This window comes from Galbitalea sp. SE-J8, from assembly GCF_030345695.1.
Lineage (GTDB): Bacteria > Actinomycetota > Actinomycetes > Actinomycetales > Microbacteriaceae > JAUASV01.
In genome coordinates this window covers 1-57,450 of sequence record NZ_JAUASV010000015.1, presented here as the reverse complement: position 1 = coordinate 57,450, position 57,450 = coordinate 1, and the positions used below count along the sequence as shown (strand labels likewise).

The 57,450-nt window shown below is 72.7% G+C and carries 53 protein-coding genes (1 of these 53 only partly in view); 14 read left to right on the top strand and 39 right to left on the bottom strand.

The annotated features are described in order from the left end of the window. The 8 genes from QT381_RS10715 to QT381_RS10680 form a co-directional block, all read right to left on the bottom strand. Positions 1-304: the beginning of a transglutaminaseTgpA domain-containing protein gene (locus QT381_RS10715; RefSeq protein WP_289248931.1), read on the bottom strand. Its footprint begins 1,994 nt before the window's first position; only the first 304 of its 2,298 coding nucleotides appear in the window; it begins with the start codon at positions 302-304; the stop codon falls past the left edge of the window. Beyond that, positions 301-1,740 (bottom strand): DUF58 domain-containing protein, encoded by a 1,440-nt coding sequence (locus QT381_RS10710; protein ID WP_289248930.1) that lies wholly within the window; start codon positions 1,738-1,740, stop codon positions 301-303. Before QT381_RS10710 ends, QT381_RS10715 begins: the two co-directional genes overlap by 4 nt. A gap of 7 nt (positions 1,741-1,747) precedes the next feature. Next, positions 1,748-2,734 carry an AAA family ATPase gene (locus tag QT381_RS10705; RefSeq protein ID WP_289248929.1) on the bottom strand — a complete coding sequence of 329 codons (987 nt, stop codon included), beginning with the start codon at positions 2,732-2,734 and terminating at the stop codon, positions 1,748-1,750. Beyond that, positions 2,731-8,607 carry an Ig-like domain-containing protein gene (locus QT381_RS10700; RefSeq protein ID WP_289248928.1) on the bottom strand — a complete coding sequence of 1,959 codons (5,877 nt, stop codon included), beginning with the start codon at positions 8,605-8,607 and terminating at the stop codon, positions 2,731-2,733. The genes QT381_RS10705 and QT381_RS10700 overlap by 4 nt, the downstream gene beginning before the upstream one ends. Continuing rightward, on the bottom strand, positions 8,586-10,004 hold the full coding sequence (locus tag QT381_RS10695; RefSeq protein ID WP_289248927.1) for a serine/threonine-protein kinase: 1,419 nt from the start codon (positions 10,002-10,004) through the stop codon (positions 8,586-8,588). Before QT381_RS10695 ends, QT381_RS10700 begins: the two co-directional genes overlap by 22 nt. Before the next feature lie 89 nt (positions 10,005-10,093). Then, positions 10,094-10,933, bottom strand: coding sequence for a PP2C family protein-serine/threonine phosphatase (locus tag QT381_RS10690; RefSeq protein ID WP_289248926.1), 840 nt, complete (start codon positions 10,931-10,933; stop codon positions 10,094-10,096). A gap of 43 nt (positions 10,934-10,976) precedes the next feature. After that, the gene (locus tag QT381_RS10685) at positions 10,977-11,471 is read right to left on the bottom strand and encodes an FHA domain-containing protein (protein WP_289248925.1); all 495 of its coding nucleotides are present in this window, start codon (positions 11,469-11,471) and stop codon (positions 10,977-10,979) included. An 85-nt stretch (positions 11,472-11,556) separates the two neighbouring features. Continuing rightward, complete coding sequence (locus QT381_RS10680; RefSeq protein ID WP_289248924.1) at positions 11,557-12,981, bottom strand: aminobutyraldehyde dehydrogenase; 1,425 nt, start codon at positions 12,979-12,981, stop codon at positions 11,557-11,559. A 114-nt stretch (positions 12,982-13,095) separates the two neighbouring features. On the opposite strand from QT381_RS10680, the gene QT381_RS10675 reads away from it, so the two are divergent. The 3 genes from QT381_RS10675 (at position 13,096) to QT381_RS10665 (ending at position 16,773) form a co-directional block, all read left to right on the top strand. Next, positions 13,096-13,572 (top strand): Lrp/AsnC family transcriptional regulator, encoded by a 477-nt coding sequence (locus tag QT381_RS10675; protein ID WP_289248923.1) that lies wholly within the window; start codon positions 13,096-13,098, stop codon positions 13,570-13,572. Further along, complete coding sequence (locus QT381_RS10670) at positions 13,569-14,984, top strand: aspartate aminotransferase family protein (RefSeq protein ID WP_289248922.1); 1,416 nt, start codon at positions 13,569-13,571, stop codon at positions 14,982-14,984. The genes QT381_RS10675 and QT381_RS10670 overlap by 4 nt, the downstream gene beginning before the upstream one ends. A 97-nt stretch (positions 14,985-15,081) precedes the next feature. Continuing rightward, complete coding sequence (locus QT381_RS10665; protein WP_289248921.1) at positions 15,082-16,773, top strand: NAD(P)/FAD-dependent oxidoreductase; 1,692 nt, start codon at positions 15,082-15,084, stop codon at positions 16,771-16,773. A gap of 163 nt (positions 16,774-16,936) precedes the next feature. Here the strand turns inward: QT381_RS10665 and QT381_RS10660 are convergent, their stop codons facing one another. Genes QT381_RS10660 through QT381_RS10650 form a run of 3 tightly spaced genes read right to left on the bottom strand, consistent with a single transcriptional unit; the run spans position 16,937 to position 21,281 of the window. Further along, positions 16,937-18,934, bottom strand: a complete 1,998-nt coding sequence (locus tag QT381_RS10660) for an ABC transporter ATP-binding protein (RefSeq protein ID WP_289248920.1) — start codon at positions 18,932-18,934, stop codon at positions 16,937-16,939. After that, the gene (locus tag QT381_RS10655) at positions 18,931-20,667 is read right to left on the bottom strand and encodes an ABC transporter ATP-binding protein (RefSeq protein WP_289248919.1); all 1,737 of its coding nucleotides are present in this window, start codon (positions 20,665-20,667) and stop codon (positions 18,931-18,933) included. The genes QT381_RS10660 and QT381_RS10655 overlap by 4 nt, the downstream gene beginning before the upstream one ends. Then, positions 20,667-21,281 (bottom strand): TetR/AcrR family transcriptional regulator, encoded by a 615-nt coding sequence (locus tag QT381_RS10650; protein ID WP_289248918.1) that lies wholly within the window; start codon positions 21,279-21,281, stop codon positions 20,667-20,669. The genes QT381_RS10655 and QT381_RS10650 overlap by 1 nt, the downstream gene beginning before the upstream one ends. Positions 21,282-21,379: 98 nt before the next feature. Here QT381_RS10650 and QT381_RS10645 point away from each other — a divergent pair, with 98 nt between their 5' ends. After that, positions 21,380-21,874 (top strand): TspO/MBR family protein, encoded by a 495-nt coding sequence (locus QT381_RS10645; RefSeq protein ID WP_289248917.1) that lies wholly within the window; start codon positions 21,380-21,382, stop codon positions 21,872-21,874. A 162-nt stretch (positions 21,875-22,036) separates the two neighbouring features. Here QT381_RS10645 and QT381_RS10640 read toward each other — a convergent pair whose 3' ends face one another. Further along, on the bottom strand, positions 22,037-22,879 hold the full coding sequence (locus QT381_RS10640) for an ArgP/LysG family DNA-binding transcriptional regulator (RefSeq protein ID WP_353889768.1): 843 nt from the start codon (positions 22,877-22,879) through the stop codon (positions 22,037-22,039). Between the two features lie 131 nt (positions 22,880-23,010). Between QT381_RS10640 and QT381_RS10635 the strand changes: the two genes are divergently transcribed. Then, the gene (locus tag QT381_RS10635; RefSeq protein ID WP_289248958.1) at positions 23,011-23,625 is read left to right on the top strand and encodes a LysE/ArgO family amino acid transporter; all 615 of its coding nucleotides are present in this window, start codon (positions 23,011-23,013) and stop codon (positions 23,623-23,625) included. A gap of 102 nt (positions 23,626-23,727) precedes the next feature. On the opposite strand, the gene QT381_RS10630 is transcribed toward QT381_RS10635, so the two are convergent. After that, positions 23,728-24,687: an aldo/keto reductase gene (locus tag QT381_RS10630; protein WP_289248916.1), complete on the bottom strand. Its 960-nt coding sequence runs from the start codon at positions 24,685-24,687 to the stop codon at positions 23,728-23,730. 111 nt (positions 24,688-24,798) lie between these two features. Between QT381_RS10630 and QT381_RS10625 the strand changes: the two genes are divergently transcribed. The 3 genes from QT381_RS10625 to QT381_RS10615 all read left to right on the top strand — a co-directional run bounded on the left by QT381_RS10625 (position 24,799) and on the right by QT381_RS10615 (position 27,228). Beyond that, complete coding sequence (locus QT381_RS10625; protein ID WP_289248915.1) at positions 24,799-25,308, top strand: methylated-DNA--[protein]-cysteine S-methyltransferase; 510 nt, start codon at positions 24,799-24,801, stop codon at positions 25,306-25,308. A 95-nt stretch (positions 25,309-25,403) separates the two neighbouring features. Beyond that, the gene (locus QT381_RS10620) at positions 25,404-25,997 is read left to right on the top strand and encodes a DNA-3-methyladenine glycosylase I (protein WP_289248914.1); all 594 of its coding nucleotides are present in this window, start codon (positions 25,404-25,406) and stop codon (positions 25,995-25,997) included. 46 nt (positions 25,998-26,043) lie between these two features. After that, the gene (locus QT381_RS10615) at positions 26,044-27,228 is read left to right on the top strand and encodes a hypothetical protein (RefSeq protein ID WP_289248913.1); all 1,185 of its coding nucleotides are present in this window, start codon (positions 26,044-26,046) and stop codon (positions 27,226-27,228) included. Positions 27,229-27,238: 10 nt separating this feature from the next. On the opposite strand, the gene QT381_RS10610 is transcribed toward QT381_RS10615, so the two are convergent. The 13 genes from QT381_RS10610 to QT381_RS10550 all read right to left on the bottom strand — a co-directional run bounded on the left by QT381_RS10610 (position 27,239) and on the right by QT381_RS10550 (position 38,049). Continuing rightward, on the bottom strand, positions 27,239-27,985 hold the full coding sequence (locus QT381_RS10610; protein WP_289248912.1) for a YaaA family protein: 747 nt from the start codon (positions 27,983-27,985) through the stop codon (positions 27,239-27,241). Then, complete coding sequence (locus tag QT381_RS10605; protein WP_353889767.1) at positions 27,985-28,506, bottom strand: P-loop nucleotide/nucleoside kinase family protein; 522 nt, start codon at positions 28,504-28,506, stop codon at positions 27,985-27,987. Before QT381_RS10605 ends, QT381_RS10610 begins: the two co-directional genes overlap by 1 nt. A gap of 94 nt (positions 28,507-28,600) precedes the next feature. Continuing rightward, entirely contained in the window at positions 28,601-28,861 is a 261-nt protein-coding gene (locus QT381_RS10600) for a F0F1 ATP synthase subunit epsilon (protein WP_289248911.1), read from the bottom strand. 2 nt (positions 28,862-28,863) lie between these two features. After that, complete coding sequence (gene atpD / locus QT381_RS10595) at positions 28,864-30,345, bottom strand: F0F1 ATP synthase subunit beta (protein WP_289248910.1); 1,482 nt, start codon at positions 30,343-30,345, stop codon at positions 28,864-28,866. 30 nt (positions 30,346-30,375) lie between these two features. Beyond that, positions 30,376-31,275 (bottom strand): F0F1 ATP synthase subunit gamma, encoded by a 900-nt coding sequence (locus QT381_RS10590; protein WP_289248909.1) that lies wholly within the window; start codon positions 31,273-31,275, stop codon positions 30,376-30,378. A gap of 44 nt (positions 31,276-31,319) precedes the next feature. Beyond that, positions 31,320-32,951, bottom strand: a complete 1,632-nt coding sequence (atpA, locus tag QT381_RS10585; RefSeq protein ID WP_289248908.1) for a F0F1 ATP synthase subunit alpha — start codon at positions 32,949-32,951, stop codon at positions 31,320-31,322. Positions 32,952-32,985: 34 nt separating this feature from the next. Beyond that, on the bottom strand, positions 32,986-33,777 hold the full coding sequence (locus tag QT381_RS10580) for a F0F1 ATP synthase subunit delta (RefSeq protein WP_289248907.1): 792 nt from the start codon (positions 33,775-33,777) through the stop codon (positions 32,986-32,988). Further along, positions 33,777-34,337, bottom strand: coding sequence for a F0F1 ATP synthase subunit B (locus QT381_RS10575; protein ID WP_289248906.1), 561 nt, complete (start codon positions 34,335-34,337; stop codon positions 33,777-33,779). The genes QT381_RS10580 and QT381_RS10575 overlap by 1 nt, the downstream gene beginning before the upstream one ends. Before the next feature lie 32 nt (positions 34,338-34,369). After that, positions 34,370-34,594, bottom strand: a complete 225-nt coding sequence (gene atpE, locus QT381_RS10570) for an ATP synthase F0 subunit C (RefSeq protein WP_289248905.1) — start codon at positions 34,592-34,594, stop codon at positions 34,370-34,372. Between the two features lie 48 nt (positions 34,595-34,642). Beyond that, positions 34,643-35,455, bottom strand: coding sequence for a F0F1 ATP synthase subunit A (gene atpB, locus QT381_RS10565; RefSeq protein ID WP_289248904.1), 813 nt, complete (start codon positions 35,453-35,455; stop codon positions 34,643-34,645). A 143-nt stretch (positions 35,456-35,598) separates the two neighbouring features. Then, a complete protein-coding gene (locus tag QT381_RS10560; protein ID WP_289248903.1) occupies positions 35,599-36,066 on the bottom strand; it encodes a Cg1360 family ATP-synthase-associated protein in 468 nt (155 codons plus the stop codon). Continuing rightward, complete coding sequence (locus QT381_RS10555) at positions 36,063-37,349, bottom strand: MraY family glycosyltransferase (RefSeq protein ID WP_289248902.1); 1,287 nt, start codon at positions 37,347-37,349, stop codon at positions 36,063-36,065. The genes QT381_RS10560 and QT381_RS10555 overlap by 4 nt, the downstream gene beginning before the upstream one ends. Positions 37,350-37,362: 13 nt before the next feature. Continuing rightward, entirely contained in the window at positions 37,363-38,049 is a 687-nt protein-coding gene (locus tag QT381_RS10550) for an L-threonylcarbamoyladenylate synthase (protein ID WP_289248901.1), read from the bottom strand. Between the two features lie 63 nt (positions 38,050-38,112). Between QT381_RS10550 and QT381_RS10545 the strand changes: the two genes are divergently transcribed. Together QT381_RS10545 and QT381_RS10540 are read left to right on the top strand one after the other, a co-directional pair. After that, entirely contained in the window at positions 38,113-38,733 is a 621-nt protein-coding gene (locus QT381_RS10545) for an HAD-IA family hydrolase (RefSeq protein ID WP_289248900.1), read from the top strand. Continuing rightward, positions 38,730-39,401 carry an HAD family hydrolase gene (locus QT381_RS10540; RefSeq protein ID WP_289248899.1) on the top strand — a complete coding sequence of 224 codons (672 nt, stop codon included), beginning with the start codon at positions 38,730-38,732 and terminating at the stop codon, positions 39,399-39,401. Before QT381_RS10545 ends, QT381_RS10540 begins: the two co-directional genes overlap by 4 nt. Positions 39,402-39,419: 18 nt before the next feature. Here QT381_RS10540 and prmC read toward each other — a convergent pair whose 3' ends face one another. The 10 genes from prmC to QT381_RS10490 form a co-directional block, all read right to left on the bottom strand. After that, a complete protein-coding gene (prmC, locus tag QT381_RS10535) occupies positions 39,420-40,346 on the bottom strand; it encodes a peptide chain release factor N(5)-glutamine methyltransferase (RefSeq protein ID WP_502877506.1) in 927 nt (308 codons plus the stop codon). A 116-nt stretch (positions 40,347-40,462) separates the two neighbouring features. Further along, on the bottom strand, positions 40,463-41,539 hold the full coding sequence (gene prfA, locus QT381_RS10530) for a peptide chain release factor 1 (protein WP_289248898.1): 1,077 nt from the start codon (positions 41,537-41,539) through the stop codon (positions 40,463-40,465). Positions 41,540-41,544: 5 nt separating this feature from the next. After that, positions 41,545-43,656, bottom strand: a complete 2,112-nt coding sequence (gene rho / locus QT381_RS10525) for a transcription termination factor Rho (protein WP_289248897.1) — start codon at positions 43,654-43,656, stop codon at positions 41,545-41,547. Positions 43,657-43,795: 139 nt separating this feature from the next. Further along, entirely contained in the window at positions 43,796-44,752 is a 957-nt protein-coding gene (gene thrB, locus QT381_RS10520) for a homoserine kinase (protein WP_289248896.1), read from the bottom strand. Continuing rightward, positions 44,749-45,819 carry a threonine synthase gene (gene thrC, locus QT381_RS10515; protein ID WP_289248895.1) on the bottom strand — a complete coding sequence of 357 codons (1,071 nt, stop codon included), beginning with the start codon at positions 45,817-45,819 and terminating at the stop codon, positions 44,749-44,751. Before thrC ends, thrB begins: the two co-directional genes overlap by 4 nt. A 28-nt stretch (positions 45,820-45,847) precedes the next feature. Further along, on the bottom strand, positions 45,848-47,158 hold the full coding sequence (locus QT381_RS10510; protein ID WP_289248894.1) for a homoserine dehydrogenase: 1,311 nt from the start codon (positions 47,156-47,158) through the stop codon (positions 45,848-45,850). Next, the gene (gene lysA / locus QT381_RS10505) at positions 47,155-48,585 is read right to left on the bottom strand and encodes a diaminopimelate decarboxylase (RefSeq protein WP_289248893.1); all 1,431 of its coding nucleotides are present in this window, start codon (positions 48,583-48,585) and stop codon (positions 47,155-47,157) included. Before lysA ends, QT381_RS10510 begins: the two co-directional genes overlap by 4 nt. Positions 48,586-49,456: 871 nt before the next feature. Continuing rightward, on the bottom strand, positions 49,457-50,266 hold the full coding sequence (locus tag QT381_RS10500; RefSeq protein WP_289248892.1) for an LmeA family phospholipid-binding protein: 810 nt from the start codon (positions 50,264-50,266) through the stop codon (positions 49,457-49,459). Then, positions 50,263-51,921 (bottom strand): arginine--tRNA ligase, encoded by a 1,659-nt coding sequence (argS, locus tag QT381_RS10495; protein ID WP_289248891.1) that lies wholly within the window; start codon positions 51,919-51,921, stop codon positions 50,263-50,265. Before argS ends, QT381_RS10500 begins: the two co-directional genes overlap by 4 nt. 164 nt (positions 51,922-52,085) lie before the next feature. Continuing rightward, on the bottom strand, positions 52,086-52,334 hold the full coding sequence (locus QT381_RS10490; RefSeq protein WP_289248890.1) for a hypothetical protein: 249 nt from the start codon (positions 52,332-52,334) through the stop codon (positions 52,086-52,088). Between QT381_RS10490 and QT381_RS10485 the strand changes: the two genes are divergently transcribed. Next, positions 52,312-52,722 carry a hypothetical protein gene (locus QT381_RS10485; protein ID WP_289248889.1) on the top strand — a complete coding sequence of 137 codons (411 nt, stop codon included), beginning with the start codon at positions 52,312-52,314 and terminating at the stop codon, positions 52,720-52,722. The two genes, QT381_RS10490 and QT381_RS10485, sit on opposite strands and share 23 nt — an antisense overlap. A gap of 28 nt (positions 52,723-52,750) precedes the next feature. On the opposite strand, the gene QT381_RS10480 is transcribed toward QT381_RS10485, so the two are convergent. Next, positions 52,751-53,542: a transglutaminase-like domain-containing protein gene (locus QT381_RS10480; protein WP_289248888.1), complete on the bottom strand. Its 792-nt coding sequence runs from the start codon at positions 53,540-53,542 to the stop codon at positions 52,751-52,753. A 92-nt stretch (positions 53,543-53,634) separates the two neighbouring features. After that, on the bottom strand, positions 53,635-54,327 hold the full coding sequence (locus tag QT381_RS10475; protein ID WP_289248887.1) for an SDR family NAD(P)-dependent oxidoreductase: 693 nt from the start codon (positions 54,325-54,327) through the stop codon (positions 53,635-53,637). Between the two features lie 63 nt (positions 54,328-54,390). On the opposite strand from QT381_RS10475, the gene QT381_RS10470 reads away from it, so the two are divergent. Then, positions 54,391-54,939: a TetR/AcrR family transcriptional regulator gene (locus tag QT381_RS10470; protein ID WP_289248886.1), complete on the top strand. Its 549-nt coding sequence runs from the start codon at positions 54,391-54,393 to the stop codon at positions 54,937-54,939. A gap of 51 nt (positions 54,940-54,990) precedes the next feature. Here QT381_RS10470 and QT381_RS10465 read toward each other — a convergent pair whose 3' ends face one another. Beyond that, complete coding sequence (locus tag QT381_RS10465) at positions 54,991-55,848, bottom strand: helix-turn-helix transcriptional regulator (protein ID WP_289248885.1); 858 nt, start codon at positions 55,846-55,848, stop codon at positions 54,991-54,993. A gap of 115 nt (positions 55,849-55,963) precedes the next feature. On the opposite strand from QT381_RS10465, the gene QT381_RS10460 reads away from it, so the two are divergent. Together QT381_RS10460 and QT381_RS10455 are read left to right on the top strand one after the other, a co-directional pair. Next, complete coding sequence (locus QT381_RS10460) at positions 55,964-56,749, top strand: SDR family NAD(P)-dependent oxidoreductase (RefSeq protein WP_289248884.1); 786 nt, start codon at positions 55,964-55,966, stop codon at positions 56,747-56,749. A gap of 152 nt (positions 56,750-56,901) precedes the next feature. Continuing rightward, a partial coding sequence (locus QT381_RS10455; protein WP_502877505.1) for a carboxypeptidase-like regulatory domain-containing protein occupies positions 56,902-57,450 on the top strand: 549 nt, incomplete at its 3' end.

Below are 57,450 nucleotides of genomic sequence, written 5' to 3'. Positions count from 1 at the left end.
TCACGACGGCGGCGAACAGCTGCACCTCGCCGTCGAGCGAGGGCAGCACGCCGCCGATCGCCGCCCCCGGCACGGCGAGCGGCACGCCGGCGAGGGCGAACAGCACGAGGGCGACGATCGCGACCACGGGGGCCGGCCAGCGCAGGGCGCGGCCGACGAGGGCCAGGCCGACACCGCCGAGCATCCCGGCGCCCGCGACCACGAAGAACCAGGGGTCCTGGTAGACGAGCCAGAACGTCGCGGTCGCGAGGCCGAGGGCGAGCGTGTAGAACAGCGTCGTCACGGCGACGGCGGCGCGGCTCATCCGAGCACCCGCTCGATCGCGCCGCGCACGTCGTCGAGCGCGCCGAGGCGCGCCACCGCGAGTGCGCGCGTGCGCGAGTACTCCGGCGCGGCATCCGGGTCCACGATCAGGGCGACGACCCGCACACCGGGGTCGAACCGGGCGGCGGAGCGGCGCACGGCGGAGGCGGACACCGCCGACCCGCAGACCAGGAACGCGACGCTCGCCCCGCGCGTCGCGGCGGCCGCGACGCGTGCGACCGTCGGCAGGTCGGCGCGATCCACGGCGCGGTCGACCCGCGCGAGATCGTCGAGCAGGCGCGCCGGGGTGACCGTCGACAGCGAACGGATGACGGGGGCGTCCGCACGCACGCGCGTCGGCGCATCCGCGCTCACCACGAACGCGACATCCCGGGTCGTGCGCACGGCCCGGGCACCGATGCTCGCCGCGACGCTCACGGCGAGCTCGAACTCCGCGTCGGAGGCGTAGCCGCCCTCGTCGAGGGCGAGCGCGATCACGAGGCTGCTGCGCCGGGTCTGCTCGAACTGCCGCACCATGTAGCGGCCGGTCTTCGCCGTCGACCGCCAGTGGATGTGCCGGCGCTCGTCGCCCGGCAGGTACTCGCGCACGGCGTGGAACGCGAGGTCGCTCGCGGTCAGCTCGCGCTGCGCCTGCCCCTCCAGGTCGGGCGTGAGGCCGCCCGCGACGCCCGCGAGCGACACGGTGCGGGGGTGCACGAACAGCTCGGTCATGCCGCTGAACACGAGCTCCCGGCGCACGAGCCCGATCGGGTCGGCGTTCACGGTGCGGGCGGGACCGACGGTGAGCACGCCGCGGCGGGCGGTCGGCACGGCGAACGCGCGCTCGGCGACCTCCCCGCGGGCGAGCGGTGGCAGCGGGATGCGGGCGAGCCCGTCGCCGACGGGCACCTCGACGATGATGCCGAGCGCGCGACGACGGCGGGCGTTGGCCGCCCGCACCGTGCCCGTCGTGCTCTCCCCCGCGACGATCCGGTTGCGCGGCACGCTGAGCGCGATCGAGTCGACCGAGCCGGTCGCGAGGTACATCACCGCGATGGCCACGAGCGCGACCGACGCCCAGCCGATCGTGAGGAACTCGGCCCAGCCGAACGCGTAGCCGACGACGAGGCCGACCGGGATCGCGCCCAGCACCGACCAGCCGAGCGGCGTGACGATCTCCGCGACCCGGCGCAGCGTGCGGGCGAGAACGGCGCGCACGGTGCGGGCGACGCGCCCGAGGCCGACCACGGCATCCGCCGCGACGCCCCGCTCCCCGGCGAGCCGCGAGCGCGAGCCCGTGATCGCGAGCGTGTCGCGCACGGTCGTGCCACCCGTGCCACCCGTGCTCTGCGTGCCCGTCGCCCGCGGGGAGCGGCGCGTCGTCGGGCTGCCGGGCGCCGGGCGGCCGGGCGTCGTCGGGCTGCCGGGCGTGGTCATCGCGCCGTCAGATTCCGGCTCGCTCGCTCGGCGGCGGCGTCTCGATGAGCACCTGCGCGATGATGCTCGTCGCGCTCACCCCCTCGAACTCGGCCTCCGGGTCGAGCACGAGCCGGTGGGCGAGCACGCCCTCGGCGAGCGCCTTCACGTCGTCCGGCACCACGTAGTGCCGGCCGGATGCCGCGGCGTACGTCTTCGCGCTGCGCACGAGCGCGAGCGCGCCGCGCACGCTCGCTCCGAGTCGCACCTCCGGCGCGGAGCGCGTCGCGTCGACGAGCCGGGAGACGTAGTCGGTGATCGACGCGTCGACGTGCACGGTGCGCGCGAGGCGCACGAGCTCGCGCACCACCTGGGTGCTCGCGATCGCGGGCACCTCGAGCTCGTGCGCCTTCACGCCCGCGCCGTCGAGGATGCGCAGCGTCGCGGCGTGGTCGGGGTAGCCGATCGACGCCTTGATCAGGAAGCGGTCGAGCTGCGCCTCGGGCAGGCGGTAGGTTCCCGCCTGCTCGATGGGGTTCTGCGTCGCGATGACGAGGAACGGCGCGTCGACCGGATGCGGCACGCCGTCGACCGTGACGCGCCCCTCCTCCATGACCTCGAGCAGCGCCGCCTGGGTCTTCGGGCTCGCCCGGTTGATCTCGTCGGCGAGCACGATGTTCGCGAACACCGGTCCGGGGTGGAACTCGAACTCGCCCGAGCGCTGGTCGTAGATGCTCACGCCCGTGATGTCGCCCGGCAGCAGGTCGGGCGTGAACTGGATGCGCGAGCTCGTGCCCGACACGGTCTGCGCGACGGCACGCGCGAGGCTCGTCTTGCCGGTGCCGGGAACGTCCTCGAGCAGGAGGTGACCGTCGGACAGCAGCGCCGTGAACGCCAGGCGCACGACGAAGGTCTTGCCGATGAGCACCGTCTCGACGTTCGCGATCAGCCGCTCGACCGTGTCGTGGAACCACGTCGCCTGCTCGGGCGTCATCGTCGCGCTGCTCGGGCTCATGGGCCGCACGCCGCCTCTCCGTAATCCACGTCGACCCACGTCGACCCGTCGGGCAGGGTGACCGTCGCGCGTACGCGCACCCCGATCGCATCCGACGGTACAGGGTCGGCGTCCCCATAGGGCTCCTCCTCCCAGTCCGACCAGTCGGTGACCAGCGGCGTCTGCCGGTCGTACGAGTACTGCCGCGACACCGACACGGGACCCGCGGGATTCGACGGATCGCTCCACACCGGCGCCGATCCGGGTACGCACGTCGTGACGCCCGCGCGCACGTTCACCGGGGTCGCGGTCACGCCCGCCGACGGCGGCCCGCAGAACGAGTCGCTCGCGTCGCGGCAGGCCCGGAACTGCGCCGTGACCGCGCCGCCGTAGACGCTTCCGTCGGCGGCGGACGTGAGGTAGTCGCCGTTCGACACGGCCGCCCAGGCGCCCGATCCGATGCGGTACTGGTAGCGCGCGACGGTGCCGGGCGCGCTGAGCCCCGAGACCCGCAGGTCGTGGCGGCCGTCGCGGTACGCGGCGGTGAGCGTCGCGCCGGCCCGGCCCGGCGGCCGCTCGCTCTCGACGGCGCCCGAGGCGGTCGAGGCGCAGAACACCCCGTTGTCCGCGTACACGACGTACGTGTACGTCGCGCCGTCCACGGCCGTCGTGTCGGTGTAGGGCGACGTCGCGCCGGCGGCGCCCGCGAGCACGCCCCGCTTCGCGTCGACCGTGCAGGGCGGCGTGTCGACCGTGCCGTCGAAGCGCGCGACCGCGTAGCTCGGCCCGGCGCCGCCGTTCGGCGTGGCGCGTCCCCAGCTCACGGTGATCGACCCGTCCCCGGATGGCGCGAGCACGGCCGTCGGACCGCTCGCGGGGGCCGACGGCGGGCCCACGGTGCGCACCGTGGTCGACGCGCGCCGCCAGTCGTCGTCGCTCAGCACCTGCGCGCGATTGCGGGCGTACACCGCCACCGTGTACTGCGCGTCGTTGACGAGCGCGCCGCCCGCGGTCGTCGTGAACGGGCTCGTCGCCGCCGACGAGAAGTCCACCCCGGGACCGGTCACGGTCACCGTGTAGCCGGTGACCGCGCTGCCCGGGCTCGGATCGGGCACGGCGCTCCAGCTCACCGTGATGGAGCGTCCGGCGGGCGCATCCGTCTGCGGCGTCGGCGCCGCCGTGACGGTCGCGGGTGCGGCGGGGCGGTAGTCGACGGTGTACGCCTCGCTCACCGGGCTGCGCTTCGACGGGCCGATGCCGTTGACCGCGACGACCGAGAACCGGTACTCGGCGCCCACGTCGAGGCCGGTCACGGAGCAGATCAGCGCGAGCCCGCAGTCCTGGTCGATGGGGGCGCGGCTGGAGCTGACGATGCGGTACGACGTGATGGCGGAGTTGTTCTGCGCGGGCGGCGTGATGCGCAGCGTCAGCTCGCCGTTCACGAACGAGTCCGCCTGGCGCACCGGCGCCGCGGGCGTCGCGGGCACGTCCTGCACCGAGATGCGCAGCGTGCCGTAGCCGTAGCGCGCGGGATCGCCCGTGGCGTCCTCGACGACGTACGGCACGACCGTGTCGACGGGTGCGGCGTCGCGCGCGACCCGGATGGTCACGAGCCCGGTCTCGAGCTCGGTGTCGAGGCGCACGCCCGCGGGCAGCGACGAGCCGATCGAGACGAGCTCGAGGCCGGTCTGCGGGAACGGGTTGGTCGCCTCGTCGTTCTCGAGCACGTCGATCGAGGTCTCCACGCCGCGCTGCACGGTCACGACGTCGGGCACGGGCTGGGCGAGCGGGCGCGTGGAGCCGACCACCGTGAGCCGGATGCGGCCGGAGCGACCCGATCCGTTGCGGTCGCGCACGGCGATCGAGATCGAGGTCTGCGTGCCCGTCCGCGCATCGTCGTCCGCGCGCAGGGTGAGCGTGTGCCCGCTCGCGCGGTACGAGAAGCCGGTCGGCGGCGTGCCGACGACGGAGAAGGCGAGCGCGTCGACGGCGTCCGGGCGCGCCGCCTCGGTGAGCCGCGCGAGGTCGATCTGCTTCTGCTGGCCCGGCTCGAACTCGATGAGGGTTCCGGTGAACACCGGCGGCGCGCTCGCGCTCGGCACGACCGAGATGGGCAGCACGATGACCGCGCGCCGGCCCTCCGGATCGGTCGCGGTGCGCCCGTCGGTGACCTCGAACGAGACGGATGCCGGCCCGCTGTAGCCCGTGGCCGAGACGAAGCGCAGGGTGTCCTCGTCGACCACGAGCGGCTCGCCGTCCGCGTGCGTGGCCTGCACGCTGGAGGTGTCGGCGAGGCGCACCCGGCCCGACGCGGTGAGCACGCGCTGGGCGAGCTCGATCGTGAGCGTCGCGCCGCTCTCCACCTCGAGCGGGGGCGCGGCCGCGTTGATCTGCGGCACCGCCTGCGCATTGCCCGGCACCCGGATGAGCGCGTAGGAGCGCACCCCGGGGTCGTCGGGATGCGCGACGACGAACGGGATGATCTGGCTGACCGCGAGCACGGGCACGACGATGCGCTTGTCGGCCGTGACGGTCGCGGCCGAGCCGTAGCCGGGAACCACCGAGACGTCGAGAGCGTCGACCGGGCCCTCGGCGAAGAACGCGCCGCGGAGCACGTCGACGGTCACGGTGCCGCGCCCCGCGATGTCGGCGAGACCGAGCACGGTGTCGCCGACGACCGGGTACGCGAGCGGGGCGTCCGCCGCGACGCTGACGACCACGAACGCGGAGCTCGAGCCGCCCGCGGCGTTCTGCACGGTGTAGAGCACGCCGTAGGTCCCCGGTGCCGTGGGCGCCTGGATGACGAGCACGCGGCCGTCGGAGACCGACACGCCGAGCCCGGTCCGGGTGGGCTCGGCCGCGACGACCGTGAGCCGCCCGCCGTCCGGGTCGGAGTCGTTCGCGAGCACCTGCACGGTGATCGCGCGGCCCGGACGCACCGTCACCTCGTCGCGCGTGGCCACCGGGTCGCGCGTGCCGCCGACCGGCGCGGCGATCCCGATCCGCACGGTGCCGGTCGCGCGTGCGCCGAGCGCATCCGTCACGGCGTACGCGAACGAGTCGGTGCCGGTCGAGTACTCGCCCGCCGTGTACTCGACCCAGTCGGCGCCCGTCGCCGTGACCGCCCCGCGACCCGGGTTGGACGACTGGCCGATGAGCTGCACCGAGTCGCCGTCGGGGTCGAGCCCGTCGAGCGGGATCGGGATGCGCACGGTGCGGCCCGCGAACACGCGCGCCGTCACGGCCCGCGGCACCGGGGCGCGGTTCGTGGCGGGATCGACCTCGCGCACCTGGATGCGCACCTCGGCCTGCGCGACCTGGCCGTCGGATCCGCTGATCTGGTAGACGCCGACGAAGTTTCCGGGATGGTCGGGGGCGAGGTAGCGCAGGTGGTCACCGGAGGCGAACAGCAGGCCGCTCGCGCCCGTGAGCGGGTCGACGAGCCTCGGGTCGAGCGAGAACGGGAGGCCGTCGGGCTGCTCGTCGTTGGCGAGCACGTCGATCGTGACGACGTCGCCCACCCGCGCCGTCGCGACGTCGTCGCGCGCGATCGGCGGCTGCCGGGTCGGCGGCGTCGGGATGTCGACCACCGAGATCGACCCGGTCGCCGACGCGAGCCCGTTCGTGACGGTGTAGCCGATCCGCGCACCCTTCGCGATCGGTCCGGTGAGCGACACGCGCACCGCGCTCTGGTCGACGATCTCCGCCTCGACGTGCTCCGGCGATGCGTCGAGCCCCGTCACGATGAGCACGCCCCCGGCGGGATCGATGTCGGTGCCGGCCACGTCGAGCACCGTCGACGACTGCTCGTGCACGAACGCGGTCTTCGGCACCGTGATCGGCGTCGCATTGACGTCGGGCGGCGGCACGACGTCGATGCGCACGACGCCGGTGGCCGTCGAGTCGTCGTCGGTGACGACGAACGTGAGGTAGTGGGTGCGCACCTCGTCGCTCGAGAACACGAACTCGCCGGCGTCGTAGTTCGGCGTGATCGTGGCCCCGGTGCGCGGCGGCACGGCGTTGAGCCGCACGGAGTCGGTGCGGCCGCGCACGTGGTCGAGCGGCGACACCGTCACGTCCTGCCCGGCCGGCACGACGACCGCGAACGGGTCGACGACGAGGGTCAGCCGGCTGCGCGTCACGACGGTCGCCGTGATCGATCCGCTGCCGACCGCGCGGCCGTCGGAGACCGCGAGCGCGACGGGCAGCCGGCCGGAGCTGCCGGCATCCGCGCTGATCCGCACGGAGCCGTCGGGCGTGTAGCTGACCGAGTCCGGGGCGCTCACGACCGCGGAGGACACGTAGACCGGGTCGCCGTCCGGATCGACCCAGTCGTCGAGGGCGCTCACGAGCGTGCTCGATCCGGCGGCGACCTCCCGGGTCGTCGAGCGCACCTGCCGCGGGGCGCCGTTGACCGAATCGGGGCGCACCGAGACCGTGACGCGCGCCGAGTCGGTGCCGCCGCGCCCGTCGCTCACGGTGTAGTCGAACCGGGCGACGCCGGCCGCGTCGTCGGGCAGCGAGATCTGCAGTCGCTGGTTCTCGTCGATGAGCTGCACGACGGCACCGTCGACACCCGCGAGAGCGCCGACGGACGCGATGACGAGCACGTCGCCGTTCGGATCGACGTCGTTCACGAGCACCGGCAGCACGGTCGTGCGGCCGGGCCGGGCGCCGAGGTCGTCGTCGGACGCGATCGGCGGGCGCTGGTCCTTCTCGACGACGACCTCGTCCTCGTCGTCCGTCGACGTCTCGTCGTCCGACCGGGTGTCGGGATCGACGAAGTCGCCCCAGTTGTCGACGCGCGCGCCGTCGCCCTGCACCGCCCACGACGTGCCGCTCGCCGTGTCGTTGAGCACGACGTGCTCGCCGTTGAGCTGGAAGGCGAGACCCGTCGAGCCGACGACTCCGGCGGAGAGAGCGCGGCCGCCGTCGCCGCAGTCGCGCCACACCGAGCCGCCCGTCCACGCCGCGAACGCGCAGCCCGCCACGACGACGGGGGCGACCGGCGCGCCCGCCGCCTCCGGCACGAGGATGCGCGGCGGGCCGCCCGTGAACGGCACGAGCGCGAGGCCGCCGTCGTACGCGACGAGCACCCCGTCGCCGCCGTCGCTCGGCCGTTGCAGCACGAGAGAGCCGTCGTCCGGCGCGATCGCGGAGAGGTCGACGACGTGTCCGTCGACCTCGAGGCGCCGCGCCGCCGCGTCGAGCAGTGCCGTGTGCCCGTCGGCCACCGTGACCGTGACGGTCCTCGAGACGGGGATCGCCGCGGCCCGGGTGCTGCGCACCTCGCCGCGCGCCAGATCGATGAGCCGCACCTGGCCGGTGGCCGCGGTGAGGGCGACGAGCACGCCGCCGGGGGTCGCGTCCGCGACCGTGCCCGCACCGAGCGCGAGCGTCTCGCGCGAGCGCGTGTCGAAGCTCTCGAGCCCCGCGGCGTCGCGCAGCCAGAGCTGTCCGGTGCCCGACGAGAAGATCGCCGCGATCCCGCCGGCGAGGAACAGGTCGGGCTGCTCCGGCGGCAGCGGCACGGTCGCGGTCACGGCCGAGGTGACCGGGTCGAGCACGTCGGCACGGGCATCCGCGGTGTCGAGCGCGATGACGGTGCGGCCGTCCTGCGCGATGCGCTCGTCGGCGCCGTCGACCGGCACGGCCGCGTCGAGCTGGGCGATCTGCGTGTTCACGCGGCCGACGTGCCCCAGGTCGGTCGCCGCGACCCAGACGGCCGCGTCATCCGTGTCGACGCGCTGCGACGCGAACCCCGCGCTCGTGACCGCGGCGACCGCGACGAGCACCGAGGCGATCACCGCGATCGTCGCGGTGACCGCGAACGAGCGGTGGGCGCGCAGCCAGGAGAGCGGCATGGTCGGAATCAGCCCGGCACGGTCGCGCACTTGCTGCCGCTCGGGGCGCCCGGTCGTCCGTCGTGGACGACCGTGACGGTCACGCACACCTCGTCGCCCGGCGGCGCCTCGACCACGAACCGCGGCACGGTCTGGGCGCTCGTGGCGCCGTCGGCGGTGCGGATCTGGTACTGGTCCCCGGCGTCGAGGCCGGGGTCGCGCCAGCTGAACTCGATCGAGCCGTCCGCGACCCGGGCGGCGATGTCGGACACCACGGGCACCTCGCCGCGGTCGCTGCGCAGCAGCAGCACGCCCACGGTCGCCCCGACGGCGATGAGCACGACCGCGACCGCGACGAGCACCCAGGCGAGCGCCTGCGCCCCGCGCGACGACGGACGCCCGAGGCTCGAGCCCGTGACCCGGCGGTCCGAGCGGGAGCCGGATGCGTCGAGCGCCGCCGGAGCGGCCCCGCGGCGCCGGCGACGGCGTCCGTTCGCGCCGGCCGGCGTCACCTCGCGCGGGAGACCGCGCACGACGGTGCGGTCGGCGAGGTCGCTCGCCGTGGCGAGCGCCCAGTCGTCCATGGCCACCTCGATCGAGGTCGGGGCGAGCCCGAGCTCGGCCTCGACGGCCTGCAACTCGCGCACGAGCTCGAGCACGCTCGCCGGCCGGTCGCGCGGGGCGCGCGCGAGGCCGCGGGCCAGTGCGCGCTCGAGCGACTCCGGGGCGTCGGGGCGGTCCACCGGATGCGGCTTCGCGCGGTTGATGCGGCCGATGAGCGCGCCGGAGGTGTTGTCGCCGCCGGGCGCCTCGAACGGCGACCGCCCGGCGAGCAGCGAGTACACGGTCGCCGCGAACGCCCACACCTCGCTCCGCACGGTGCCCGCCGACTCGTCCATCAGCACCTCGGGCGCCGACCACGGGATGGACAGGCCGACGGCCTCCTGCGAGTCGACCTCGGCGAGCGTCGCGGCGATGCCGAAGTCGGCGAGCACGGGGTGGCCGTATGCCGTCATCAGGATGTTGGACGGCTTGAGATCGCGGTGCAGCACGCCCGCCCGGTGCGCGGTCTCGATCGCGCTGCCGATCTTGACGCCGATGCGCAGCACCTCGGCCACCGGCAGCAGCTCGGAGCGGTAGCGCGTGGCGAGCGACGAACTGCACAGCTCCATGACGAGGTACGGGCGGCCGTCCGACGACACGCTCGCCTGGTACACGGTGAGGATCGACGGATGCGCGCTCAGCTGCGCCATGAGGTTCGCCTCGGCCTGGAACATCTGCCGCACGCCGTCGTTGACGACCTCGCTCAGCAGCACCTTGACCGCGACCTGGCGCCGCGGCATGTTCTGCTCGTAGAGGAAGACGTCGGCGAATCCGCCCGAGCCGAGCACGCGCACGTAGCTGAACCCGGGCAGCGCGGGGGGCTGCGACGGAAGCCGTCTGGCCATGGCGCCCCTCCCCCGCGAAACGTTCGCCCCATTCTACGGTTTTCGAGTTCCTTTCGGAATATTGGAACCGGCCGGGAGAACGCTGGGGATCAGCGGAGGCCGAACCTGCCGTCGGGCGCCGTGTCGTCGTCGTCAGCGCCGCGCTCCGGCCCGTCGACGACGTCGACGACGACGACCGTGACGTTGTCGCGACCGCCCGCGACGAGCGCCGCGTCGACGAGGCCGCTCGCCGCCGCATCCGCGCTCGGCGCCCCCGCGACGATCGAGCGCACCCGGTCCTCGCGCACCTCGCCGGTGAGACCGTCCGAGCACACGACGAGACGGAGCCCGCGGCGCACGGGCACGAGCACGTAGTCGGGCACCGGGCGCGCCTCGAAGCCGATCGCGCGCGTGATGATGTTGCCCTCGGGATGCTGGAAGGCCTGCGCCCTCGTGATGAGCCCCGAGTCGACGAGCTCCTGCACGAGCGAGTGGTCCGTCGTGACCTGGTGCAGCATGCCGCCCTCGAACTCGTACACCCGGCTGTCGCCGACGTTGAACACGCCGAAATACGGCACGCCGTCGATGTCCATGAGCACGGCGCCCGTCACGGTCGTGCCGACGCCGATGTCGCTCTCGCCCGCGATCACGCCGATGTCGTAGGTGGCCTCGAAGAGCGCGCGCTCGACGTCGGCCGTCGTCGCGGTCGGGCCGGTCAGCCGCTCGCTCAGCCGCACGACGACGGCCGCGCTCGCGAGGTCGCCCGCGAGGTGCCCGCCCATGCCGTCCGCGACCGCGAACACCGGGGGCTGCACGAGATAGCTGTCCTCGTTCGTCTGGCGCTTGCGTCCGACATCCGTCACCGCCGCCCAGGCGAGGCGCACGGGCGACTCGTCCGCCGCCCGGAACGCCACGGTCGTCGCAGCGCTCGCCTGCCCGATCTCGGTCATCGGCCGATCCCCGTCACTGCACGTCCCTCAGCACTCATCTCTCTCAGTCGACCTGGCTCAGCGGCAGGATCTCGATCACGTTTCCGTCGCCGATGTCGATGAGGGTGCCGGGCGTCACGGCGATCGACTCGCCGCCGCTCAGCGCGCGGCCCGGCGCGCCCGGGAACACCACGATCGAGCCGTTCGTCGAGCGAAGGTCGGTGACGAGCACGCTCGCCCCGACCTGACGCAGCTCGACGTGCGTCGACGAGACCTCCTGGCGCGGCGACGCGACCGTGACGAGGCGCGGCGCGAGACCGGATGCGGGACCCGGCGGCGCCGGACGGCGGCCGACGACCGCGGGACGGTCGAGCACGACGACGACCTCCGAGCCGCTCAGCCGGAAGCCGTACAGGTCGAGCGCGGGCACCGCCTCGTCGGCGGCGAGCTCCGCACGCGGCTCCTGCGGCAGCCGGGCGCGCATGATGGTGTCCTCGAACGACAGCCCCGTCGGGTTCGGGATGCGCCGTCGCACCTCGGTGTCGTCGAACTCGTCCACCCGTGCTGCCCTCCCCGCACACCCGACTCCGCGTCGGAGCCGCTGCCGCCCGCCGCCGAATCGGTCTGATCGGCGCGCGAGTCGATCAACCGATGTACGACATCACGTGCTTGACGCGAGTGTAATCCTCGAAGCCATACGACGAGAGGTCCTTGCCGTAGCCGGAGTGCTTGAACCCGCCGTGCGGCATCTCCGCGACGAGCGGGATGTGCGTGTTGATCCAGACGCAGCCGAAGTCGAGCCGCTTCGCCATCCGCAGCGCCGTGGCGTGGTCCCTCGTCCAGACGCTCGACGACAGGCCGTAGCGCACGCCGTTCGCGTGAGCGAGCGCCTCGGCCTCGTCGGTGAAGCTCTGCACGGTGATCACCGGGCCGAAGATCTCGTCCTGGATGGCCTCGTCGTCCTGCTGCAGGCCCGACACCACGGTCGCCTCGTAGAAGTAGCCGCCGCCGACGACGCGGTGCCCGCCGAGCTCGACGCTCGCGTGGTCGGGCAGCCGCTCGATCATCCCCGCGACGCGGGCGAGCTGGCTCGCGTTGTTCACCGGGCCGAAGTAGACGTCCGTCTCGGGCGCGCCCGTCGTCGCGTTCTCCCGCGCCCAGGCGGTGAGCGCCGCGACGAACTCGTCGTGGATCGACGCGTGCACGAGCACGCGCGTCGCCGCCGTGCAGTCCTGACCGGCGTTGAAATAGCCCGCGCCGCCGATGCCCTCGACCGCGGCGGGGATGTCGGCATCCGCGAACACGATGACGGGCGCCTTGCCGCCGAGCTCCAGGTGCACGCGCTTGAGGTCGGCGGATGCGGCGCGCGCGACCTCCATGCCGGCCCGCACGCTGCCGGTGATCGAGACCAGCTGCGGGACGGGGTGGTCGACCATGAGCGCGCCCGTCGTGCGGTCGCCCGTGATGACATTGAGCACGCCCGGCGGCAGGAACTCGGCCGCGACCTCGGCGAGCAGCAGCGTCGACGACGGCGTCGTGTCGGAGGGCTTGAGCACCGTGGTGTTGCCCGCGGCGAGCGCCGGCGCGAACTTCCAGGTCGCCATGTTGAGCGGGTAGTTCCACGGCGTCACCTGGCCGACGACGCCGATCGGCTCGCGGCGGATGGAGCTGGTGTGGTCGGCGAGGTACTCGCCGGTCGCCATGCCCTGCAGGTGCCGGGCCTCGCCCGCGAAGAACCGGATCTGGTCGACCGAGACGAGGATCTCGTCCTCGATGAGGCTCTTCAGCGGCTTGCCGGTGTCCTTCGACTCGACCGCGGCGAACTCCGCGGCCCGGGCCTCGATCGCGTCGGCGATGCGGAACAGCGCGAGCTGACGCTCCGCGGGCGTCGTCTCGCCCCAGGTCGCGAAGGCCGCGGCGGCCGCCGAGAACGCGGCGTCGACGTCCGCCGGTCCGCTCACCGGGCTCGACGCGTACACCTCCTCGGTGGCCGGATCGACGACGTCGAACGCGCCCTCGCCCCGCGCCTCGACGTACTCCCCGTTGATGAAGTTGCGCACGCTCGCCATGGCGACACCCTACCGAAGCGGATGCCGCCCCAGAAGTGCGGAATCCGCATCCGTTTACCGCGTGTTGATTCGGAATCGCTTGTGAGAGGCCGCCACGCACGACAGAATCGGACCATGGCCGCGCCCCGTCCCTCGACCAAGGTCGTGCAGCTCGACGACGTCTCGAAGGCGATCATCGAGCAGCTGCAGGCCGACGGACGCCGCTCGTACGCCGAGATCGGCAAGGCCGTCGGGCTCAGCGAGGCGGCCGTGCGGCAGCGCGTGCAGAAGCTCACGGAGTCGGGCGTGATGCAGATCGTCGCGGTCACCGACCCGATGCAGCTCGGCTTCTACCGGCAGGCGATGGTCGGCATCCGGGTCTCCGGCGACACCACCGCCGTCGCCGAGGCGGTCGCCGCCCTGCCGAGCGTCGACTACGTCGTGCTCACCGCGGGCAGTTTCGACGTGCTCGTCGAGGTCGTCTGCGAGGACGACGACGACCTCATCGACCTGCTCAACCGGCGCATCCGGGCCATCCCGGGCGTGCAGTCCACCGAGACGTTCGTCTATCTCAAGCTGCTCAAGCAGTTCTACAACTGGGGAACACGATGACCACGACAGACCTCACGACGCGCGCCCCCTCCGGGGCTCCCGACGACTCCGCCCTGCAGCGCGCGGCGAAGGACCACCTCTGGATGCACTTCAGCCGCCAGTCGGTGCTCGAGGAGCACGGCGTGCCGATCATCGTGCGCGGCGAGGGGCACCGCATCTGGGACTCGCGCGGCAGGTCCTACATCGACGGGCTCTCCGGGCTGTTCGTCGTCGCGGCGGGCCACGGCCGCAGGCGGCTCGCCGAGGTCGCGGCCCGGCAGGCCGAACAGCTCGCGTTCTTCCCGATCTGGTCGTACGCGCATCCGAAGGCCATCGAGCTCGCCGAGCGCCTCGCGCACCACGCGCCGGGCGACCTCAACCGGGTGTTCTTCTCCACGGGCGGCGGCGAGGCGGTCGAGACGGCGTTCAAGCTCGCGAAGCACTTCTGGAAGCTGCAGGGCCGGCCGACGAAGCACAAGGTCATCTCGCGCGCGGTCGCCTACCACGGCACGCCGCAGGGCGCGCTCGCGATCACCGGCATCCCGGCGATGAAGGAGATGTTCGAGCCCGTCACGCCGGGCGGATTCCGGGTGCCGAACACGAACGTCTACCGTGCCGCCGAGATGGGGGCGCCGACCGACGACCTCGAGGCCTTCGGGCTCTGGGCGGCCGACCGGATCGAGCAGATGATCCAGTTCGAGGGGCCCGAGACGGTCGCGGCCGTGTTCCTCGAGCCGGTGCAGAACTCGGGCGGATGCTTCCCGCCGCCGCCCGGCTACTTTTCGCGCGTGCGCGAGATCTGCGACCGCTACGACGTGCTGCTCGTCGCCGACGAGGTCATCACGGGCTTCGGCCGGATCGGCGACATGTTCGCCTCGACGACCTACGGCTTCGTGCCCGACATGATCACGTGCGCGAAGGCCATGACGAGCGGCTACTCGCCGATCGGGGCGACGATCGTCTCGGAGCGCGTCTACGAGCCGTTTGCCCACGGCACGACCGCGTTCTACCACGGCTACACGTTCGGCGGGCACCCGGTCTCTTCGGCGGTCGCGCTCGAGAACCTCGACATCTTCGACGAGGAGGACCTGACCGGCAACGTCAAGCGCAACAGCCCGGCGTTCCGCGCGACGCTCGAGAAGCTCCTCGACCTGCCGATCGTCGGCGACGTGCGCGGCGACGGCTACTTCTTCGGCATCGAGCTCGTGAAGGACAAGGCCACCCGGGAGACGTTCGACGACGCCGAGTCGGAGCGCCTGCTGCGCGGGTTCCTCTCCGGGGCGCTGTTCGAGGCCGGCCTGTACTGCCGCGCAGACGACCGCGGCGACCCCGTCATCCAGCTCGCGCCCCCGCTCACCATCGGCCAGCCGGAGTTCGACGAGATCGAGCAGATCCTGCGCGGCGTGCTCTCCGAGGCCTGGACGAAGCTCTGACGGCGCCCCGCCCCTCGTGCAACAACGGATTTCACGGAGATGAAGCGTTTCATTCCCACGAGTGGCGGGCAGAGCCGCCCGCCGCGACCGATCATCCGTGAGATCCGTTGTGGTCGGGCACATGGGTGACGCTCGGTATCGCGCGCTGAGCCTGTGGCACGACACCGTGCCCGACGACCTCACGCCGCGCGCCGGCCTGCCCGGCACGCGGGGCGAGCACATCGCGGATGCGGATGTCGCGATCGTCGGCGGCGGCCTCACCGGCCTGTGGACGGCCTACTACCTCACCGAGCTCGACCCCGCCCTGCGCATCGTCGTGCTCGAGAAGGAGATCGCCGGGTTCGGCGCCTCGGGACGCAACGGCGGCTGGTGCAGCGCGCTGTTCCCGGCATCCGCTGCCGCGCTCGAGCGCCGGCACGGCCGCGACGCGGCAGTACGGATGCGGCGGGCCATGGTCGACACGGTCGCCGAGGTCGGGCGCGTGGTCGCGGCCGAGGGCATCGAGTGCGACTGGGCGGCCGGCGGCACCCTCACGCTGGCGCGCTCCGCGGTGCAGCTCGCGGCGGCCCGCGCGGAGGTCGCCCTGGCGGCGGCCTACGGCGTCGACGAGCTGACCCTGCACGCTCTCGCCGGTCCCGGGGCCGCTCACCCGAGCGTGTTACGCGAGACACCCCGGAAATCCGGGGTGTCTCGGGAAACACACTCGGGTGAGACGGCGTCTCGGGAAACACGCTCGGGTGAGACGGCAGGAGCCGCCGGGCGCGCGGCCGGCACGGCGGGCACGGGCGGCGCACCCCAGGCGCTCGACGCACCCCGCACGCTCGACGCACCCCGCACGCTCGACGCACCCCGCACGCTCGGCGCACCCCGCACGAGCGGCGCAGCCCGCACGCTCGGCGCACCCCGCACGAGCGGCGCAGCCCGCACGCTCGGCGCACGCGGCGCGCTCGCCGTCGTGCACGATCCGGCCTGCGCGCGCGTGCACCCCGCGAAGCTCGTGCGCGGACTCGCTCGCGTGGTCGAGCGCCGCGGCGTCACGATCCACGAGCAGACGGAGGTGCTCGACTGGGAGCGCGGCCGGGTGCGCACCGCCCGCGGCGACGTGCACGCGGGCGCGGTCGTCGTCGCGCTAGAGGGCTACGGCGCGACGCTCCCCCGCACGCACCGGCGCGTGCTGCCGCTCTACTCGCTCATGATCGCGACCGAGCCGCTGCCGGCATCCGTCTGGGACTCCATCGGCATCGCACACGGCGAGACCTTCGCCGACTACCGGCACCTCATCGTCTACGGCCAGCGCACGGCCGACGACCGGTTCGCGTTCGGCGGACGCGGGGCCCGCTACCACTGGGGCTCGACGATCCGGCCGGCCTATGACCGCTCGGATCGGGTGTTCGCGCACCTGAAGCGCGCGCTCGACGACCTGTTCCCGCAGGCGGCTCCGTATGCGGTGACGCACCGCTGGGGCGGCCCGCTCGGCGTGCCGCGCGACTGGCACGCCGGCGTCACGTTCGAGAACGGCATCGCGACGGCGGGCGGCTACGTCGGCGACGGGCTCAGCACCACGAACCTCGCCGGGCGCACGCTCGCCGACCTGATCACCGGCGCGGCATCCGACCTCACGACCCTGGCCTGGGTCGGCCACCGCTCCCCCGATTGGGAGCCCGAGCCGCTGCGCTTCCTCGGCGCGAACCTCGGCCTCGCCGCGACGGGCCTCGCCGACGCGGAGGAACGGATGACGCACCGGCCCTCGCTCGCCGCCCACCTCACCGCGCCGCTCACCGGCCACTGACCGCCTCCCCGCCGGCCGAGCGGGCGCCCGCGCCGTTCGACGCCCGAGCCATCCACGAGCGGCTTCGATACGCGGGCTCGCTTCGCTCGCGGGCCACCCGCCCAGCGGATCCGGCCGACGCCCGCGGCCACCCGCCCGGCGGGTCCGGCCGACGCCCGCGCGGCTACTCGTCCGCGGCGGCCGCGAACTGCGCGTCGTACAGGTCGGCGTAGACGCCGCCCGCCGCGACGAGCTCGTCGTGCGTGCCCTGCTCGACGATGCCGCCGTCGCGCATCACGAGGATGAGATCGGCGTCGCGGATGGTGGAGAGCCGGTGCGCGATGACGAAGCTCGTGCGGTCGGCGCGCAGCGCGTTCATGGCGTGCTGCACGAGCACCTCGGTGCGGGTGTCGACGCTGCTCGTCGCCTCGTCGAGGATCAGGATCGCGGGCTTCGCGAGGAACGCGCGCGCGATCGTGAGCAGCTGCTTCTCGCCCGCCGAGACGTTCGAGGCCTCGTCGTCGAGCACGGTGTCGTAGCCGTCGGGCAGCGAGTGCACGAAGCGGTCCACGAATGTGGCGCGGGCGGCCTCGAGGATCTCCTCCTCGCTCGCCCCCGGCCGGCCGTAGGCGATGTTGTCGCGGATGGTGCCGGCGAACAGCCAGGTGTCCTGCAGCACCATGCCGGTGCGCGAGCGCAGGTCGGCGCGCGTCATCGCCGCGATGTCGACCCCGTCGAGCGTGATGCGACCGGAGTCGAGGTCGTAGAAGCGCATGAGCAGGTTCACCAGTGTCGTCTTGCCCGCCCCGGTCGGCCCGACGATCGCGACCGTCTGGCCGGGCTGCGCCTCGAACGACACGTCGCGGATGAGCGGCCTGTCGGGCGTGTACGAGAACGACACGCGCTCGAAGGCGAGGTGCCCCGATCGCGCGTCCGGCGACTGGGCGGGAACCGCATCCGGGCTCTGGTCCTCCGCGTCGAGCAGCTCGAAGACGCGCTCGGCGGATGCCACCCCCGACTGCAGCAGGTTGGCCATCGATCCGAGCTGGCTGAGCGGCTGCGTGAACTGCCGCGAGTACTGCACGAAGGCCTGCACGGCGCCGATGGTGAGCGAGCCCGCCGCGACCTGCAGGCCGCCGACGACGGCGATCGCGACGTACACGAGGTTCCCGATGAACATCATCGAGGGCATGATGATGCCGCTGATGAACTGGGCGCGGAAGCTCGCCTGGAACACCGCCTCGTTCTTCTCGGCGAACTCGCGCTCCGACTCGCGCTGCCGCCCGAACACCTTGACGAGGGCGTGACCGCTGAAGTCCTCCTCGATCCGGGCGTTGAGCGCGCCCGTGCGCTGCCACTGCGCCACGAAATGCTTCTGCGAGCGCTTCGCGATGACCGTCGTGACCACGAGCGTGAGCGGGATGGTGACGAGCGCGATGAGCGAGAGCAGCGGGCTCGTCACGAGCATGGCGATCAGGATGCCGACGACGCTCAGCAGGCTCGTCACGATCTGCGACAGCGTCTGCTGCAGGCTCTGCGAGACGTTGTCGATGTCGTTCGTGACGCGGCTGAGCAGCTCGCCGCGCTGCATGCCGTCGACGTACGACAGCGGCAGCCGGTGGATCTTCGCCTCGACGTCCTCGCGCAGCCGGTACACGGTGCGCTGCACGACGCCGTTGAGCAGGTAGCCCTGCGCGAGCGCGAGCAGGCCGGCGAGCAGGTAGAGCCCGAGGATGACGAGCGCGAGCTGGCCGAGTGCCGCGAAGTCGATGCCCGCGCCCGGCGTGAGGGTGAGCCCCGCGATGAGGTCGGCGCGGCCGTCGTCGCCCTGGGCGCGCAGCTGGTCGACGACCTGCTGCTGCGTGACGCCCGCGGGCAGCTGCGACGAGATGACGCCGGCGAAGATGAGGTTGGTGCCCTCGCCGAGCAGACGGGGACCGGCGACGGTGAGGCCGACGCTCGCGATCGCGAGCACGATGACCGCGATGAGCGGCAGGCGCTCGGGGGCCAGGCGGGCGAGCAGGCGCTTCGCGCTCGGCACGAAGTTCATCGACTTCTCGGCGGGCATGCCCGCTCCGCCGAACGGTCCGCCGCCGCCGGGTCCCGGTCGCCGCGCGGGCGCGCCCGAGCGGGGGGCGGATGCGGCGGGTGCGCCCGCCGCGGGGGTGGTCTTCTCGCTCATCGACGGGCCTCCTCGACGCTCAGCTGCGAATTCACGATCTCGGCATAGGTGGGGTTGGACTCGAGCAGCCCGGCGTGCGTGCCGATGCCGACGACGGCGCCGTCCTCGAGCACGACGATCTGGTCGGCGTCGACGATCGTCGAGACGCGCTGCGCGATCACGAGCCGCGTGGCGCTGCCGACGTCCCGGGTGAGCGCGGCGCGCAGCGCGGCATCCGTTCGCGTGTCGAGGGCCGAGAACGAGTCGTCGAACACGTACAGCGCCGGGCGCTTGACGAGCGCGCGGGCGATCGCGAGCCGCTGGCGCTGGCCGCCGGACACGTTCGTGCCGCCCTGCGCGATGGGCGCATCGAGGCCGCCCTCCAGGGCGCGCACGAATCCCGCCGCCTGGGCGGTCTCGAGTGCGGCCCACAGCTCCTCGTCGGTCGCGTCGGTCTTGCCGTAGCGCAGGTTCGAGGCGACCGTCCCGCTGAACAGGTACGGCCGCTGCGGCACGATGCCGATGCGCTCCCAGAGCGCGTCCGCGTCGAAATCGCGCACGTCGACGCCGTCGACGAGCACGGCGCCGGCGGTCACGTCCATCAGCCGGGGCACGAGGCTCGCGAGCGTCGTCTTGCCCGCGCCGGTCGAGCCGATGACCGCGGTGGTCGTGCCCGGAGCGACCCGGAACGCGACGTCGCGGAGCACGGGCGCCTCGGCGCCGGGGTAGGCGAAGCCCGCGTTCACGAACTCGAGCGCGCCGGCATCCGTGCCCGCGGTGCGGCCGGCCACCGGCAGCACGACGGTCGACTCGGTGCCGAGCACCTCGCCGATGCGGTCGGCGCACACGCTCGCGCGCGGGATGAGGATCGCCATGAACGTCGACATCATCACGGCCATCAGGATCTGGATGAGGTAGCTGAGGAACGCGAACAGTGTGCCGACCTGCATCGAGCCGTCCTGCACGCGGAACGCGCCGAACCAGATCACGGCGACGCTCGACACGTTCATGACGAGCATGACGACGGGGAACACGATCGCGAACAGGCGGCCGGCGCTCGTCGCGGTGGCCGTGACATCCGTGTTCGCCGCGGCGAAGCGCGCGACCTCGCGCGGCTCGCGCACGAACGCGCGCACGACCCGGATGCCGACGAGCTGCTCGCGCAGCACGCGGTTGACGGCGTCGATGCGCTCCTGCATGAGCCGGAACAGCGGCACGAGGCGCACGATGACGGCGCCGATGCCGATGATGAGCACGGGCACGGCGACGGCGATGATGAGCGAGAGCTCGAGGTCCTGCTGCAGAGCCAGGATGACGCCGCCGATCGCGAGGATGGGCGCCGACACGAGCAGGGTGCACGACATGAGCACGAGCATCTGCACCTGCTGCACGTCGTTCGTCGTGCGGGTGATGAGGCTCGGCGCGCCGAACCGGGTGACCTCGCGCTCGCTGAACGCGGTCACGCGGTGCACGATGGCGGCACGGATGTCGCGACCGAACGACATCGCGGCCTTCGACCCGAAGTACACGGCCACGATCGACGCGGCGATCTGCACGAGCGTGATGCCGAGCATCACGGCGCCCGTGCTCAGCACGTAGCCGGTGTCGCCCGTCGCGACGCCCTTGTCGATGATGTCGGCGTTGAGCGTCGGCAGGTACAGGCTCGCGATCGACTGCGCGAGCTGGAACACGATGACTCCGGCGAGCAGCGGCCAGTGCGGCCTGAGGTAGCGCAGGATGAGGCGTCCGAGCATCAGCTCTCCTTCTCGGGGGTGGGACGGGCGGCGATGCCGCGGGTGACGAACGAGGCGAGCTCGGCGGTGTCGAACTCGCGCTCCTGGTTGAACGGCTGGATCGCGGACGCGAACGTCACGAGCCGCAGCAGGTAGGCGACGTCATCCGCGGGCACGGCGAGCCGGTCGAGGTCGGGCTGCAGCGCCGCGACCACGAGCTCGACGTAGCGCGTCGGACTCGGCAGCGACCCGCCGGCCGGCCCGCGCATCGCCCGCATGACGCCCATGACGCCCGCGAAGCGCGCGCGCAGCAGGCGCATGATGTCCTCGATCTTGCGCTCGAGCGAATCCTCGGGGTCGACGCCGCGCAGCGCGTCGTGGAACGGCGCGGGGTCGAGCAGGTGGTCGACGACGGCCTGGATGAGCGAGTCCTTGTCGCCGAACGCGCGGAACACGGTGCCCTCGGCGACGCCGGCCGCCTCGGCGATCTGGCGCGACGTGATCTCGCGCCCGTGCTCCACGACGAGCGGCGCGACCGCCTCGATGATCGCGGTGCGGCGGTCGTCGGGCGTCATCCGGGCGGCGCGCACGCTGCGCACCTCCGCGCTGAGTTCGACGGGGCTGCGGTTGGGCACCCGACGAGAGTAAATGAGTGAGCGCTCACTCGCAAATCCGCGACTGGGAGCATCCCGGGCCGGGCGCCGGGCGCCGCGGTGGCCAGCAGGCTGGCCGCATGCGTCGCATCCGTTCGGCCCTCGTGCTCGTCGCGTTCCTCGCCATCGCCTACGCCGTCGCCGCGCTCGGCACGGTGGCCACGATCGCGAACGTCGACGGGTGGTACGCGACGGCCGCGAAGGCGCCGTGGTCGCCGCCGAACGGCCTGTTCGGCCCGGCCTGGACCGTGCTCTACGCACTCATGGCGATCGCGGCGTGGCTCGTCTGGCGCACCGGACCCTCGCCGTCGCGCCGGCGCGCCCTCGCGCTGTACATCGCGCAGCTCGTGCTCAACGCGCTCTGGACACCCGTGTTCTTCGGCCTGTTCCCGGCGATCGGGCCGCCCGCGCTGTGGATCGCGCTCGCGATCATCGTCGCCCTCGACGTGCTCGTGCTGCTCACGATGCTCGCGTTCCGGCGCCGCTCGCGGCTCGCGGCCTGGCTCCTCGCGCCGTACTGGGCGTGGCTGCTGTTCGCGACGTCGCTGAGCGGCGCGGCCGCAGTGCTCAACTGAGGGGTCGGCGCGGGGCTGGCGCGCGAGGTCCGGCGCGGGGCGCGCGAGGGCGCGGGCGCGCGATGCAGTGCCGGGGCGCGGCCAGCGGCGCAGGGCGCACGATGCAGTGCCGGGGCGCGGCCAGCGGCACAGGGCTAGCGGCGCGCTGCCAGCGGCACGGGGCTAGCGGCGCAGGGCGGATGCCGCGACCGCGCGCACGGCGTCGGCGACCGCGTCGAGCGCGGGCGTGCGCAGCGCCCACTGCTGCCAGTGCAGCGGAACGTCGACATGCCGGCGCTCGTCGAGCACGACCGTGCCCTCGGCCTGGGCGTCGGGCAGCATCGCCCAGCCCAGACCGCCGCGCACGGCGAGCGCGAACGTCGTCGACTCCGGGATGTGGTGGCGCGGCGGGTCGAGCACGGCGCGCGACCGCGCGGCGAGGTAGCGGTCCTGCAGCTCGTCCTTGCGGTCGAACACCACGACGGGGGCGACCGTGAGCGCGGCGACGGTCGCGCCATCCGGGAACCAGCGCCGGGCGAACGCGGCGCTCGCCCGCGGCCGGTAGCGCATGACGCCGAGCGGCTCGCTCGTGCAGCCGGCCACCGCCTCGGGGTCGCTCGTGATCGCGCCCATCACGGCGCCCGCGCGCAGCAGGTCGGCGGAGTGGCCCTGGTCCTCGCGGCGCACGTCGACCTGCACGCCGTCGGGCAGGGCGAGGAGCGCCGGCAGCAGCCAGGTCGCGAGCACGTCGCTGCCGACCGCGAGGGGCACGGCCACGTTCTGCTCGGGAGCCGTCGCGTCGGCGAGGAGGGCGTCGAGCTGGCGCCCGAGACGCACGTAGCGCGCGCCGGCATCCGTCGCGGTCGCGGGCTTCGCGCGCCGCACGAGCACGGCGCCGGCGCTCGATTCGAGGACCTTGATCCGCTGGCTGACCGCGGACGGCGTGACGTGCAGCACGCGAGCCGCGGCGTCGAACGAGCCGGCGTCGACGACGGCGACGAGCGCCCGGAGCTGTGCGATCTCCACCTGAACGATGCTAATGGCACTGAAGGATCATTAGCTGGTCTGCATGGGTCGTGGAGCCCTAGCGTCGTGGTGTGCTCGCCGCTCTGACCGCTGCTCTGACGGTCGCTCTGGCCGGCGCCGTGGCCGGCGCTGTGCCCGCCGCGCTGGCCGGCCTCGGCTTCGGCGCCTCGCTCATCATCGCGATCGGCGCGCAGAACGCGTTCGTGCTCCGGCAGGGGCTGCGCCGCGAGCACGTCGGCGCGATCGTGCTCGTGTGCGCACTGTCCGACGCCGTGCTCATCGCCGCCGGGGTCGCCGGCCTCGGATCGCTGCTGCAGCTCGTGCCGTGGACGCTCGTCGTCGTGCGGATCGGCGGCGCGGCCTTCCTCGTGGTCTACGGCGTGCTTGCGGCCCGGCGCGCGCTGCGTCCGTCGCGCCTGGAGACGGATGCGGCAGGGGCATCCGTCTCGCTCGCGGCGGCCGTCGGCACGGCCACGGCGCTCACCTGGCTCAATCCGCACGTGTATCTCGACACGGTCGTGCTGCTCGGCAGCGTGTCGGCGACCCACGGCGCGGAGCGCTGGTGGTTCGGGCTCGGCGCGACGGCCGCGAGCATCCTCTGGTTCAGCGCGCTCGGCTACGGCGCGCGCCTGCTGCGGCCGCTGTTCGCGCGGCCGCTGGCGTGGCGCATCCTGGACGCGCTCGTCGCGCTCGTGATGCTCGCGATCGCCGGCTCCCTCCTGCTCGGCCTGCTCGCCACCGTGTGAGGACGTTCTGCGCGTGTGAGGACGGCCCGGGCCGTCCTCACACGCGCAGAACGTCCTCACACGGGCAGGGGCAGGGGCACGGGCACGGGCAGGGGCAGGGGGTCAGGACCAGATGGCGGAGATCTCCGCGACATCCGCCTCGCCGAGCGACACGGCCGCGCACGCGGCGTTCTGCACGACCTGCTCGGGCCGGGTCGCCCCCGCGATGACCGACGTCAGCCCCGGCTGGGCGAGCAGCCAGCCGTACGTCGCCTCGAGCACCGTGAGACCGCGGGATGCCGCGAACGCCTCGTAGCGCGCGTAGACATCCCAGTCGACGCGGTCGAGCACCTCGGGGCGGGTGTGCATGATGCGGGAGTCCGCGGGGCGCGCTCCGCCGCCGAACTTGCCCGTGAACACGCCGTTGAACAGCGGGAAGAACGGCAGGAACCCGAGCCCGTACGCGTTCACGGCGGGCAGCACCTCGCGCTCGGCGCCCCGCTCGATGAGGCTGTACTCGTTCTGCGCCGACACGAATCGCGGATGCCCGCCGATGCGCGCCGTGAACTCCGCCTCCGCGATCTGCCACCCGTCGAGGTTCGAGTGCCCGATGTACCGGATCTTGCCCTCGGCGATGAGCTCGTCGAGCGCCGCGAGCGTCTCCTCGATGGGCGTGATGCCGTCCGGACGGTGCAGCTGGTACAGATCGATCCAGTCCGTCTGCAGGCGGCGCAGGCTCGCCTCCACCGCGATCCGGATGTAGCGGCGGCTCGCGCGCGCGCCCCACTCGGGTCCGTTCGTGCCCGCCATGTCCATGCCGAACTTCGTGGCGAGCACGACCCGATCGCGCTTGCCCTTCAGGGCGACGCCGAGACGCTCTTCGCTGAGCCCGCGCGTCGAGCCGTAGATGTCGGCCGTGTCGAACAGCGTGATGCCCGCGTCGATCGCGGCGCCGACGACCGCGTCCGTGCCCTGCTGCGTCTGCGTGAGCGTCTTGTCGCGTCCGAGGTTGTTGCAGCCGAGGCCGATCACCGAGACCATCAGTCCGCTGGGTCCGAGCGGGCGGTAGCGCATCCGAGTCATGCCCTTGACGATACGCTCGCTCCACTCCTCCCCCGGCGGAGCAACGGATGCCCCATCCACGCGTCCGATTCCCGCGAGTCGGGCGTCCGCGGCCGCCGTTACAGTCGCTGCATGACCCCGATCGCCAGCCCCGCCGCCCCCGCTCATCTCATCCGCATCGACAGCCCGATCGGCCGGATCGAGATCACCGCCGACGACGACGCGGTCACCTCCCTCACGATCGAGAAGGACGGCCGCCTGCCGCTCGAGACCGAGCCGGAACGGCCCACGCCCGTGCTCGAGCGCGCCGCCGCGCAGCTCGCCGAGTACTTCGCCGGCCACCGGCACGACTTCGACGTGCCGGTGCGGCTCGAGGGCACGGCCTTCCAGAAGAGCATCTGGGCGCAGCTCGCCGCGATCCCGTACGGCGAGGTCGCGTCGTACGGCGCGCTCGGCATCGTCGCGACGGGGCGTCCCGCGGGTCGCGCCGTCGGCGGCGCCGTCGGCGCGAATCCCGTGCCGCTGCTCGTGCCCTGCCACCGCGTGCTCGCGACGAGCGGACGCATCACGGGCTACAGCGCCGGCGCGGGCATCCCGACGAAGGCCTGGCTGCTCGACCTCGAGGGCATCGCGCACCGGTGACGCCCGTGCACACGCCAGCGTCCGCGCCTCGCGCAGCCGTGCACGCCCATCACGCCCGCGACGCCCGCGACGCCCGCGCACGCTAGCGTCGGAGCGTGACCGACTCCCCCGACGTGCTCGTCGGCGCCGACGGCCGCGCGCGCTGCCGCTGGGCCGGCGCCGACACCGAGTACCAGCGCTACCACGACGAGGAGTGGGGCACGCCGCTGCACGGCGACCGCCCGCTGTTCGAGAAGCTGAGCCTCGAGGGCTTCCAGGCCGGGCTGTCCTGGATCACGATCCTCCGCCGCCGTCCGACGTTCCGCACGGCGTTCCGCGGCTTCGACATCGACGCCGTGGCGGCGCTCACCCCGACGGACGCCGACGCGCTCATGCTCGACGCCGGCATCATCCGCAACCGCGCCAAGATCGAGGCCACGATCGGCAACGCGCGCGTCGTGCGCGCGCTCGTGGCCGACGATCCCGGCGCGCTCGACCGGCTGATGTGGTCGTTCGCCCCGCCGCACCACGAGCCGCCCGCGTCGTTCGCCGAGGTGCCGGCGGTCACGCCGGAGTCCGCCGCGATGAGCAAGGAGCTCAAGCGCCGCGGATTCCGTTTCGTCGGCGCGACGACGATGTACGCGCTCATGCAGTCCGCGGGCATGGTCGACGATCACGTCGCGGGATGCTGGCGCGCCGCCGCGCGCTGAGGCACCGACCGCGCCCGGGGCGAGCACGCCCGTGGTGAGATGGGGCGTGCGCCCGAACGACGTCCTCCGCCGAGCGCGCACCGCGATCGCCGGGTCGGACGCCGCATCCGCCCTGCTCGTCTACCTCGCCTCGCGGGTCTACACGACGGCCGTGCTCGCGGGCGTGTTCGCGCTCGCGACGGCGAACGGCTGGACGTTCGCGAGCCACCGCGACCCGCAGTCGTTCGCGAACTTCCTGTGGTCGTGGGACGGCTCCGCGTACCGCAGCATCGCCCGGCACGGCTATCCGGTGCCGCTGCCGCACGACGCCGAGGGCCGCGTGAGCTCGAACCCGTGGGCGTTCCTGCCGCTCTACCCCGCGCTCGTCGCCGCGCTCATGCGCGTCACGGGGCTCGGGTTCGCGGTGCTCGCACCCGCGGTCTCGGTGGTCGCGGGCGCGATCGCCGTTGTGCTGCTCGCGCGGCTGGCACGGCGCGGCGACGGCTCCCCGCGCTGGGCCGTCGTGCTGCTGTGCGCGGCGCCGCTCACGTTCGTGCTGCAGGTCGCGTACGCGGAGAGCCTGTTCCTCGCGCTCGCGCTCGGGGCGCTCGTCGCGCTGCACGATCGGCGCTACGCGCTCGTCGGCGTGCTCGGCGTGGCGGCCGCAGCGACGCGACCGGGTGCCCTCGCCCTGGCGCTCGCCGTCGCGATCGTCGTCGTCGTGCGCGTGCGCGCCCGCGACATCCGCGCCGGCGAGGTCGCCCGTGCCGCGATCTCCGCGACCGCCATCGGGCTCGCGGGGCTCGCGTGGCCCGTGATCGCCGCGGTCGTGACGGGCGATCGGAACGCCTACCTCGCGACCGAGACGGCGTTCTGGCGGCCGCTGCTCGGCGACGACGCCGGCTTCCTGCCGCTCACGCCGTGGTTCGTGCTCGCGTATCGCTACCTCGGGGTCGGCGGGATCGCGCTCGTCGCCGTCGTGCTCCTGGCCGCCGGCGCCGTGCTCGTCGCCCTCGCGCGGGGACGCATCGCGCTCGCCTCCCGCGCCTTCGTCGTGTCGTACGCGCTGTACCTCGTCGCCGTGTTCCTGCCGCAGCAGAGCACGGTCCGGCTGCTGCTGCCGATGGCGCCCGCGCTCGCCGACCGGCGCCTGCGGCCCGGCACCGCTCGCGGCCGCGTCGCGGTCGTCGTCGCGCTGTGCGCCCTGCAGATCCCCGCGGTCGCCGCGCTCTGGTTCGGCTCGTTCCCCTGAGTCCCCCGCGTCAGACGACGAGCGCGAGCTCGCGCCGGGCGGATCGCTCGAGACGGATGCCGAGGGCTCGCGCCGCGCGCACGAGGGCGCCGGCATCCGTCGCCTCGATCCCGGCGACGCCGAGCGCGCGCACGAGCTCGCCCTTGCCCTTCTTGTTGAAGTGGTTGAGCGGCCGGCGCAGCCCGTCCGCGGTCTCGGTGACGACGCGCACCGTGACGAACCGGTCGTCGTCGGGCAGCGGCCCGAGCGCGGCGTAGGCGTGCGATCGCAGGTCGACGACGAGGCCCTCGGTCGACGCGAGCGCGTCCGTGATGGCGGCGGACCAGTGCCGCTTGAGCGGAATGCCGGGCAGCCGCGAGTCGTGCGAGAGCCGGTACGCGGGCAGCCGGTCGAGCGCGCCCACGAGGCCGAACAGCGCCGAGTGCACGAGCACCGAGTCCCCGAGCCAGGCGCGGGCGGGCTCGGGCAGCGCGGGAGCGTCGAGCGCCTCGAACAGCACGCCCGTGAATCGGTCCACGGCGGGCATCGTGGCGGCCGTGCGGACGACGCGGTTCCGGGCGACCTCGGCGCTCTGGCGGGGCGAGATCCGCAGCGCGGCGAGCGCGGCATCCGTCGAGCCCGAGAGCTGCTCGAGGGCCGCGATCGCCGCGCGGCGCTGCGGTGCGAGCCCCGGGAACGCGAGCGCGGCGAGGTCGAGCGGGCGCCCCGGATCGCCGCCGTCGCGCTTCGTCTCGGACGGCGGCAGCAGCAGCCGCATCAGCCGCGCAGGAAGGCGAGCGTGCGTTCGACGCTGTGCGCGATCGGCTCGATCGAGTCGACCCGCACGCGCTCGGCCCGGGCGCTCGCACCGGTCCACTCGCCGTACTCGTCGAGGCTCTGCTCGACCTGGTGCCACTGCGGCTCGGCGATGTGCGGCAGTCGGCGGTCCCTCGCCTCGAGGCGCTCGCGGTGCACGCGGGCGTCGGAGCAGACCACCTCGACGAACCGCAGCGTCGTGCCGCGACGTGCCGCGAGGCCGACCCACTGCTCGCGCGCCGCATCCACGGCGTTCACCGCGTCGACGATGACGCTCTGACCCGAGCGCAGGATCGACTCGGCGAGCTTCTCGGCGACGAGGTAGGCCGCGAGACCGGTCGGCTCGTCGGCGTCGATGCCCGCCGACAGGATCGCCGACTCGATCGGGTCGACGGAGATCACGGCGAGGCCGAGCACGCGGCCCACCTCGTCGGCGATCGTCGACTTGCCCGATCCGGGCAGGCCCGCCATCGCGATCAGCACGCTGCGCTCCTCGGGGTCGGGACGGTGGCGAGACGCCGATCGCGGGGAGCCCGGCCGGGCCCGCCCGCGATCGGCACGGAAGACGGTGCGGCGCTCAGACGAGGGCCGCGTTGCGCGCGACGATCGCGACGACGTCGTGGTCGACGGAGAGGAAGCCGTCCTCGGCGTTCGCGGCCACGACCTGGCCCGCGGTCGTCGTGACGCGCACCTCGCCCGCGGCGAGGACCGCGAGGATCGGCTCGTGCCCGGGCAGGATGCCGATCTCGCCCTCCGTCGTGCGCGCGACGATCTGGCGGGCCGCGCCCGTCCAGACCTCGGCGTCGGCGGAGACGACGCTGACCTGAAGGTCGGCCATGATCAGCCGTTCTCCTTCTGGATCTGCGCCCACTTCTCCTCGACGTCGCTGATCGCGCCGACGTTGAAGAACGCCTGCTCGGCGACGTGGTCGAACTCGCCCTTGGCGATCGCGTCGAACGACTCGATGGTGTCCTTGAGCGGCACCGTGGAGCCCTCCACACCGGTGAACTTCTTCGCCATGTAGGTGTTCTGCGAGAGGAACTGCTGGATGCGGCGCGCACGCGACACCGTGATCTTGTCCTCCTCGCTGAGCTCGTCGACACCGAGGATCGCGATGATCTCCTGCAGCTCCTTGTTCTTCTGGAGGATCTGCTTGACCGTGGTCGCGACACGGTAGTGGTCGGCGCCCAGGTAGCGGGGGTCGAGGATGCGGCTCGTCGAGGTGAGCGGGTCGACGGCCGGGTAGAGACCCTTCGACGCGATCTCGCGGCTGAGCTCGGTCGTCGCGTCGAGGTGCGCGAACGTCGTCGCCGGCGCCGGGTCGGTGTAGTCGTCGGCGGGCACGTAGATCGCCTGCAGCGAGGTGATCGAGTGGCCGCGCGTCGACGTGATGCGCTCCTGCAGCAGGCCCATCTCATCCGCGAGGTTCGGCTGGTAGCCGACCGCGGAGGGCATCCGGCCGAGCAGCGTCGAGACCTCGGATCCCGCCTGCGTGAAGCGGAAGATGTTGTCGATGAACAGCAGCACGTCCTGGTTCTGCACGTCGCGGAAGTACTCGGCCATCGTCAGCGCGGAGAGCGCGACGCGCAGGCGCGTTCCCGGCGGCTCGTCCATCTGGCCGAAGACGAGCGCGGTCTTGTCGAAGACGCCCGCCTCCTCCATCTCGCCGATGAGGTCGTTGCCCTCACGCGTGCGCTCGCCGACGCCGGCGAACACCGAGACGCCGCCGTGGTCCTGCGCGACGCGCTGGATCATCTCCTGGATGAGCACGGTCTTGCCGACGCCGGCGCCGCCGAACAGGCCGATCTTGCCGCCGAGCACGTACGGCGTGAGCAGGTCGATGACCTTGATGCCGGTCTCGAACAGCTCGGTCTTCGACTCGAGCTGGTCGAAGCGCGGCGGCTTGCGGTGGATCGGCCAGCGCTCGGTGATGTCGAGCGACTCGGTCGGCACGTCGAGCGACTCGCCGATGACGTTGAAGACGTGCCCCTTGGTGACGTCGCCGACGGGCACGGAGATCGGGGCGCCGGTGTCGCGCACCTCCTGGCCGCGCACGATGCCGTCCGTCGGCTTGAGCGCGATCGCGCGCACGACGTCGTCGCCGAGGTGCTGGGCGACCTCGAGGGTGATCTCGTTCGACTCGTCGCCGATCGTGATCGTCGTCTTGAGCGCGGCGTAGATGTCGGGGATCGCGTCGTGCGGGAACTCGACGTCGACGACGGGTCCCGTCACGCGGGCGACCCGGCCGACACCGGGCGTCGCGGCGCCCGGCTCGGCGGCCGGCTCGGCCCCTGAGCGACGCTGTGCGGTTGCGGTAGCCATGGGTTCTGTCCTGTTCTCTTCTTCTTCGAGTTACTTCGCCGAGGAGAGTGCGTCGGCGCCGCCGACGATCTCGGAGATCTGCTGCGTGATCTCGGACTGGCGGGCGTTGTTGGCGAGGCGGGTGTAGTCGCGGATGAGCTTGTCGGCGTTGTCGCTCGCGGACTTCATCGCCTTCTGCGTCGCGGCGTGCTTCGCGGCCGACGACTGCAGCATGGCGTTGTAGAGCCGGCTCTCGATGTAGACCGGCAGGAGCGCGTCGAGCACGTCGGCGACCTCGGGCTCGAACTCGTACAGCGGGAACGGTCCGGCATCCGTGTCGTCGGCGACCCCCTCGACGACCTCGAGCGGCAGCAGGCGCACCGTCTCGGGCTCCTGGGTGAGCATCGACACGAAGCGGTTGTAGACGATGTGGATCTCGTCGACGCCGCCCTCATCCGTCGGCTGCACGAACCGGCCGACGATCGCCTCGGCGATCTCGTGCGCGGTCGCGATCGTCGGGTTGTCGGTCTCGCCGATCCACTCCCGCTCGAAGGGGCGCCGCCGGAACGCGAAGTACCCGACGGCCTTTCGGCCGACCAGGTAGTGCACGACCGTCTTGCCCTCGCCCTCGAGCCGCGTGCGCAGCTCGCTCGCCTCGCGGATCACCTGCGAGTTGAACGGGCCCGCGAGGCCGCGGTCCGACGTGAACAGCACGATGGCGGCGCGCGTCGGGTTCTCGGCCTCGGTGGTCAGCACGTGCTCGACGTTCGAGTAGGTGGCGACCGCCGACACGGCGCGTGTCACGGCGCGCGCGTACGGGGTGGACGCCTGAACGCGCTGCATCGCCTTCTGGATGCGCGACGCCGAGATGAGCTCCATGGCGCGCGTGATCTTCTTCGTGGTCTGCGCGCCACGGATCTTCTGGCGATAGACCCGGAGTTGAGCTCCCATGGATTCCTCTTAGCTGATGCTCGTCGAACGACCGGGCAGCGCGTTCAGCGCTTGCCCTTGACGATCTGCGCCTGGTTGATCTCGTCGTCGGCCAGGTTCTCGAACTGCTCCGTGCCGGCACCGGATGCGGCGGCCGTGGTCTGGAACTCGAGGTTGAACCGGTCGACGGCGGCCGCGAGCGCGGCGGTGGTGTCGTCGTCGAGCACGTTGGTCTCGCGCAGCGTCTCGAGCACCTCGGTGTTGCGCGCGAGGTAGTCGTGCAGCTCGGACTCCCAGCGCAGCACGTCCTCGACGGGCACCTCGTCGATCTTGCCGTTCGTGCCGGCCCAGATCGACACGACCTGCTTCTCCACCGGGAACGGCGAGTACTGCGGCTGGCGCAGCAGCTCGGTGAGGCGCGCGCCCCGCGCGAGCTGGCGGCGCGACGCCGCGTCGAGGTCGGATGCGAACATCGCGAACGCCTCGAGCGAGCGGTACTGCGCGAGCTCGAGCTTGAGCGTGCCGGAGACCTTCTTGATGCTCTTCACCTGGGCGTCGCCGCCGACGCGGGACACCGAGATGCCGACGTCGACCGCGGGACGCTGGTTGGCGTTGAACAGGTCGGACTGCAGGAAGATCTGGCCGTCGGTGATCGAGATGACGTTCGTCGGGATGTACGCCGAGACGTCGTTCGCCTTCGTCTCGATGATCGGCAGGCCCGTCATCGAGCCCGCGCCGAGCTCGTCGGAGAGCTTCGCGCAGCGCTCGAGCAGCCGGGAGTGCAGGTAGAACACGTCGCCGGGGTAGGCCTCGCGGCCCGGCGGGCGGCGCAGCAGCAGCGAGACGGCGCGGTAGGCCTCGGCCTGCTTCGACAGGTCGTCGAAGACGATGAGCACGTGCTTGCCGCCGTACATCCAGTGCTGGCCGATGGCGGAGCCGGTGTAGGGCGCGAGGTACTTGAAGCCCGCGGCATCCGAGGCGGGGGCCGCGACGATCGTCGTGTACTCGAGCGCGCCGGCGTCCTCGAGCGCACCCTTGACGGATGCGATCGTCGAGCCCTTCTGTCCGATCGCGACGTAGATGCAGCGCACCTGCTTCGTCGGGTCGCCGGTCTCCCAGTTGGCCCGCTGGTTGATGATCGTGTCGATCGCGATGGCCGTCTTGCCGGTCTGGCGGTCGCCGATGATGAGCTGGCGCTGGCCGCGGCCGACGGGGATCATCGCGTCGATCGCCTTGATGCCGGTCTGGAGCGGCTCGTGCACGCTCTTGCGCTGCATCACCCCGGGCGCCTGCAGCTCGAGCGCGCGGCGCCCCTCGGTCGCGATCTCGCCGAGACCGTCGATCGGGTTGCCGAGCGGGTCGACGACGCGGCCGAGGTAGCCGTCGCCGACGGGCACGCTGAGCACCTCGCCCGTGCGGGTGACCTCCTGGCCCTCCTCGACACCGGTGAAGTCGCCGAGCACGACGACGCCGATCTCGTCCTCGTCGAGGTTGAGCGCGAGGCCGAGCGTGCCGTCCTCGAAGCGCAGCAGCTCGTTGGCCATGACGCTCGGGAGACCGACGACGTGCGCGATGCCGTCACCGGCGTCCGAGACGTGGCCGACCTCGGTCGCCGAGGCCGAACCGGGCTCGTACGCCTTGACGAAGTCCTTGAGCGCGTCGCGGATCTCGTCGGGGCTGATGGTCAGATCTGCCATTGTCCTGTTCCTTGGTTTCGTGATGTTCGCGGCCTCAGCGTGCGAGCTGCAGCTTGAGGTCGGAGAGCTTGGATGCGACGGTTCCGTCGATGACGTCGTCGCCGATGCGCACGCGCACCCCGCCGACGACCGCGGGGTCGACCACGGGGTTGATGCGCACGGTGCGGCCGGCGGACGCGGTGAGCGCCGCGGCGAGCCGGTCCAGCTGCGCGGCGGACAGCGCGGTCGCGGTCGTGACGATGGCGAGCGTCGTGCCGGACTGCTCGGCGACGATGCGCGTGGCATCCGCGATGAGCGTGCCGATGCGGCGACCGCGCGGCTGGCGCACGAGCTGCTCGAGGATCGCGATCGTCTGCGGCGAGGCCTTGCCCGACACGAGCGCGCTCACGAGCGACGCCTTGCCGTCGGAGGAGCCGAGCTTCGCGGAGATCGCGAGCTCGAGCTCCTGATCGGAGGCGACCGCAGCCTCGAACGCGAACAGCTCGGCGTCGACCGAGGCGGTGTCGGGCGCCGATGCCGCGAGGGCACGGATGCCGGCCTCCTCCAGGCCCGCGAGCAGATCGTCGGAGTCCGACCATCCGCTCGACACGGCCGCGGAGACCACGGCGCGAGCCGTCGCCGTCGTGGCGCCGAACAGGCGGTCGACGAGCGCCGACTTCTCGCCGGCCGCGATCGACGGATCGGTCAGCACGCCCTGCAGCTGGGCGGAGTCGCCGATGACCCGTCCGATCTCGAGGATCTGCTCGCCCGTCGCGAGGTCGGCGTCGCCGGCCGCCGCGAGGGCGGCGAGCGTCGCCGACCGCGCCTGTGTCGTCGCGGAACCCATCAGCGGCTCGCCTTCTCCTCGGCCTCGAGCTCGGCGAGGAAGCGGTCGACGACGGCCTGGGCCTTCGTGTCGTCCGACAGCGTCTCACCGATGACGCCCGAGGCGAGATCGATGGCGAGCGAGCCGACCTCGGAACGGAGCGAGACGAGCGCCGCCTGGCGCTCCGCCTCGATCTGCGTCTGCGCGTTCGCGGTGATGCGCGCGGCATCCGCTGCGGCCTGCTCCTTGACCTCGGTCGCGATCGCGGTCGCGTCCAGGCGCGCCTGCTCGCGGATGCGGGCGGCCTCGGCCCGCGCCTCGGCGAGCTGCTTCTGGTACTCGTCCTTCGCGGCGGCGGCCTCGGCCTGCGCGGCCTCGGCGCGCTTGATGCCGCCCTCGATCGCCTCGCTGCGGGCGTCGAGCACCGCGTTGAAGCGGGGCAGCACCTTCCAGATGAAGACGACGAGGATGATGACGAAGGCCACCGCGCCCCAGAACAGGTCGGGAGTCTCCGGGAGGACCGGGTTCGGACCCGACTCCTCGTCCGCGAGGACCGCCGACGCCAGGAATGCCGTGTGCATCCTGTTCTCCTTAGGTCAGTGGTGGGCGGGGACTACTGCGCGGGAACCGCGAACGGGATGAAGCCCGTCGCGATCGCGACGAAGGCGAGCGCCTCCGTGAACGCGATGCCGAGGAACATCAGACCGGTGAGGCGGCCCTGGAGCTCGGGCTGGCGCGCGACCGACTCGATCGTCTTGCCGACGACGATGCCGACGCCGATGGCCGAACCGATGGAGGCCAGGCCGAACGCGATCGGGGCGAGGTATCCGGCGATCATGGGGGTTTCCTTTCGAGGGTGGATGGGTTCCGGCGTGGTGCCGGAGGTTCAGTGCTCGTCCGCGAGCGCGAGCTGGATGTAGACGGCGGCGAGGAAGGCGAAGACGTAGGCCTGCAGGGCGGCGACGAGGATCTCGAACAGCGTGAACGCGAAGCCGAACGCGACGGTTCCGGCGCCGAGCAGGCCGATGAAGTCGCCGTGCGGCAGCAGGCCGAACAGGAAGAACCAGCTCGCCGACCAGCACAGCACGAGCAGCAGGTGGCCCGCGACCATGTTCATGAGCAGTCGGAGGGTGAGCGTGACCGGGCGCAGGATGAAGGTCGAGATGAACTCGATGGGCGTCACGATGATGTACAGCCCCGCCGGCACGCCCGCGGGGAACAGCGAGTTCTTGAAGAAGCGCGCGCCGTGCTTGCGGATGCCCGCGTAGATGAACAGCACGTACGACACCACGGCCATCACGAGCGGCAGGCCGATGAGCGACGTTCCCGCGATGTTGAACGGCGTCACGATGCCCGTGATGTTCATGCCGAGGGCGACGAAGAAGATCGTCATGAGCGGCGCCATGAAGCGGCGGCCGTCCTTCTCGCCGAGCGTCTCGATGACGATGTTGTTGCGCACGAAGCCGAGCGCGAACTCGAGCGCGGCCTGCGGGCGCCGCGGAACGATCGACATCCGGCGCGTGCCGAGCAGCAGCACGATCACGAGCACGGCGACGACGATGAGCCGGATCGCCATGATGCGGTTGAGCTCGAAGGGGGTGCCCTCGAACAGCAGGGCGCCGGGATAGAACTCGTCGAGCGAGGGCGCGTGGAACACCGGCCCGTCGTCGTCTGCGGCGACGACGGCAGGCGCGAGCAAGCCGAGAGCGTTAGATAGCAGCGCTGTCTCCGAACATCGGGGCGTGCGGGTCGCACGCGACGAAAGGAAGAGGGGGAACCGCAGGTGAACGCGGCCCTGGCAACCCTATCAAGAGTTCCCGGGACCGGCGTACCGTCCGGCGGCTAGGACGGGTCGCCCGGGAGCTTCGCGTCCGTGTAGGGAACGCGAGATCGGGAGATCGCCACGGTGTCGACGACGAGCGAGCCGAGCACGGCCGCCACGATCGACCAGAACAGCACCGTGCCGTTGATCCAGTCCTGGCCGCGCAGCGCGAGGGCGAGCGCGAAGAACACCGCGAACTTGACGAACAGGCCGCCGAGGATGATCGCGAAGTACGCCGGGTTGAGCATGTCGCCGCGGGTGAGCCGCGTCGCGACGATGATGCTCACGGCCGTGAGGCCGAGGAACACCGCGGCGGACACGGCGCCGACGAGGCCGCCGAGGAGACCGCGCGAGCCGTCGACGGCGAGTCCGATGCCGCCCCCGACGAGCGCGACGGCGACCGCGAGCAGGCCGCCGCCGATGAGCACGCGACGGAACAGCGCCACGGGGGTCTGGGGCGGCCGGGGGGCCGGAGTCGGCGCGGTCACAGGGAGGTTCCCTTCGTCGGGGATGCGGGCGTCGGGGACGACGTTGAGGGAGCGGGCGCGGATGCCGGCGTCGGCTTCGCGGCGGAGGCGACCGGCGCGGACTGCACGGGGGTCTCATCCGTCGGCGGCGCGTCGAGCGGATGCCGCCGCAGCAGCGGCACGATCGTCGCGACGCCGCAGACCAGCACGCCGGCCGCGATGATGACCGTCGCCCCCTCCCACGGCAGCACGATGTAGGCGAACACGCCGAATGAGATGACCGCCGTCCAGCCGTAGAAGATGAGCACGGCCTGCAGGTGCGAGTGGCCGATGTCGAGCAGACGGTGGTGCAGGTGCAGCCGGTCGGCGCTGAACGGGCTCTTGCCGGCGCGCAGCCGGCGGATGACGGCGAGCGCGAAGTCGAGCAGCGGCAGCACCAGGATCGCGACGGGCAGCAGGATCGGGATGAACGCGGGCAGCAGCTGGCGGCCGCCCCAGCTCTGCGTGTCGGTCGTCGTCGTGACCGTGATCGCCGAGGCCGCCATGAGCAGGCCCACGAGCATCGCACCCGAGTCGCCCATGAAGATGCGCGCCGGGCGGAAGTGCGGCGGCAGGCGGAAGTTGAACGGCAAGAAGCCCGCGCACGCGCCGATCAGCACGGCGGAGATGAGCGCCGCGAGGTTGAAGTACTCGCTCTGCCCGACGAACACCGACAGCGTGAAGCTGTAGAGGAAGAACACGCCGTTCGCGATGATCGCGACCCCCGCGACGAGCCCGTCGAGGCCGTCGATGAAGTTGACCGCGTTCATCACGAGCACGACCGCGAACACGGTGATCCCGAGCGAGACGGTCGAGGGCAGGATCGCGACGGCGCCGAACACCGGCAGCGTCGTGATGGTGACACCCGAGTACGCGAGGATGCCGCCCGCGATCACCTGGCCGGCGAGCTTCGTCCACCACTCGAGGTCCCAGAGGTCGTCGACGACGCCGATGACGACGATGAGCAGGCTCGCACCGAGGATGCCGAAGATCTTCGAGGGCTCGGAGAAGATCAGGTCGAACCGGCCGAGCCCCTCCGGGCTGCCGAGCCAGCGCAGGCCGCCGAACTGGCTCGCCGCGCCGAACGCCGCGAGCACGCCGAGGAACATCGCCGCGCCGCCGAGCCGGGGCGTCGGGCTCTCGTGCACGTCGCGCGCGCGGATCTGCGGGTAGAGCCGGAAGCGCAGGCTCAGCCGCAGGATGACCCAGGCGAACACGAACGCCACGACGGCGGCCGTCGCGGCCGCGAGCAGGTACAGCCTCACCGGGCGACCCGGCTCACGGCGCGTCCAGGGCGGCGCGGACGGCGTCGTCGGAGATGACGCCGTGCCGCACGATGCGGATCGGCTCGCCGCGCAGCAGCGGGGTCGCGTCGACGATCGTGGACCCGGGGTCGCGGTGGGCGGCGCCGGGGCCGGCCGCGCCGTCGTGGTCGGCACCCGCCGCTCCGCCGTCGAGGTACACCGCGACGCTGTCGCCGAGCATCGCCTCCGCCTCGGCGGCGGTCGTCGCGGCGGGCCGGCCGGTGAGGTTGGCGCTCGAGACGGCGAGCGGGCCCGTCTCGCTCAGCAGCTCGAGCGCGATGCGGTCCGCGGGCATCCGCAGCGCGACCGTGCCGTGCGTCTCGCCGAGATCCCAGGCGAGCGAGTCCCGGGCGGGCAGGATGATCGTGAGGCCGCCGGGCCAGAACGCGCGCACGAGGGTGCGCACCTCATCCGGCACCTCCTCGGCGAGCGCGTCGAGCGTCGGGATGCCGGGGATGAGCACGGGCGGCGGCGACTGGCGGCCGCGGCCCTTCGCGTCGAGCAGCCGCTGCACCGCGGCCGGCTGGAACGCGTCGGCCGCGACGCCGTAGACGGTGTCGGTCGGGATGACGACGAGCTCGCCGCGCCCGATCGCCGCCCGCGCGAGCCGCGTGCCGGTGAGCAGGTCCGCCGGAACGGTGCAGTCGTAGATGGCGGACATATCCCGCCCATGATAGCCAGCGGCCCCGAGCACCGATCGGAGGCGAGTAGCGTGGAGAGAGCCGTGACTCTCTATCTGTTCGACTTCGACAAGACCCTCTACGCCTACGACTTCCGTCGCCGCCTGCCCGAGCTGGCCCGCGTCGCGGGAGTGTCGGAGTACCGGCTGGCGAGCCGCTGGTGGGCGCGCGGGCTCGAGCTGCGCGCCGAGGCGGGCGAGTTCCCGACCGCCGACGAGTACCTCGACGCGTTCGCGCGCGAGACCGGCAGCACGCGGCTGACCCTCGCGCAGTGGGCGCGTGCCCGGCAGCTCGCCTCGCACCCGAACGCCGGCGTGGTCGCCGAGCTGACGGCCGCGCGGGACGGCGGCGCGACGGTGTCCCTGCTGTCGAACAACCCGTCCGTGTTCGAGGCCGCGCTGCCGATCATCGCGCCCGACGTCACCGGCATCCTGGCCGGCAACGTGCTCGTGAGCGCAGGCATCGGCATCCGCAAGCCCGCTCCGCACGCCTTCGAGATCGCGCTCGATCGCTACGGCGCCGAGGCGGCCGAGACGTTCTTCGTCGACGACTCGGCGGACAACGTCGCGGGCGCGCGCTCGATCGGCATCACCGCGCACCACTACACCGGTGACGACGACGCGCTGCACGCCGCGATCGCCGCGTTCCAGGGAGCGCGCGTGTGAGCCTGCTGTTCGTCTTCGACATGGACAACGTGCTCTACGACTACGACTGGCGCGCACGGATGACGCTGCTGTCCGAGCTGACCGGTCACGACCTGCCCGAGCTGCGCCGCCGCTGGTGGAACGAGGCCGGCGAGTGGCACGCCGAGCGCGGCGGGTACGACGCCGACGAGTACGTCGCCGCGTTCTCGGCCGCGATGGGCCGGCCCGTGTCCGAGGCGGAGTGGGTGCGCATCCGCGCCGCCGCGATGCGCCCGTGGCCCGACTCGATCGACGTCGTGCGGCACGCCGCGACGCTCGGCCGGGTGAGCCTGCTCACGAACAACGGGCCGCTGACGCTGCGGCACCTCGACGCGCTCGCGCCCGAGCTCGTCGAGGTGTTCGGCGACGACCGGTTCACGTCGTCGCACTACGGCGCGCGCAAGCCCGAGCCGATCGTGTTCGAGCGGGTGCTCGCGGCGTACGGCGCCGACGCCGCCGACACGTTCTTCGCGGACGATCTGCCCGAGAACGTCGCGGGGGCGGCATCCGTCGGCATCACTGCGCACCTGTTCACGGATGCCGCGCGGATGCGGGCCGCGGTCGACGCCTTCGCGGCGTCGCGCTCCCCCGGCCGCGCCCCCGCCCGCGAGACGTCCCGATCGGGGCCACTCGCCGCCCAGGACCGGTAGATCGCGACCGCCCGCCGCCTACCCGCGACGCGCGGTGGTGGTGCGGTCGCGGCCCGTGAGGTCGGGCTGCGTCGCGGCGTCGAGCCAGCCGTCCGCGGCGAGCAGCGCGCGGATCGCCGCGCCCTGCAGCTCGCCGTGCTCGATCACGACCGCTCCCCCGCTCCGCAGCAGGCGCTTCGCCGTCGCGGACACCGCGCGAACGACGTCGAGCCCGTCCGGGCCGCCGTACAGCGCGAGCTCCGGGTCGTGCAGGCGCACCTCGGGGTCGCGCGGCACCGCGCCGAGCGGGATGTACGGCGGGTTCGACACGACGACGTCGACCGTGCCGTCGAGCTCGGGCAGCGCGACCGCGAGATCGGCGAACACGAGGCGCAGGTTCGGCGCGCCGGCCCGGCGCACGTTCTCGCGCGCCCAGATGAACGCCTCGGGCGAGATCTCGACGGCGCTGACGGATGCCGCGGGCACCTCGGTCGCGAGCGCGAGGGCGAGCGCCCCGGTTCCGGTGCCGAGGTCGACGGCGACGGGAGCATCCGTCGCCGCGGCGCGCAGCGCGTCGATCGCGACCTGCGCGACCGACTCGGTCTCCGGGCGGGGCACGAACACGCCCGGTCCGACCGCGAGCTCGAGCGAGCGGAAGTACGCGACGCCCGTGATGTGCTGCAGCGGCTCGCGCGCTGCGCGGCGGGCGACGAGCTCCTCGATCGTGATCGCCTGCGCGCGCGGGATCGACGAGCCGACGATCTCGCGCGCCTGCACGTCGCCGCGCGAGGCGCCGAGCACGTGGGCGACGAGCAGTTCGGCGTCGACATCCGCGTTCGGCACGCCGGCGCGCGTGAGCACCTCGATGCTGCGGGTCATGAGTGCGGGGAGCTTGACCGGGCCGGTGCGGTCGGCGCCGGTGTGGTCGGTGTCTGCTGCGGGCGTGCGGGAGGCGGTGATGCTCATGGGCTCCGTGGTGTCGGGTCGGGTTCCGAACGGCTACGACCCTAGCCCCGTGGGCGCCGGTCGGTGGTCACGATTCGGTCACCGCCGCTGCTCGCCCGCCCGCGGCCCGACACCGCTCAGACGGCCAGGGCGGCGAGCCGCGCTTCCTCGTCCGCCGCGATGCACGCGTCGATGACGGGCTCGAGGGCGCCGTTCATCACCTGGTCGAGGTTGTAGGCCTTGTAGCCGGTGCGGTGGTCGGCGATGCGGTTCTCGGGGAAGTTGTACGTGCGGATGCGCTCGGAGCGGTCCATGGACCGGATCTGACTGCGACGCGCGTCGGAGGCGACCGCATCCAGCTCCTCCTGCTGGCGCGCGAGCAGCCGGGCGCGCAGCACGCGCATCGCGGCCTCGCGGTTCTGGATCTGGCTCTTCTCGTTCTGCATCGACACCACGATGCCCGTCGCGAGGTGCGTGATGCGCACGGCCGAGTCGGTCGTGTTGACGCTCTGGCCGCCGGGGCCGGACGAGCGGAACACGTCGATGCGGATGTCGTTCGCCGCGATCTCGACCTCCTCCGGCTCGTCGACCTCCGGGAACACGAGCACGCCCGTCGTCGACGTGTGGATGCGGCCCTGCGACTCGGTCGCGGGCACCCGCTGCACGCGGTGGACGCCGCCCTCGTACTTGAGGTGCGCCCAGACGCCGTCGGCGGGGTCGGTCGCCCCGGGCGCCTTGATGGCGACCTGCACGTCCTTGTACCCGCCGAGGTCGGACTCGGTGCGCTCGAGCAGCTCGGTCTTCCAGCCGCGCGACTCGGCGTAGTGCAGGTACATGCGCAGCAGATCGGCCGCGAACAGCGCCGACTCCTCGCCGCCCTCGCCGCCCTTGATCTCCATGATCACGTCACGTCCGTCGTCCGGATCGCGGGGGATGAGCAGCCGCCGCAGCCTCTCCTGCGCCTGGGCGAGCGCGGCCTCGAGCGCCGGCACCTCGTCGGCGAACGCGGCATCCTCGGATGCCAGCTCGCGCGCCGCGCCGAGGTCCTCCCCCGCCGAGAGCCAGTCCTCGTGCGCGCGCACGATCCGGGACAGCTCGGCGTATCGCCGGTTGACCCTCTTGGCCCGCGCGGGATCGGCGTGCAGGGCCGGGTCGCCCAGTTGGCGACCCAGCTCCTCGTGCTCCGCGACGAGCCCGCTCACGGACTCGAACACGGGCGTTACTCCTTCTCGGCGCCGGGCAGCGACTTCTGGATCGCGAGCAGGAACTCGACGTTCGAGCTCGTCTCCTTGAGCTTGCCGAGCACGGTCTCCGTGGCCTGCTGCGTGTCGAGGCCCGCGAGGGCGCGGCGCAGCTTCCAGGTGACCTTGACCTCGTCGGGGCCGAGCAGCATCTCCTCGCGACGGGTTCCGGATGCGTTCACGTCGACCGCGGGGAAGATGCGCTTGTCGGCGAGCTGGCGCGAGAGCCGGAGCTCGGAGTTTCCGGTGCCCTTGAACTCCTCGAAGATCACCTCGTCGGCCTTCGACCCGGTCTCGACGAGCGCCGTCGCGATGATCGTGAGCGAGCCGCCCTCCTCGACGTTGCGCGCCGCGCCGAAGAAGCGCTTCGGCGGGTAGAGCGCGGCCGCGTCGACGCCGCCCGAGAGCACGCGACCCGAGGCGGGCGCGACCTGGTTGTAGGCGCGTCCGAGGCGGGTGATCGAGTCGAGCAGCACGACGACGTCGTGTCCGAGCTCGACGAGACGCTTCGCGCGCTCGATGGCGAGCTCGGCGACCGTGGTGTGGTCCTCGGCGGGGCGGTCGAAGGTGGAGGCGATGACCTCGCCCTTCACCGTGCGCTGCATGTCGGTGACCTCTTCGGGGCGCTCGTCGACGAGCACCACCATGAGGTGCACCTCGGGGTTGTTCGCCGCGATCGAGTTCGCGATCGCCTGCAGCGCGAGCGTCTTGCCGGCCTTGGGCGGCGAGACGATGAGCCCGCGCTGGCCCTTGCCGATGGGCGCGACCAGGTCGATGATGCGCGGCGTGAGCTTGCCGGCGTCGGTCTCGAGGCGCAGGCGCTCCTGCGGGTAGAGCGGCGTGAGCGCCGAGAACTCGACGCGCTCGGCGTTCTGCTCGAGGGTCAGGCCGTTGATCGAGTCGATCTTGACGATCGCGTTGTACTTCTGACGGCCCTGCTGCTCGTCGCCGCGCGGCTGGCGCACGTAGCCGACGACCGCGTCGCCCTTGCGCAGGTTGTACTTCTTGACCTGTCCGAGCGAGACGTAGACGTCGTTCGTGCCGGGCAGGTATCCGCTCGTGCGCACGAAGGCGTAGTTCTCGAGCACGTCGAGGATGCCCGCGATCGGGATGAGCACGTCGTCGTCGCTGATCTCGGGCTCGAAGTCGTCGCCGACGGGTCCGCGGCCGCGCTTGCGGTCCCGGTAGCGGCTGCGGCCACTGCGCTCGCCGCCCTCGGCGTCGCCCTGCGACGGGTTCTGGCCGTTCTGCTGCTGGGTCTGCTGCTGGCCGTTCGCGGTGCCCTGCTGACCGTTCTGCGCGCGCTCGGTCTGCGTGTTCTGCCCGCGCTCGCCCTGCGTGTTCTGGTTCTGCGCGTTCTGGTTCTGCGCGTTCTGGTTCTGCGCGTTCTGGCCCTGGCCGCCCTGGCCCTGGCCGCCCTGGCCGCCGCGGCGGTTGCGGTTGCGGCTGCGGCCCTGGCCGGGCTCGCGCTGCGGCTCGGCGCCGTCGCCCTCGCCGGACGGCACGACGCCGTCGAGCAGCGCGTCGATCGCGTTCTCGGAGACGTGGGCGGTGGCGGACTTGGGCGCGTTCTCGCCGCCCGCGGACTGCTGCGCGACGAGGTCCTCGACGGCGGCGGCGGCCGCGGCACGGGCCTCGGCGTCGCCCATGGTCGCACGGCGCGAGCCGCGGCGACGGGATCCGCCGGTCGCGGCGGGAGCCTCGACGGCCGGCGCGTCCGCACCGGATGCCACGGGCGCCCCGGTCGCGGCGGGCACGTCGGCGGAGGGCGCGTCGGCGGCGGGCACGGCATCCGTCACGGGCGCCGCCGGGTCGGCGGGGGCGGCGTCCGCGGGGGCCGGGTCCTCGGCGGGAGCCTCGGCATCGACGGGTGCAGCCTCGGCGGCCGGCACCTCGGCGGGCACCTCGGCGGGGGCCGGGGCGGCGTCCTGGGTGTTCTGAACGTCGTTGATCGCGTTCACGAGCTCTCCCTTTCGGAGTTTGGAGGCGCCGACGATGCCGAGCTCCCCGGCGAGCTTCACGAGCTCGGGGATGCGGAGGGCGGTCAGGTCGGCGGTGTCGCCCGTACGGCGGGCATCGACATCGGTCACAGTTGGTGGATTCCTTCCGCCACGCGGGTGCCGGTCATTCTGCGAGCGGGCATCCGGTGGAGAGATGGTCGGCGGTTGCCGCGCACAGATTCGGGCGGACGGTCGACGACCGGTGATAAGAGAGCGACCGGGGAAGCTTTCAGGCTTCTACCTGGCGCGTGGCCACTGTAGCACCCTTGAAATCCACGGCGAGCATGAGCGCCTGCCAGCCGGTGGAACCCTCAGCCGCCACGAGGTCGACGGCGAGCTGGCGCTGGGCCGGATCGCTCGCGAGCACGAGCACGCTCGGCCCGGCACCGGAGACCACGGCCGCGAGACCGCGCGCGCGCAGCAGGCGGATGAGGGCATCCGTCTCGAGCATCGCGCTCGCCCGGTAGTTCTGGTGCAGCCGGTCCTCGGTCGCCGCGAGCAGCAGCTCGGGGCTCTGGGTGAGCGCCGCGACGAGCAGCGCCGAGCGGGACACGTTGAAGATCGCGTCCTCGTGCGGCACCTGGGCGGGCTGCAGCGAGCGCGCGAGCTTTGTGGACAGCGTCGCCTCGGGCACGAGCACGAGCGGCGAGACGCCCCGGTGCACGATGAGCTTCTTCGCGCCGGGCCCCTCGGGCGTCGTCCACGCGATCGTGAGGCCGCCGAACAGCGCGGGGGCGACGTTGTCGGGGTGTCCCTCGAGCTCGGTCGCGACGGCGAGCAGCCCGTCGGCGTCGATGTCGACGACGCCCTCGAGCAGGCCCCGGGCGGCCATCACGCCGGCGACGATCGCAGCGCCCGAGGAGCCGAGGCCGCGGCCGTGCGGGATGCTGTTGCGCGCCACCAGGTCGAGCCCGGGCACGGGATACCCGTAGGCCGCGAACGTCGCCGCGATCGAGCGCACGACGAGGTTCGACTCGTCGGTCTCCACGACCCCCTCGCCGACGCCGTGCACCTCGACGCTCGCGCCGGGTGCCGCGCGCACCGTGACCTCGAGCTCGTCGTAGAGCGCGAGCGCGAGGCCGAGCGTGTCGAGACCGGGGCCGAGGTTGGCCGTCGTCGCGGGCACCGTGACCGCGACCGAGCGCCCGACCGGGAGCGGGCTCGGCGCGGGCGCGCCCTCGGTCACGTAAGGCCCAGGACGGATGCGATCTGCGGCACGTCCACGGGCACGACCGTCGGCTGCACCTCGGCGCCGTCCGCGGACTTCAGCGCCCACTGCGGGTCCTTGAGCCCGTGGCCGGTGACCGTGATGACGACGGTCGCTCCCGCCGGGATCGCGCCGGCATCCGCTCGCTCGAGCAGTCCCGCGACGCCGATCGCGCTCGCCGGCTCGACGAACACGCCGACCTCGCTCGACAGGATGCGGTGGGCGTCGAGGATCGCCTCGTCGGTGATCGCGCCGAAGTAGCCGTCGCTGTCCTCGCGGGCGGCGAGCGCGAGCTCCCACGACGCGGGGTTGCCGATGCGGATCGCGCTCGCGATCGTCTCGGGGTTCTTCACGACCCGGCCCGTGACGATGGGCGCGCTGCCCGCGGCCTGGAAGCCGAACATCCGCGGGAGCCTCGTCGACACGCCGTCGGCGAGGTACTCGCGGTAGCCGCGGTGGTAGGCGGTGTAGTTGCCCGCGTTGCCGACCGGGATGACGTGGAAGTCGGGCGCGTCGCCGAGCACGTCGACGACCTCGAACGCGCCCGTCTTCTGCCCCTCGATGCGGTCGTTGTTGACCGAGTTGACGAGGTGCACGGCGTAGTTCGCGGCGAGGTCGCGCGCGATGTCGAGGCAGTCGTCGAAGTTGCCCTGCACCTGCAGCAGCTCGGCGCCGTGCGCGATGGCCTGGGCGAGCTTGCCGAGCGCGATCTTGCCCTCGGGCACGAGCACGGCCGCGGTGATGCCCGCGTGCGTCGCGTACGCCGCCGCGGAGGCGGAGGTGTTGCCGGTCGAGGCGCAGATGACCGCCTTCGCGCCGTGCTCGACGGCCTTCGAGACCGCTATCGTCATGCCGCGGTCCTTGAACGAGCCGGTCGGGTTCATGCCCTCGAACTTCACGAAGACGCGCGCGCCCGTGCGGTTCGACAGCGCGCCGGCGGGGATGAGCGGCGTGCCGCCCTCGCCGAGGGTGACGATCGGGGTCGCGTCGGTGACGTCGAGACGGTCGCGGTATTCGTGGAGCACTCCACGCCACTGATGGGCCACGTGCGGTCTTTCTACTCTGCCAGCGGGTCTACTGGGCTTCGATGACTCGGAGGACGGAATCGACGGATGCCACGACGTCGCTCCCCGCGAGCGCGGACACGCACGCGGCGAGGGCCGCTTCGGGGGCGGCGTGCGTGACGACGACCAGGCTAGCGGTCGGGGCATCCCCGCCGGTCGACACGGACTGCGACACCTGCTCGACGCTCACGCCCCGCTCGCTGAACTCCGTCGCGATAGTCGCGAGCACGCCCGGGCGGTCGAGCACGGTGAGGGTGATCTGGTAGCGCGTGACGACGCTCGCGATGGGCAGCATCGGCAGGTTCGCGTGCGTCGACTCCGCGACGCCGGGGCCGCCGACGACGTGGCGCCGGGCCGCCGAGACGAGGTCGCCGAGCACGCTCGACGCCGTCTGGGGACCGCCGGCGCCCGCGCCGTAGAACATCAGGTCGCCGGCCGCCTCGGCCTGGATGAACACGGCGTTGTTGGCGCCGTGCACGGCGGCGAGCGGATGCGCGAGCGGCACGAGCGCGGGGTGCACGCGCGCGCTGATGGCGCTGCCGTCCGCCGTCTCGACGCGCTCGCAGATCGCGAGCAGCTTGACGACGTAGCCCGCGGCCCGGGCCGCCGTGACCTGCTCGAGGGTGACGCCCGTGATGCCCTCGCGGTGCACGGCGTCGAGCGGGACCGTCGAGTGGAAGGCGAGGCTCGCGAGGATGGCGGCCTTCTGCGCGGCGTCGTAGCCCTCGACATCCGCCGTCGGGTCCGCCTCGGCGTAGCCGAGCCGCTGGGCGTCGGCGAGCACGGGGGCGAGGTCCTCGCCCTGCCGGTCCATGCGGTCGAGGATGTAGTTGGTCGTGCCGTTGACGATGCCGAGGATGCGCGTGACCCGGTCGCCCGCGAGGCTCTCGCGCAGCGGGCGGATGATCGGGATGGCGCCCGCGACCGCCGCCTCGTAGTAGAGCTGCGCGCCGACCCGCTCGGCGGCGTCGAAGAGCTCGGGACCGTGGGTGGCGAGCAGGGCCTTGTTGGCGGTGACGACATCCGCCCCGCTGTGCAGCGCCTCGAGGATGTACGTGCGCGCGGGCTCCAGCCCGCCCATGAGCTCGACGACGATGTCGGCACCGTGGATGAGGGCGAGCGCGTCGGTCGTGAGCAGCTCGGCGGGGATCGCGGGCACGCGCTCGGCGCCGGGGTTGCGCACCGCGACCCCGATGAGCTCGATGCCGGCGCCGGCCCGGCCCGCGAGCTCGTCGGCGTGCTTCAGCAGCAGGTCGGCGACGTTGGCGCCGACGACGCCGCCGCCCAGCAGTGCGACCTTGAGGTTGCGGTACTCGATCACTGGTCTCCTTCGAGAGCGCGGTCCGGTTCGTCCGCGCGGACGGGGTCGAGGATGACGTCCCGCACGAGCAGGTCGGCCTCCGTCTCGCCGCGCACGATGACGCGGGCCGCGCCGTCGCGCACCGCGACGACCGGGGGGCGGCCGAGGTGGTTGTAGTTGCTCGCGAGCGACCAGCAGTAGGCGCCGGTGGCGGGCACCGCGAGCAGGTCCCCGGGCGCGACGTCGCCCGGCAGGTAGTCGGCCTGCACGACGATGTCGCCCGACTCGCAGTGCTTGCCGGCGACGCGCACGAGGGCGGGGGCGGCATCCGTCACGCGGTTCGCGATGCGCACGCTGTAATCGGCGCCGTAGAGCGCGGTCCGCGCGTTGTCGCTCATGCCGCCGTCGACCGACACGTACCTGCGCACGTGCTCGCCGTCGACGAGCACGTCCTTGATCGTGCCGACCTCGTACAGCGTCGCGCCGGCCGGGCCGACGATCGACCGGCCGGGCTCGATCGCGACGATCGGCACGGGCACGCCGGCCTCGGCGGCGCCGTCCGCGACGATCCGGGCGAAGCGCGCCGCGATCTCGTCGAACGCGAGCGGCTCGTCGACGCTCGTGTAGGCGATGCCGAAGCCGCCGCCGAGGTTGAGCTCGGGCACCTCGCCGCCCGCGAGCAGCCGCGCGTGCACGGCGAGCAGGCGTCGCGCGGCCTCGGCGAAGCCGTCCGATTCGAAGATCTGCGAGCCGATGTGCGAGTGCAGGCCGAGGAAGCGCAGCTGCGGGCGCGAACGGATGCGCTCGACCGTGCCCTCCGCCTCGGCGAGCGGGATGCCGAACTTCTGGTCCTCGCGCGCGGTCGCGAGGTACTCGTGGGTCGACGCGTGCACGCCGGAGTTGATGCGCAGCCGCACGTTCTGCACGCGGCCGTGGCGCGCGGCGGCATCCGCGACCCGGTCGATCTCGATCAGGGAGTCGATCACGATCGCGCCGACGCCGACGCTCACCGCACGATCGATCTCGGCGAGGCTCTTGTTGTTGCCGTGCAGGCCGATGCGCGCGGGGTCGGCGCCCGCGGCGAGCGCGACGGCGAGCTCTCCCCCGGTGCACGTGTCGATGTTCAGTCCCGCGTCGAGCATCCAGCGCACCACCTGCGTGGAGAGGAACGCCTTGCCCGCGTAGTACACCCTCGCTGCCGAGCCGACGCGCGCGAACTCGCGGTCGAACGCGGCCTTCACTGCGGTCGCCCGGGCACGGGCATCCGCCTCGTCGACGACGTACAGCGGGGTGCCGAACTCGCGGGCGAGCGCCGTCGCGGTGACGCCGGCGATCGCGATCTCGCCCGTCGCGGCGCGCGTCGCGCCGCTCGACCACACGGCCGGGGCGAGGGCGTTCGCGTCGTCCGGGACGTCGAGCCACGCGGGAGCGAGCGGAGACTGGGACACGGGTCGACCTCGAACGGATGCGGCGGGGGGTCCCGCGGGCCGGGACCGCGGCACGAGCGCCCCCATCCTATGCGAGCCCTGGGGCCTCCCCCGCTCGTGCCGGTCGGCGGCCGACCTCCCTCCCGTGCCGGCCCCGCTTGTCGGCCCCGCCGCTGGTCGAGGAGCGCCCGGCGCGCTGGCCGGCCCCGCTGGCCGGCCCCGCTGGTCGGCCCCGCTGGTCGAGGAGCGCCCGGCGAAGCGACGGTCGCGTCTCGAGACCACCCCCGCCCGCGCGCGCCGCCCAGCGCGGCCCGACCGTGTAAACCCCTCCCCTCGATCACGGAAATGCAGGAGCATCCGAGCGTCGCCGCAGAGACGTTGGCGTGATTCGGGGGTCGGGTTCGCGTGCGCCGCGCCGCGCTCCTGCATTTCCGTGATGTCGGCGCTCGAGACCAGCACGGATCGTTCGGGCGGGCGGGTGGTCTCGAGACGCGTCCTCGCTGCGCTCGGGCGCTCCTCAACCAGCGGAGCGGCAGCTGTGTCGCACCCCGCTGGTCGAGGAGCCGCGAGCGAAGCGAGCCGGCGCCGCCGCTGCTCCTCCGGGCGGGTCCGGGCGCGCCGCCCAGCGCGGCCCCATCGCGGAAACCCCTCCCTCGATCACGGAAATGCAGGAGCACCCGAGCGTCACCGCAGAGACGCTCGCGTGATACGGGGGTTGGGCGCGCGTGCGCCGCGCTGCGCTCCTGCATTTCCGTGATGTCGGCGCTCGAGACCACCACGGATCGTTCGGGCGCTCCTCGACCAGCGACCGACCGCTCGCCCGCCCCGCCGGTCGAGGAACGCGCGCGCGAAGCGAGGCCGCGTCTCGAGACCAGGACGGGTCCGAAACGGCTCAGCAGGTGCCGCGGGGGGCCGACCCGAGCGTGGCGCGGGGGGCCGACCCGAGCGTGCCGAGGACGACGTCGCGGCCGCTCACGGTGGCATCGACGCCGTCCGGATGAACGGACACCGACCGCAGCTCGAGGCCCTGCGGCAGGGAGGAGGCGACGCAGATGCGCTGCGGACCGGCGACCGTGTCGACGAGCGATGCGAACGGCGACGAGCGGAGCGCCGCGATGTCGAAGTCCAGCGTGCCGACCTTCGCGTGCGTCGGCGTCAGCAGGATCGCCCCGTCGTCGGCGCTCGCGGTCGCGGTCACGCTCACCGGAAGCGCGAGGCCGCCACCGCCGAACGACGACTCGATTCTCACGCCGCCGTCGCCGAGCACGATGCGCGCGTCCGCGAGGGCGTCGACGCGGCCCGCGAGCGACGCGATCTGCTCCGGAGTCAGGGTCACGACGGCCGTGAGCTTCTGGGTCGGGGCGCCCTCCGCGAACGGCACGCCCTCGGCACGAACGCGGAGGTCGCCCGTGATCTGCCCGAGCGAGGCGCCCGTGGCGTCGACCTTCACGTCGTCGGCGCGCTGCGCGATGAGCTGCGGCACGAGCGACCCGGATCCCAGGTCGACGGCGACCGCCGCCGGGTCGACGCCGAGCGACTGTGCGACGCGGGTGCGCACGGCATCCGTCGCGATGCTCCGGCCCGCGGTGTCGATCGCGATCCACGCGGCGGCGACGAGCACGACCACGACGACGAGCGCGACGACGAGCGCGCGCGCCCGACGCCGACGCCCGCGCGGCGCGGGGGCGGCGACGGAGGTCACATCCGCTCCGGCGCGCTCACCCCGACGAGTCCGAGCCCGGTGCGCAGCACCTGCGCGACGGCGTCGTTGAGCCACAGCCGGGTGCGGTGCAGGTCGGTGACCGCCTCGCCCGCGAGCGGCGTGACGCGGCACGCGTCATACCAGCGGTGGAACGTGCCCGCGAGCTCCTCGAGGTAGCGCGCGACGCGGTGCGGCTCGTACACCTCCGCGGCGAAGGCCACGACGCGGGGGAACTCGGCGAGCGCGCCGAGCAGCGCGCCCTCCGTCTCGTGCGTGAGCAGGCTCGCGTCGAACACGCCGCGGTCGACGCCCGCCGCCTCGGCGTTGCGGGCGACGCTGCGCGTGCGGGCGTGCGCGTACTGCACGTAGAACACGGGGTTGTCGTTCGTCTTGCGGCCGAGCAGGTCGAGGTCGATGTCGAGCGGGCTGTCGACGCTCGACCGCACGAGCGAGAAGCGCGCGGCGTCCGTTCCGACGGCGTCGACGAGGTCCTCGAGCACGACGACGGTGCCCGCGCGCTTCGACATCCGCTGCGGCTTGCCGTCCTTCACGAGGTTGACCAGCTGGCCGATGCGCAGCTCGAGGTTGACGTGCGGCACGTCGCCGAAGGCCGCGGCCATCGCCATCATGCGGCCCACGTAGCCGTGGTGGTCGGCGCCGAGCATGATGATGTTGCGCTCGAACCCGCGGTCGCGCTTGTTCAGGTAGTACGCGAGGTCGCCCGAGATGTAGGCCGGCTCGCCGTCGCTCTTGATGACGACGCGGTCCTTGTCGTCGCCGAACGCGGTCGTGCGCAGCCAGAGCGCGCCGTCCTTCTCGTACATGTGGCCGGCATCCGTCAGACGCTGGATGGCGCGCTCGACGGCGCCCGAGGAGTGCACCTCGTTCTCGTGGAAGTACACGTCGAAGTCGACGCCGAAGTCGTGCAGGCTCTTCTTGATGTCGCCGAACATGAGCTCGACGCCGACGCTGCGGAACACCTCCTGCAGTTCCTCGCGGCTCGGGATCTCGTCGAGCCGGCCCGGGTAGGCGGCCTCGACGCGCGCGGCGATCTCGGCGATGTAGTCGCCGCCGTAGCCGTCCTCGGGCGTCGGCTCGCCGAGGTGTGCGGCGAGCAGGCTGCGCGCGAACCGGTCGATCTGCGCGCCGTGGTCGTTGAAGTAGTACTCCCGTGTCACCTCCGCGCCCTCGAAGGCGAGGATGCGCGCGAGCGAATCGCCGACCGCCGCCCAGCGCGTGCCGCCGAGGTGGATCGGCCCGGTCGGGTTCGCGGAGACGAACTCGAGGTTGACCCGGATGCCGTCGAGCGCGTGGCCGCGACCGTACGCGTCGCCCTGATCGACGATCGTGCGCGCGAGCTCGCCCGCGGCGGCCGCATCGAGCGTGATGTTGATGAAGCCGGGGCCGGCCACGTCGACGCTCGCGACGCCGGGGATGGCCGCGAGCCCGGCCGCGATCTCGGTCGCGAGCTCGCGCGGGTTCGCACCGAGCGGTTTCGCGAGCTTCATGGCGATGTTCGCCGACCAGTCGCCGTGCTCCCGGTTCTTCGGCCGGTCGAGCACGACCGCGTCGGGGCCCGGCGCCGCTCCCCCGCGCCGCACCGCGACCTCCGAGACGACGGAGTGGACGGCGGCGGCGAGATCGGCGGGATTCACGGGGGTTCAGCCTAATGCCGCTCGCCCCGCGGCTCCCCCGCGCGCCGCGCACCCGTCGCCCGATCGGATGCGTTCCGTCGCCCGGGGGTCGCCCGCCGGCATCCGTTCCGTCGCCCGCTTCCCTGAATCCGCCTGTCGGACGACGCCGCGGGCGGCCTCGGTGGTCATGATGGGCGCATGGTGTCCCGTCGCGTACTTTCCGGTCTCCTTGCTCTCGGCGTCGTCCTGGCCGCGACGGCCTGCACGCCGACCGCGCCCGACGACGGCTCGAGCGCGAGCCCGAGCGCGCCCTCGCCGTCTGCGCCGTCCGCGACGGAGTCGGCCACGGCATCCGCGACTCCGCCGGAGACGCCGAGCGCGACCCCGACCGACTCGAACACGCCGGCGCCGGTGGACAGCGGAGAGAAGGTCACGCAGACCTGCGCGCAGCTCGTCACGGCGCAGCAGATGTACGAGTACAACAGCAACTTCTCGCTCGACGACGGCTGGACGCCCGCGGCCGGCTCGCGCGCCGCGACGGCCGTCGGCTACCGGGGCGTCGCCTGCTCGTGGATCAACGACTCGAGCTCGGAGCGCATCAGCCTCGGCGTGGCGCACCTGCGCGCCGACACGCTCGCCTCGATCGAGGCGCAGCGCGCGGGGGGTACGCAGACGCCGTGGGGCTACTTCACGGTCGACGGCTCGACGGGGCGGGCGGATGCCTTCACCGACGACTACTGGATCACGCTCGACTCGAAGACGTTCTTCGAGCCCGGCGACGCCGCGCAGCTCGTGGAGGACGTGGTCGGCGCGCTCGGCTGAGCCCCGAGCCCTGAGCCCCGGGCACCCGCTAGGTGAGCTGGATGAGGTCCCGCCCGTCGTCGAGCTCGAACTCGTCCACGACCGCGGTGACCGTGATGGCGTCGAGGCGCAGGTCGGTCCAGTGGTTGGTGAGGAAGGCCGTGTCGGCGGCATCCCGCCCGGTGGAGATGCGCACGAGCGACTGGCGCGGCGCGAGGTGCGTCGCGTCGACGACGTGCCACGCACCTTCGACGTACACCTCGACGACCGCGTGGAAGTCCATCGGGCTGAGCCCCGGGGCGTACACGGCGACCATGCGGGCGGGCAGGTCCATCGCGCGCAGCAGGGCGATCGTGAGGTGCGCGTAGTCGCGGCACACCCCCTGCCGGCCGAGCAGCGTGCGCGACGCCCCGTCGGTCGGCAGGCTCGATCCGGGCACGTACGTCAGTCGTTCCGACACCCACTGCACGACGGCGTCGACGAGCGGGCGACCGCGCAGCCCGCCGAACTCGCCGCGCGCGGTCGGGGCGAGCGCGTCCGACTCGCAGTAGCGGCTCGGGCGGGTGAACTCGACGAGCTCGATCTCGGTCACCGGTGCGGGCGGCGACGACCCCTCGATGAGACCCGAGTAGTCGACGACGAGGGTGCCGGCGTCGGCCTGGAGGCGGTGCCACCGCGTGCCGTCGCGGTCCGGCACCTGCTCGGCCGCGACATCCGTTCCGTCGTGCACGAACGCGAGCGTCTCGCTCACGGTCGCGGGCACCGCGGGCGTGATGCCGAACACCATGTCGGTCGGCCCGAACAGGGTGAGCTCGAGGTGAACCCCGACGGTGCGCTGCATGCGCTCATGGTCGCAGAACGGTGTTGCGGACGCGTGACGGGGAACGGATGCGGCCCACGCGCCCAGCGCGGCGCCTCGCGGAGTCGCACCGGCTACCAGGGCACGGGAGCACCGTCGCGGTCGAGGAACTGCAGCCCGACCTGCCCCGCCGTGGACTCGATGACGTCGGCGACGAGCGGCATGGAGGTGGCTGGGGAGAGCGGGGCGTCTGCTCCTCCGAGGTCGGTCTGGTTGTGGCCCGGGTCGATGAGGAGCTTCGTGTGGTCGTCGTGCGCGTGCCGGGTGGCGTAGGAGCGCATCAGCTGGTTGAGAGCCGCCTTGCTGGCCTTGTAGACCTCGAAGCCCGGCTCGTCGTTGCGGGAGATGCTGCCCTGTTCCGAGGACATGACCCCGACCGTGCCGCCGGGCACGACCAGGTCGCGAAGCGCCTCGATCGTGCGCAGCGGGGCGAGCGCGTTCGTCGTCATCACCTCGATGAACTCCTCGGTGGTCGCCTCGGTCACGGCGCCGGCGCTGCGGTTGATCCCCGCGTTGACGAACAGCAGGTCGAACCGGTCGCGGGACAGGTGCTGACGCAGGGCCGCGACCTGTGCGGTGTCGGTGATGTCGACGGTCGCGCTGCGCACCCGCCCCGCCGATGCGGCGACGGAGGCTTCGAGCGCGTGGCTCGGAGCGCGGACGGTGGCGGTGACCGCCCATCCGCGACGGGCGAGCTCGTGGACGAGCGCCAGTCCCAGCCCCCGGGAGGCGCCGAGGACGAGTGCGGAACGAACGGGCACTGACATGGTGGAATCCTAACTAGACGGGCCGTTGCGTCTAGTCTACGCCCTCCCTCCTAGAGTGGGGGCGTGAGTTCGAACTCGACGACGGGCACGCGGCCCCGCACCGGCAACCGGCGCGATGACGACGCGCGTCGTGCGGTGCTGCACGCGGCAGACGACCTGCTGGCCGAGCACGGTTTCGCGAAGCTCACGATCGAGGCGATCGCGCGGCAGGCCGGCGTCGCGAAACAGACGATCTACCGCTGGTGGCCGTCCAAGGTCGAGATCTTGCTCGACGGCCTGATCGAGGGCGCCGAGAAGTACCTTCCGGTTCCGGACGGCAGGGTCGAAGAGGCGGATGTCGAGGCGTACTTCGAGCGGTTCCGTCGCTTCGTCGAGGAGCTGCCGGACGGGAAGGTCTTCTGCGCGCTGCTCGGCCATGCGCAACACGATCAAGCCGCGGCGCACCAGCTCCGCTCTCGATTTCTCGATCCCCGCCGCGAACGCGAACGGGGCCTGATCGAACGAGCCGGCCTGCCGCGCGCCGGCGCCGCGCCGGCGGCGGTCGACGCGTTGATCGATGAGCGCGTGGGGGCGATCCTCTGGCGCGCCATGACACGAGCGCCCGTCCGCTGACGGCATTCGTCCGGCAGGAGCCATCGTCCAGGTCGATCGCGATCGCGCCGCTCAGGGTGTCCGGGGAGCGGTCATCCCTCGCGGGCCGAGCAGGCTCAGGAGCGCGAGCGCGTCGGCGTCCGCGGAGCCCCGCGGCGCCGAGTAGAGGATCAGGCGCTGGTCGGCTTCGTCGAGGGCCATCGAGTCGCAGTCGAGGGTGATCGTGCCGACGGCGGGGTGGCGGAACGTCTTGGTCAGCGAGGGGGCGGCGCGGATGTCGTGCCGCTGCCAGAGCCGCGCGAACTCGACACTGCCGTCGAGCAGCTCCTCAATGAGGTCCCGCACCGTCGGGTCGGCCGGATAGCGGGCGAGCGCCCGGCGGAGCTCGGCGACGAGACGGCCACGGAACTCCGTTTCATCGGAGATGCCGTAGAGCGGTCGCCCGTCGCTGTCCGCTCGCAGGAACGCGCGGCGGGCGAGATTGCGGTCCTCCGGTTCGAGGCCGGCGAAGTCCTCCATCAGCGCCGCGGCGAGGTCGTTCCACGCGAGCACCTCGAGCGCGGCGGACCGCACGAATGCTGCGGTCTGGGGGGCGCGTTCGATGAGCGCGAGGATGCTCGGGCGCACATCCCGGCGGTGCAGTCCGGCGCGGATCGGGGCGGTCCCCGCGAGGACGTGCAGGTGGTCGGATTCCTCGTTCGTCAGCCGGAGTGCTCCGACGATGGCGAGGAGCACCTCGGCCGACGGCCGCGGTGCCCGGCCCTGTTCGAGGCGGACGTAGTACTCGGTCGAGATGTGCGCGAGCACGGCGACTTCTTCGCGACGCAGCCCGGGAGTGCGACGCCGGTCGCCCCGGGGCAGACCGGCATCCTCAGGCCGCAGCCGCGCCCGCCGGCTGCGGAGGAACGAGGCGAGCTCTTGCTTGTCCACAACGCGAGTCTGCATCCTCCCGGGCTTCGCCGTCAGGGCTGCGACGCCAGGCGGGCGGTGTCGTGGTACTTCCTGTGCCTGAATAGGGTTCGGCCGCGGCGCGAGGCTGGGCGGCATGACACACACCATCGACCACAGCTCCATCGGCCTGCTCGCCGGCAAGGTCATCTTCATCAGCGGCGCGAGCCGCGGTATCGGCGCCGCGGCGGCAAGGCTGTTCGCCCGTGAGGGCGCCGCCGTCGTGCTCGGTGCGCGGAGCCGCGACGCGCTGGACAGCGCGGTCGGCCAGATCCGCGACGACGGCGGCGCCGCCGAGTCGGTGACCCTCGATCTCGCCGACGACGCGAGCATCCGCGCCGCAATCGCCCACATCGACGACGTGCACGGCCGCCTCGACGGCGCATTCAACAACGGCGGAGTCGTGCAGCAGCAGACCGGTGCTCTGGACACCACCATCGAGGCGGATATCCAGCAGCAGTTCGCGGTGAACTTCCGGGCTCACTGGGTCGCGATGAATGCCGAGGCAGCGCTGATGCGCAGGTCCGGCGGCGGCGCCATCGTGAACACCTCGAGCATCGGCGCCCGCCGAGCCAACCCTGACCTGCCGGCCTACGGCGCGATGAAGCGAGCGTTGAACAGCATCACCGAGACCGCGGCGGTAACCTGGGCCCCGTCGGGTATCCGCGTCAACGGCCTCATGCCCGGTGGGACCGCCACCGAGATGATCGTCGACTGGGAGCAGGCCACGCCCGGTATCACCGACCGGATCGCCGCGTCGATCCCGCTCGGGCGGATGGCTGAGCCGAGTGAGGTCGCGGAAGTCGCCGCGTTCCTCCTCAGCGATCGCGCCTCTGCCGTCACCGGCGCGATCGTCCCGGTCGACGGCGGAGCCGGCGCATGACCGCCGGAGCATGACACGTCTGCACTGGCTTGTTCTCCCCCGAATTAGCGGCACCTGGTCGGGGGATTTCGACACATTCTCGCGCGCCACCAGGATGGTATCGAGTCGGTCTCGACTCGACAGCCTTCTGAACATGTCGGAGCAACTCGAAAATGACCTCGCCGCGAGCCGTTCGTCCGCACAGCACCGCCCGTCATCTGCTGCTCATCGGTCTCGCGGCCATCGGCCTCGCCGCGGCCGCGCTGCTCGCACAGTTCGTCACGAGCGCGGATGCGGCGCACGCGGAGGACACCGGAACGATCGCGGGCACCGTTTCCGCTCCCGCCGGCCTCGCCCTCCCCGACCAGATGTCCTTCTCGCTCTCCCGCGACGGCAGCTACTACTACGGAGGCTCGTCCGGCTACGCCCCGAGCACCGGCACGTTCACCCTCGCCGGGCTCCCGGCCGGCTCCTACACGCTCCAGTACTACCCGTACAGCTACAGCTCGAGCGCACCCAGCTACCTCAGCGGCTGGTACGGCGGCACCAGCCAGGACAGCGCGACCACCATCACGGTCACCGCCGGAGCCACGAGCACCGCCAACATCACCCTCACCGCCGGCGGCAAGATCAGCGGCACCATCACCGCCCCCGCCGGCCTCGCCCTCCCCGACCAGGTGTCCTTCTCGCTCTACCGCGACGGCAGCTACTACTACGGCTCG

Excerpts from the sequence above, each read along its gene's own strand:
- QT381_RS10710 (WP_289248930.1), bottom strand. The coding sequence starts at position 1,740 with ATGACCACGCCCGGCAGCCCGACGACGCCCGGCCGCCCGGCGCCCGGC.
- QT381_RS10705 (WP_289248929.1), bottom strand. The coding sequence starts at position 2,734 with ATGAGCCCGAGCAGCGCGACGATGACGCCCGAGCAGGCGACGTGGTTC.
- QT381_RS10695 (WP_289248927.1), bottom strand. The coding sequence starts at position 10,004 with ATGGCCAGACGGCTTCCGTCGCAGCCCCCCGCGCTGCCCGGGTTCAGC.
- QT381_RS10690 (WP_289248926.1), bottom strand. The coding sequence starts at position 10,933 with ATGACCGAGATCGGGCAGGCGAGCGCTGCGACGACCGTGGCGTTCCGG.
- QT381_RS10680 (WP_289248924.1), bottom strand. The coding sequence starts at position 12,981 with ATGGCGAGCGTGCGCAACTTCATCAACGGGGAGTACGTCGAGGCGCGG.
- QT381_RS10675 (WP_289248923.1), top strand. The coding sequence starts at position 13,096 with ATGGCCGCGCCCCGTCCCTCGACCAAGGTCGTGCAGCTCGACGACGTC.
- QT381_RS10670 (WP_289248922.1), top strand. The coding sequence starts at position 13,569 with ATGACCACGACAGACCTCACGACGCGCGCCCCCTCCGGGGCTCCCGAC.
- QT381_RS10660 (WP_289248920.1), bottom strand. The coding sequence starts at position 18,934 with ATGAGCGAGAAGACCACCCCCGCGGCGGGCGCACCCGCCGCATCCGCC.
- QT381_RS10655 (WP_289248919.1), bottom strand. The coding sequence starts at position 20,667 with ATGCTCGGACGCCTCATCCTGCGCTACCTCAGGCCGCACTGGCCGCTG.
- QT381_RS10645 (WP_289248917.1), top strand. The coding sequence starts at position 21,380 with ATGCGTCGCATCCGTTCGGCCCTCGTGCTCGTCGCGTTCCTCGCCATC.
- QT381_RS10630 (WP_289248916.1), bottom strand. The coding sequence starts at position 24,687 with ATGACTCGGATGCGCTACCGCCCGCTCGGACCCAGCGGACTGATGGTC.
- QT381_RS10625 (WP_289248915.1), top strand. The coding sequence starts at position 24,799 with ATGACCCCGATCGCCAGCCCCGCCGCCCCCGCTCATCTCATCCGCATC.
- QT381_RS10610 (WP_289248912.1), bottom strand. The coding sequence starts at position 27,985 with ATGCGGCTGCTGCTGCCGCCGTCCGAGACGAAGCGCGACGGCGGCGAT.
- QT381_RS10600 (WP_289248911.1), bottom strand. The coding sequence starts at position 28,861 with ATGGCCGACCTTCAGGTCAGCGTCGTCTCCGCCGACGCCGAGGTCTGG.
- atpD (WP_289248910.1), bottom strand. The coding sequence starts at position 30,345 with ATGGCTACCGCAACCGCACAGCGTCGCTCAGGGGCCGAGCCGGCCGCC.
- QT381_RS10590 (WP_289248909.1), bottom strand. The coding sequence starts at position 31,275 with ATGGGAGCTCAACTCCGGGTCTATCGCCAGAAGATCCGTGGCGCGCAG.
- atpA (WP_289248908.1), bottom strand. The coding sequence starts at position 32,951 with ATGGCAGATCTGACCATCAGCCCCGACGAGATCCGCGACGCGCTCAAG.
- QT381_RS10580 (WP_289248907.1), bottom strand. The coding sequence starts at position 33,777 with ATGGGTTCCGCGACGACACAGGCGCGGTCGGCGACGCTCGCCGCCCTC.
- QT381_RS10575 (WP_289248906.1), bottom strand. The coding sequence starts at position 34,337 with ATGCACACGGCATTCCTGGCGTCGGCGGTCCTCGCGGACGAGGAGTCG.
- atpE (WP_289248905.1), bottom strand. The coding sequence starts at position 34,594 with ATGATCGCCGGATACCTCGCCCCGATCGCGTTCGGCCTGGCCTCCATC.
- QT381_RS10550 (WP_289248901.1), bottom strand. The coding sequence starts at position 38,049 with ATGTCCGCCATCTACGACTGCACCGTTCCGGCGGACCTGCTCACCGGC.
- prmC (WP_502877506.1), bottom strand. The coding sequence starts at position 40,346 with ATGAGCATCACCGCCTCCCGCACGCCCGCAGCAGACACCGACCACACC.
- QT381_RS10480 (WP_289248888.1), bottom strand. The coding sequence starts at position 53,542 with ATGCAGCGCACCGTCGGGGTTCACCTCGAGCTCACCCTGTTCGGGCCG.
- QT381_RS10475 (WP_289248887.1), bottom strand. The coding sequence starts at position 54,327 with ATGTCAGTGCCCGTTCGTTCCGCACTCGTCCTCGGCGCCTCCCGGGGG.
- QT381_RS10460 (WP_289248884.1), top strand. The coding sequence starts at position 55,964 with ATGACACACACCATCGACCACAGCTCCATCGGCCTGCTCGCCGGCAAG.